Annotated in this window: 54 protein-coding genes (1 of these 54 running past the window's edge); 22 read left to right on the forward strand and 32 right to left on the reverse strand. The window is 69.0% G+C overall.

The features are described 5' to 3' along the window. Window positions 1-182: 182 nt before the first annotated feature. From E3O60_RS09705 to E3O60_RS09730, 6 genes are all read right to left on the reverse strand, one after another. The gene (locus E3O60_RS09705; RefSeq protein WP_134497917.1) at window positions 183-1,085 is read right to left on the reverse strand and encodes a sucrase ferredoxin; all 903 of its coding nucleotides are present in this window, start codon (window positions 1,083-1,085) and stop codon (window positions 183-185) included. Next, on the reverse strand, window positions 1,082-2,284 hold the full coding sequence (locus tag E3O60_RS09710; RefSeq protein ID WP_241993235.1) for a cupin domain-containing protein: 1,203 nt from the start codon (window positions 2,282-2,284) through the stop codon (window positions 1,082-1,084). The genes E3O60_RS09705 and E3O60_RS09710 overlap by 4 nt, the downstream gene beginning before the upstream one ends. A gap of 41 nt (window positions 2,285-2,325) precedes the next feature. Beyond that, window positions 2,326-2,580 (reverse strand): BatC protein, encoded by a 255-nt coding sequence (locus E3O60_RS09715; protein ID WP_088455932.1) that lies wholly within the window; start codon window positions 2,578-2,580, stop codon window positions 2,326-2,328. A 157-nt stretch (window positions 2,581-2,737) separates the two neighbouring features. Next, on the reverse strand, window positions 2,738-4,537 hold the full coding sequence (locus tag E3O60_RS09720) for an HNH endonuclease signature motif containing protein (RefSeq protein ID WP_134497921.1): 1,800 nt from the start codon (window positions 4,535-4,537) through the stop codon (window positions 2,738-2,740). Between the two features lie 259 nt (window positions 4,538-4,796). Further along, entirely contained in the window at window positions 4,797-6,185 is a 1,389-nt protein-coding gene (locus E3O60_RS09725; RefSeq protein WP_088455930.1) for an FAD-binding oxidoreductase, read from the reverse strand. Between the two features lie 225 nt (window positions 6,186-6,410). Next, on the reverse strand, window positions 6,411-7,148 hold the full coding sequence (locus tag E3O60_RS09730; RefSeq protein WP_241983640.1) for a DUF72 domain-containing protein: 738 nt from the start codon (window positions 7,146-7,148) through the stop codon (window positions 6,411-6,413). A gap of 151 nt (window positions 7,149-7,299) precedes the next feature. Between E3O60_RS09730 and E3O60_RS09735 the strand changes: the two genes are divergently transcribed. Then, complete coding sequence (locus tag E3O60_RS09735; protein WP_134497923.1) at window positions 7,300-8,136, forward strand: hypothetical protein; 837 nt, start codon at window positions 7,300-7,302, stop codon at window positions 8,134-8,136. A gap of 22 nt (window positions 8,137-8,158) precedes the next feature. On the opposite strand, the gene E3O60_RS09740 is transcribed toward E3O60_RS09735, so the two are convergent. Further along, window positions 8,159-8,998, reverse strand: coding sequence for an SDR family NAD(P)-dependent oxidoreductase (locus tag E3O60_RS09740; RefSeq protein ID WP_088455928.1), 840 nt, complete (start codon window positions 8,996-8,998; stop codon window positions 8,159-8,161). A 167-nt stretch (window positions 8,999-9,165) separates the two neighbouring features. Between E3O60_RS09740 and E3O60_RS09745 the strand changes: the two genes are divergently transcribed. Further along, complete coding sequence (locus E3O60_RS09745) at window positions 9,166-9,831, forward strand: GntR family transcriptional regulator (RefSeq protein ID WP_103460985.1); 666 nt, start codon at window positions 9,166-9,168, stop codon at window positions 9,829-9,831. Window positions 9,832-9,846: 15 nt separating this feature from the next. Then, entirely contained in the window at window positions 9,847-11,049 is a 1,203-nt protein-coding gene (locus E3O60_RS09750; protein ID WP_088455926.1) for an MFS transporter, read from the forward strand. Window positions 11,050-11,076: 27 nt separating this feature from the next. On the opposite strand, the gene E3O60_RS09755 is transcribed toward E3O60_RS09750, so the two are convergent. The 4 genes from E3O60_RS09755 to E3O60_RS09770 form a co-directional block, all read right to left on the reverse strand. Further along, window positions 11,077-11,481 (reverse strand): phage holin family protein, encoded by a 405-nt coding sequence (locus E3O60_RS09755; RefSeq protein ID WP_088455925.1) that lies wholly within the window; start codon window positions 11,479-11,481, stop codon window positions 11,077-11,079. A 136-nt stretch (window positions 11,482-11,617) separates the two neighbouring features. Next, window positions 11,618-13,456: a carbohydrate-binding domain-containing protein gene (locus E3O60_RS09760; protein ID WP_134497925.1), complete on the reverse strand. Its 1,839-nt coding sequence runs from the start codon at window positions 13,454-13,456 to the stop codon at window positions 11,618-11,620. A gap of 51 nt (window positions 13,457-13,507) precedes the next feature. Then, a complete protein-coding gene (locus tag E3O60_RS09765) occupies window positions 13,508-14,317 on the reverse strand; it encodes a VTC domain-containing protein (protein WP_241980247.1) in 810 nt (269 codons plus the stop codon). Continuing rightward, window positions 14,314-14,910 carry a DUF4956 domain-containing protein gene (locus tag E3O60_RS09770; RefSeq protein ID WP_088457951.1) on the reverse strand — a complete coding sequence of 199 codons (597 nt, stop codon included), beginning with the start codon at window positions 14,908-14,910 and terminating at the stop codon, window positions 14,314-14,316. Before E3O60_RS09770 ends, E3O60_RS09765 begins: the two co-directional genes overlap by 4 nt. 218 nt (window positions 14,911-15,128) lie before the next feature. Here E3O60_RS09770 and E3O60_RS09775 point away from each other — a divergent pair, with 218 nt between their 5' ends. Continuing rightward, window positions 15,129-15,410, forward strand: coding sequence for a hypothetical protein (locus E3O60_RS09775; protein WP_088455923.1), 282 nt, complete (start codon window positions 15,129-15,131; stop codon window positions 15,408-15,410). Between the two features lie 75 nt (window positions 15,411-15,485). Next, window positions 15,486-15,818 (forward strand): hypothetical protein, encoded by a 333-nt coding sequence (locus E3O60_RS09780; protein ID WP_088455922.1) that lies wholly within the window; start codon window positions 15,486-15,488, stop codon window positions 15,816-15,818. A gap of 18 nt (window positions 15,819-15,836) precedes the next feature. Here the strand turns inward: E3O60_RS09780 and ppsA are convergent, their stop codons facing one another. Beyond that, entirely contained in the window at window positions 15,837-18,263 is a 2,427-nt protein-coding gene (gene ppsA / locus E3O60_RS09785) for a phosphoenolpyruvate synthase (protein ID WP_134497927.1), read from the reverse strand. 97 nt (window positions 18,264-18,360) lie between these two features. Then, window positions 18,361-19,569 (reverse strand): hypothetical protein, encoded by a 1,209-nt coding sequence (locus tag E3O60_RS09790; RefSeq protein ID WP_134409145.1) that lies wholly within the window; start codon window positions 19,567-19,569, stop codon window positions 18,361-18,363. Window positions 19,570-19,655: 86 nt separating this feature from the next. Here E3O60_RS09790 and E3O60_RS09795 point away from each other — a divergent pair, with 86 nt between their 5' ends. Next, window positions 19,656-20,198, forward strand: a complete 543-nt coding sequence (locus E3O60_RS09795) for a GNAT family N-acetyltransferase (protein WP_088455919.1) — start codon at window positions 19,656-19,658, stop codon at window positions 20,196-20,198. Between the two features lie 23 nt (window positions 20,199-20,221). Continuing rightward, the gene (locus E3O60_RS09800) at window positions 20,222-21,688 is read left to right on the forward strand and encodes a phosphotransferase (RefSeq protein ID WP_134497929.1); all 1,467 of its coding nucleotides are present in this window, start codon (window positions 20,222-20,224) and stop codon (window positions 21,686-21,688) included. Between the two features lie 19 nt (window positions 21,689-21,707). Here E3O60_RS09800 and E3O60_RS09805 read toward each other — a convergent pair whose 3' ends face one another. Beyond that, complete coding sequence (locus tag E3O60_RS09805; protein WP_134497931.1) at window positions 21,708-23,417, reverse strand: AMP-binding protein; 1,710 nt, start codon at window positions 23,415-23,417, stop codon at window positions 21,708-21,710. A 110-nt stretch (window positions 23,418-23,527) separates the two neighbouring features. Here E3O60_RS09805 and E3O60_RS09810 point away from each other — a divergent pair, with 110 nt between their 5' ends. Together E3O60_RS09810 and E3O60_RS09815 are read left to right on the forward strand one after the other, a co-directional pair. Further along, window positions 23,528-24,574: an ATP-dependent DNA ligase gene (locus E3O60_RS09810; RefSeq protein WP_088457950.1), complete on the forward strand. Its 1,047-nt coding sequence runs from the start codon at window positions 23,528-23,530 to the stop codon at window positions 24,572-24,574. A gap of 55 nt (window positions 24,575-24,629) precedes the next feature. Then, a complete protein-coding gene (locus tag E3O60_RS09815) occupies window positions 24,630-25,211 on the forward strand; it encodes a dihydrofolate reductase family protein (protein ID WP_088455916.1) in 582 nt (193 codons plus the stop codon). A gap of 38 nt (window positions 25,212-25,249) precedes the next feature. On the opposite strand, the gene E3O60_RS09820 is transcribed toward E3O60_RS09815, so the two are convergent. After that, entirely contained in the window at window positions 25,250-25,465 is a 216-nt protein-coding gene (locus E3O60_RS09820; RefSeq protein ID WP_088455915.1) for a PLDc N-terminal domain-containing protein, read from the reverse strand. A 174-nt stretch (window positions 25,466-25,639) separates the two neighbouring features. On the opposite strand from E3O60_RS09820, the gene E3O60_RS09825 reads away from it, so the two are divergent. After that, a complete protein-coding gene (locus tag E3O60_RS09825; protein WP_165787912.1) occupies window positions 25,640-26,053 on the forward strand; it encodes an ASCH domain-containing protein in 414 nt (137 codons plus the stop codon). 39 nt (window positions 26,054-26,092) lie between these two features. On the opposite strand, the gene E3O60_RS09830 is transcribed toward E3O60_RS09825, so the two are convergent. Further along, window positions 26,093-26,371: a hypothetical protein gene (locus E3O60_RS09830; protein WP_088455913.1), complete on the reverse strand. Its 279-nt coding sequence runs from the start codon at window positions 26,369-26,371 to the stop codon at window positions 26,093-26,095. A 27-nt stretch (window positions 26,372-26,398) separates the two neighbouring features. Then, on the reverse strand, window positions 26,399-27,889 hold the full coding sequence (locus E3O60_RS09835) for a PspC domain-containing protein (RefSeq protein WP_166788887.1): 1,491 nt from the start codon (window positions 27,887-27,889) through the stop codon (window positions 26,399-26,401). A 113-nt stretch (window positions 27,890-28,002) separates the two neighbouring features. Between E3O60_RS09835 and E3O60_RS09840 the strand changes: the two genes are divergently transcribed. Continuing rightward, the gene (locus tag E3O60_RS09840; RefSeq protein WP_241993236.1) at window positions 28,003-29,349 is read left to right on the forward strand and encodes an ATP-binding protein; all 1,347 of its coding nucleotides are present in this window, start codon (window positions 28,003-28,005) and stop codon (window positions 29,347-29,349) included. Further along, window positions 29,346-29,999 carry a response regulator transcription factor gene (locus tag E3O60_RS09845; protein WP_088455911.1) on the forward strand — a complete coding sequence of 218 codons (654 nt, stop codon included), beginning with the start codon at window positions 29,346-29,348 and terminating at the stop codon, window positions 29,997-29,999. Before E3O60_RS09840 ends, E3O60_RS09845 begins: the two co-directional genes overlap by 4 nt. Before the next feature lie 4 nt (window positions 30,000-30,003). On the opposite strand, the gene E3O60_RS09850 is transcribed toward E3O60_RS09845, so the two are convergent. Beyond that, complete coding sequence (locus E3O60_RS09850) at window positions 30,004-30,738, reverse strand: glutamine amidotransferase (protein ID WP_088455910.1); 735 nt, start codon at window positions 30,736-30,738, stop codon at window positions 30,004-30,006. A gap of 80 nt (window positions 30,739-30,818) precedes the next feature. Between E3O60_RS09850 and E3O60_RS09855 the strand changes: the two genes are divergently transcribed. Then, window positions 30,819-31,643 carry a thymidylate synthase gene (locus E3O60_RS09855; protein WP_088455909.1) on the forward strand — a complete coding sequence of 275 codons (825 nt, stop codon included), beginning with the start codon at window positions 30,819-30,821 and terminating at the stop codon, window positions 31,641-31,643. Further along, window positions 31,633-32,157 carry a dihydrofolate reductase gene (locus E3O60_RS09860; RefSeq protein WP_241993237.1) on the forward strand — a complete coding sequence of 175 codons (525 nt, stop codon included), beginning with the start codon at window positions 31,633-31,635 and terminating at the stop codon, window positions 32,155-32,157. Before E3O60_RS09855 ends, E3O60_RS09860 begins: the two co-directional genes overlap by 11 nt. 159 nt (window positions 32,158-32,316) lie before the next feature. Here E3O60_RS09860 and E3O60_RS09865 read toward each other — a convergent pair whose 3' ends face one another. The 5 genes from E3O60_RS09865 to E3O60_RS09885 form a co-directional block, all read right to left on the reverse strand. Beyond that, a complete protein-coding gene (locus tag E3O60_RS09865; RefSeq protein WP_134497935.1) occupies window positions 32,317-33,324 on the reverse strand; it encodes a CPBP family intramembrane glutamic endopeptidase in 1,008 nt (335 codons plus the stop codon). 67 nt (window positions 33,325-33,391) lie between these two features. Next, the gene (gene ligD / locus E3O60_RS09870) at window positions 33,392-34,414 is read right to left on the reverse strand and encodes a non-homologous end-joining DNA ligase (RefSeq protein WP_088455906.1); all 1,023 of its coding nucleotides are present in this window, start codon (window positions 34,412-34,414) and stop codon (window positions 33,392-33,394) included. A gap of 202 nt (window positions 34,415-34,616) precedes the next feature. Further along, window positions 34,617-35,267 (reverse strand): hypothetical protein, encoded by a 651-nt coding sequence (locus E3O60_RS09875; RefSeq protein ID WP_134497937.1) that lies wholly within the window; start codon window positions 35,265-35,267, stop codon window positions 34,617-34,619. Between the two features lie 155 nt (window positions 35,268-35,422). Further along, window positions 35,423-35,845 carry a VOC family protein gene (locus tag E3O60_RS09880; RefSeq protein WP_134497939.1) on the reverse strand — a complete coding sequence of 141 codons (423 nt, stop codon included), beginning with the start codon at window positions 35,843-35,845 and terminating at the stop codon, window positions 35,423-35,425. A 128-nt stretch (window positions 35,846-35,973) separates the two neighbouring features. Further along, window positions 35,974-37,704: a bifunctional diguanylate cyclase/phosphodiesterase gene (locus tag E3O60_RS09885; RefSeq protein WP_134497941.1), complete on the reverse strand. Its 1,731-nt coding sequence runs from the start codon at window positions 37,702-37,704 to the stop codon at window positions 35,974-35,976. A 221-nt stretch (window positions 37,705-37,925) separates the two neighbouring features. Between E3O60_RS09885 and E3O60_RS09890 the strand changes: the two genes are divergently transcribed. Both E3O60_RS09890 and E3O60_RS09895 read left to right on the forward strand, forming a co-directional pair. Next, window positions 37,926-38,222 (forward strand): hypothetical protein, encoded by a 297-nt coding sequence (locus tag E3O60_RS09890; RefSeq protein WP_134497943.1) that lies wholly within the window; start codon window positions 37,926-37,928, stop codon window positions 38,220-38,222. Between the two features lie 47 nt (window positions 38,223-38,269). Continuing rightward, window positions 38,270-39,298: a glutathione S-transferase family protein gene (locus tag E3O60_RS09895; RefSeq protein WP_088455901.1), complete on the forward strand. Its 1,029-nt coding sequence runs from the start codon at window positions 38,270-38,272 to the stop codon at window positions 39,296-39,298. Between the two features lie 71 nt (window positions 39,299-39,369). Here the strand turns inward: E3O60_RS09895 and E3O60_RS09900 are convergent, their stop codons facing one another. After that, a complete protein-coding gene (locus tag E3O60_RS09900; protein WP_134497945.1) occupies window positions 39,370-40,131 on the reverse strand; it encodes an SDR family oxidoreductase in 762 nt (253 codons plus the stop codon). 152 nt (window positions 40,132-40,283) lie between these two features. Between E3O60_RS09900 and E3O60_RS09905 the strand changes: the two genes are divergently transcribed. Further along, window positions 40,284-41,198 (forward strand): 3-methyladenine DNA glycosylase, encoded by a 915-nt coding sequence (locus E3O60_RS09905; RefSeq protein ID WP_134497947.1) that lies wholly within the window; start codon window positions 40,284-40,286, stop codon window positions 41,196-41,198. On the opposite strand, the gene E3O60_RS09910 is transcribed toward E3O60_RS09905, so the two are convergent. After that, complete coding sequence (locus E3O60_RS09910; RefSeq protein WP_241993238.1) at window positions 41,195-41,914, reverse strand: NAD(P)H-hydrate epimerase; 720 nt, start codon at window positions 41,912-41,914, stop codon at window positions 41,195-41,197. The genes E3O60_RS09905 and E3O60_RS09910 overlap by 4 nt on opposite strands. 333 nt (window positions 41,915-42,247) lie before the next feature. On the opposite strand from E3O60_RS09910, the gene E3O60_RS09915 reads away from it, so the two are divergent. Genes E3O60_RS09915 through E3O60_RS09930 form a run of 4 tightly spaced genes read left to right on the forward strand, consistent with a single transcriptional unit; the run spans window position 42,248 to window position 44,662 of the window. After that, on the forward strand, window positions 42,248-43,210 hold the full coding sequence (locus E3O60_RS09915; protein WP_198415702.1) for a 1-phosphofructokinase family hexose kinase: 963 nt from the start codon (window positions 42,248-42,250) through the stop codon (window positions 43,208-43,210). Window positions 43,211-43,242: 32 nt separating this feature from the next. After that, on the forward strand, window positions 43,243-43,560 hold the full coding sequence (locus E3O60_RS09920; RefSeq protein WP_088455897.1) for a hypothetical protein: 318 nt from the start codon (window positions 43,243-43,245) through the stop codon (window positions 43,558-43,560). Window positions 43,561-43,600: 40 nt separating this feature from the next. After that, the gene (locus E3O60_RS09925; protein WP_088455896.1) at window positions 43,601-44,059 is read left to right on the forward strand and encodes a hypothetical protein; all 459 of its coding nucleotides are present in this window, start codon (window positions 43,601-43,603) and stop codon (window positions 44,057-44,059) included. A 3-nt stretch (window positions 44,060-44,062) separates the two neighbouring features. Next, the gene (locus E3O60_RS09930; protein ID WP_134497949.1) at window positions 44,063-44,662 is read left to right on the forward strand and encodes a TetR/AcrR family transcriptional regulator; all 600 of its coding nucleotides are present in this window, start codon (window positions 44,063-44,065) and stop codon (window positions 44,660-44,662) included. A gap of 151 nt (window positions 44,663-44,813) precedes the next feature. On the opposite strand, the gene E3O60_RS09935 is transcribed toward E3O60_RS09930, so the two are convergent. Then, entirely contained in the window at window positions 44,814-47,054 is a 2,241-nt protein-coding gene (locus E3O60_RS09935; RefSeq protein WP_088455894.1) for a UvrD-helicase domain-containing protein, read from the reverse strand. Window positions 47,055-47,254: 200 nt separating this feature from the next. Between E3O60_RS09935 and E3O60_RS09940 the strand changes: the two genes are divergently transcribed. After that, window positions 47,255-49,429 carry a glutamine synthetase III gene (locus E3O60_RS09940; protein ID WP_134497951.1) on the forward strand — a complete coding sequence of 725 codons (2,175 nt, stop codon included), beginning with the start codon at window positions 47,255-47,257 and terminating at the stop codon, window positions 49,427-49,429. 76 nt (window positions 49,430-49,505) lie between these two features. Here the strand turns inward: E3O60_RS09940 and E3O60_RS09945 are convergent, their stop codons facing one another. The 6 genes from E3O60_RS09945 to E3O60_RS09970 form a co-directional block, all read right to left on the reverse strand. After that, window positions 49,506-52,070: an ATP-dependent Clp protease ATP-binding subunit gene (locus E3O60_RS09945; RefSeq protein ID WP_134497953.1), complete on the reverse strand. Its 2,565-nt coding sequence runs from the start codon at window positions 52,068-52,070 to the stop codon at window positions 49,506-49,508. 191 nt (window positions 52,071-52,261) lie between these two features. Next, entirely contained in the window at window positions 52,262-52,870 is a 609-nt protein-coding gene (locus E3O60_RS09950; protein WP_088455891.1) for a hypothetical protein, read from the reverse strand. A gap of 56 nt (window positions 52,871-52,926) precedes the next feature. Next, on the reverse strand, window positions 52,927-53,244 hold the full coding sequence (locus E3O60_RS09955; protein WP_088455890.1) for a carboxymuconolactone decarboxylase family protein: 318 nt from the start codon (window positions 53,242-53,244) through the stop codon (window positions 52,927-52,929). 199 nt (window positions 53,245-53,443) lie between these two features. Further along, complete coding sequence (locus E3O60_RS09960; protein ID WP_134497955.1) at window positions 53,444-54,241, reverse strand: ATP-binding cassette domain-containing protein; 798 nt, start codon at window positions 54,239-54,241, stop codon at window positions 53,444-53,446. Next, a complete protein-coding gene (locus E3O60_RS09965) occupies window positions 54,238-55,296 on the reverse strand; it encodes an ABC transporter permease (RefSeq protein WP_240632432.1) in 1,059 nt (352 codons plus the stop codon). The genes E3O60_RS09960 and E3O60_RS09965 overlap by 4 nt, the downstream gene beginning before the upstream one ends. Next, window positions 55,293-56,064, reverse strand: partial view of a sugar ABC transporter substrate-binding protein gene (locus E3O60_RS09970; RefSeq protein ID WP_241980244.1) — the 3' portion only. The gene runs 221 nt beyond the window's last position; the window shows 772 of its 993 coding nt (coding positions 222-993); its start codon lies beyond the right edge, outside the window; its stop codon occupies window positions 55,293-55,295. The genes E3O60_RS09965 and E3O60_RS09970 overlap by 4 nt, the downstream gene beginning before the upstream one ends.

Genomic DNA, 56,064 nt, shown 5'->3' on the forward strand with positions numbered 1-56,064 from the left:
GTAGGATCGAGGCTTTCCCGCTGACTGGGTGTTTATCCCACCGTGCGGGCCATGAGAGCAGGACCACGAGGTACCAGCTAGTGCCACGGTGCCGGTGATTCGCCCTCTACTGGGAACACTACCCTCCGAGTGGGGCCCGAAACCGGGACCTTGGTCCCGTATTCACCTCCAGTTGGGGGGTGTCAGCCCGGGGTTATCGAGCGCAGTTCGAACTCCCGCACCGGCCGGGCAGTGCTGGCCGCACAGGTGCTGAGCAGCGGCGCCGACAGGCTCTCGGTGAGCTTCACCGCGAGCCGTTCATCGCCGTGGATGAAGCTCACGGTGTGCACTCCCCCCGATTCCGTCCAGGAGCTGTAGTCGAAGGCGTCGATGCGGTCGTCACCCCGGTTCGCCCGCGCGAACGCGGCAGCCGCTTGCACCACATTGGGCAGCGAGCTGCGGCCCCGGAACCAGCGCGGTTCGATACGACCGTCGAGGTAGGCGTCGACGAGGTCCGCGGCTTCGGCGGCGGTCACCCGGCCGTAGTGCAACCCGTGCGGGAACAGGATCAGGGTGGCCGCGAACCTGTCTCCGCCCAGGTGCGAGCATTCCCAGGTGGCGGCCGGGTAGGCCTGGGCGAGGGCGGTGACCACCGGCCGCCCCTTCACGGCGCAGCACTGGTCGTGCCGGGCATGGGTGCACACGCAGATGAGCGGCTCGGTCGACGGCGCGCCGGTCGCACCGTCCAACGGCACCTGCAACAGATCGGCGGGATCGGTCACCACCCCCCAGTGCACCCGTTCGTGTCCGACCCTGGCGTCAACGGCCGCCCACCGCCATTCGGTCTGGGCGCGGCGCTGGTGCGCGGTGCGGCCGGTTCGACGAATGGCGAGCGGGCGGATGCCCGCGGATTCGATGCGGGTCACCAGAGCCCGGGCGAGTGCGGGGTCCAGCGGCGACTGCAGGAACGCGTGCGCGCCCCAGGCCCCGTCGATCTCGACGAGGAACCAGCGTTCGCCATAGCCGGCCGTACCCGGGAGCGGATCGCCGCGCTCCAGCGACCGATCGCTGCACGGCAGCCAGCCCGGGGCGGAGGGGAGGCTCATCGCACCACCAGGACACCCTCGCGCACCAGGCGCCGGGCCACCACGAGGGAGGACGCCGCATCCAGTCCGGCCAGGCCGCCGGCCTGCAGGGGGTGTCCGGTGAGGATCTGGGCCAGGGCGTCGGCGGCCTCCGCCGGGAGCGTCACGGTCTTGTCCGGCAGCACGAGAGAGACGTCACCGGGGTTCGGGCCCGCCCGGAACCGGGCGCCGAGTCCCCGCCGCAGGCTCACGGTGGTGGCCTCGTGCAGTGCGGTGGCGGCCGCCGTGGTCGCCAAGGGGGCGATCGGCTCGGCCCGGGTGGACGCCCGCAGGCGCCCGGCCAGTCGCCGGGACACCGCCTCGGCCGGGGCCGCATCCGCGCCCGTGAACCGGCTGAAGTCGTCGACGGTGTCGGCCAGCAGGGCGCCGACGGTCGCCGCATCCGTGAGGTCGACACCCAGGGGAAGGGCGGCGCGCAGGCTCTCGGCGGCCGCAGCGTGCGCGACGGCCTCGCGCAGCACATCGTGGCGGGTGAGGGCGGCGACGCCGATGGTGAGGTGGATCGAGGTGCCGCCCAGCGCCGTCGCCGAGTGGATCCACCCTCGGGGCAGGTAGAGCACGTCGTTCGGCCTGAAGACCTCGTCGATGGCCGGCTCGTCCTCGGCCCGTCGCTCCACCGCACGGCGATGGTCGGTCCACGGCTGGTCGCGGAGTGGGCGCGGGTGCACCGGAGGATGGATGCGCCAGCGCTTCTCCCCCGCAATCTGGAGCACAAACACATCGTGCACGTCGTAGTGCGGGTCAAAGCCGCGCTCCGCGGCCGGGGTGACGTAGGCGTTCACCTGGACGGGGTGCCCGAGGTCTCTCGTGAGCTGCCGGGTGAATTCGGCCAGCGGCGGCCAGGTGCGATGCAGCCCCTGGAGCACCAGGGTGGCTCCGTCGGTGAACTCGTCGAGCACCTTGTCGGCGCTCACCTGGTCGGCGATCTCAGCGCCCAGGCCGCCCGGTGCGGTGTACCGGCCGGGGTCGAGCACGGTGCCCTGCCGCGCCATGCGCACAAACGGGGTGCGCAGACCACGGTGGGTGACCAGCTCGTCGACGGCGTCTGCGGTGAAGAGGTCATCGAACCTGCCCCGCAGGGCGGCCGCGCGGGTGAAGAGCGGCTGACGGTCCCAGTAGTCCGTGGCGAAGGCCTCCGGCGTGACCTCGAGCAAGCGCATGAGCGCGGGACGATCGCTCGCCCCGCGCCCTTCGCTCGTCATCAGGCGGTTCCGTCGGCGCCGCCGTCGTGACCTTCGGGGTTGGCGCCGCCGTCTGCAACGCCCTCGCTCGAGGCGGAGCCGTCAGCGCCACCGTCGTGGCCTGCCGGGTTGGCGCCGCCGTCCGCGGTGCCCTCTCCGGCGTCCGCGGTTCCGTCGGCACCGCCGTCGTGGCCCGCCGGATTGGCGCCGCCATCGGCCGTACCTTCGTTCGCATCCGCGCCGGATGTGGTGATGTCGTCGTCATTGATGCCCACTGCATACCTCCGTAGCCGTAACCGGGCGCCGGCTGACGCCCAAGGCGATAGTACGTCGCGGGCCGCCCCGATGGCAGGGCCAGCAACAAATCACCGTCGGTTGAGCCCGTCGAGCCTGGTGACCCAGAATCCGGACTCGGGCGCCACCATGCCGCGGCTACTCGTCTTGCCGGCGGTATTTGGGGTCGTGGGCGCGGTGTTGGGGTGGTTTTCGCCAGGTTCCGGTGGGGTCGATCCAGTGGGGTGCTTTGACTTCGGGCATGCCCAGGACCATGCGGATGTGCCACCCCGAGGTGTCGATGTTGTGGTGGTGATACCAACACAGCAGCACCCCGTTGCTCACGTTGGTGGGGCCGCCGTTTTGCCACGGCTGCACGTGGTGGACTTCGGTCCATTGCGGTGGGCAGGTGCAGCCGGGGATGATGCAGCCGCCGTCTCGGGCGGTGATCGCCCTGCGTTGCAGCGGCGTGAAGCAGCGGACTTTGTCGCCGAGGGCGAGGACGGTGCCGGTGCCGCCGAAGAAGATCGGCCGGAAGCCGCCGTTGTCGACCATCTGATTGATCGTCTTCATCGAGATCGGCCCCTCGACGCCGTCGATCCAACCGACCCCGACCCCGTTGATCAGGTCGGTTGCGTTCACGTGCACCATCACCGTCGGCGGCATCCCGCCCATGGTCGGGGTGCGAGGGTCTTGGGCGACCTGGACCAGGATGCCGCGGAGAATGTCGGCTCGTTTCTGGCCGCCGTCGCGTTCGTCGAGGATCTCGCCGGGAACCAGTTCGCCGGCCTCGATACGCTGCTGCTCCTCCGCGGACGGGAACGCGGGAGCGCTGCGCGCGGACTGGAACGTGTTGAACAGGTTCTGCATGATGCCCTTGAGCTCCGGCGTCACCCCGCCGCGCAGCGGGTGCAACCCTTGGCTGAGTTTGCCGAACGAGAACGTGGATTTGGCCTCGAAAACCGCATCGCTCGGCGCGGCGCCGTCGGGGTTCAACACCGCCTGCCACGTCGCCGCCATCTCCCGGATCCGGTCCGCCGGGAACGTGAACCCCGCCGACGCACCCAGACGCCGGACCGGTCCGGTGCAGACTTGTCCGGCGCCGGCGCCGGCGCCGGTGTCGGCGTCATCGGCATCGGTGGCGGTGGCGATGTCGCCGGGGCCGGGGGTGCGGCCGAACACGGACCCGGTCGCGGACTCCACCAGCTCGGCCTCACCACCGTCCACCAGCGACTGGTCCGCGTCGAAGCGGCCGTGCACCTTGTAGTCGGCCAAACCCTTCACGATGTTCTCCGCCGCATCAATACCGATCTCCCCGGCCGCCAAGGCTGCGGCCACGAACGGGAACCCGGGCTCGAGGACCATGCCGCCCAACATCCGCGGGGCGACCTTCTCACCCAGGGCCACGCGTCGTTTCATCTCCGGCACCGACGTGCCGGTCAGCCCGATCAGCAGATCATTCTGGTGCGACGCCCCCAACCGCCAGGCCAACGACTCCGCGCCCAGCCCACTGCGGGACCGGTAACCCACCACGGTCGCGGTGGCCACCCGGGCGGCATCCACCGGCCGGCCGGTCCGCTCGACCATCTGCGTCAACGCGACCACCTCCGGGTCGCTCAGGGCGTTCACGTCAATGGAGTCCATCACCGCCATCACCGTCCGCGCCGCATCATCCAGGGCCTGGAGCTTCTGACCGAACGCACCGGTATGCGCGCGCTGCACCCCCAGCAACTCGGCAGGATCCCGCCACTCGGGCCGCGGCTTCGACCGACCTCGAGTGCGGCCGGCAGCTCCACCTGCAGCGGCGGCCTTCATGTCGGAAGTACCGCTCAGACTGTCGGCATCCGGGCCGGTGAAGGGATCCGGACCGGACAGGCCGGTGTTCCAGTCGTGCAGGTTCGGACCGGTGGGAGTCATTCCCGTCGGTGCGGTGGAGCCACTATCCAGCTCGTCGTCCATACCCCCATTCTCTCACGAATCGCACCTATATGCGAGGAAATGTCAGCAAGTTCCGGAACGGATATCGAAAACATTTCCGCACTGCAGAGGATGGCTCGCGGGGTCTCGACAGGGTAGACCGACGGGACGGGCACGTTGTCGAGGACGGGTTGCGGGTTCGAATTCGGCATGGTCACCACGAAATCGACAGGCACGACAAGCGGGGATAGAACACTCCCGCGCCCGACCAGCACTCGGACCTCGCGCGCGGGCCGACGCCCTAGAGCTTCTTGCCGGGGTTGAGGATCGAGTGCGGGTCGAAGGCCGCCTTCACCCGCAACTGCAGGTCGCGCAGCACCGGGCCGAGCTCGTCATCGAGGTGTGCCCGCTTGAGCACACCGATTCCGTGCTCCCCCGACGCCGACCCGTCGAGTGAGATCGCCAGGTCGATCACCCTGGCGAACGCCGCGTGCGCCTTGTCGATCTCACCGGGCACCTCGGGGTCGTAGCCGATCACCGGGTGCAGGTTGCCGTCGCCCACGTGGCCGCCGGTGCTGATGGGCACGTCGAGTTCCCGGGAGATCTCGGCCAGACCCTGCAGCAGGGCGCCGAGCTGGGAGCGTGGCACCGTGATGTCCTCGTTCAGGCAGCCGCCACGCACAGCCTGCACGGCCGGGTGCAGCAGACGCCGCGCGCTCATCAGCCGCTCGAGCGACTCGGCATCGTGTGCGATGGTGACCACGCCGGCTCCGGCGGTTCGCAGCACCTCGGCGTAGACCTCGACGTCGTCGTGGGCCTGGCCGATCTGGTCCGACTGCACAAGCAGCAGCGCGCCGGCCCCGGCCGGCAGAGTGGAGGCCGGATCGAACGCGTTGATCGCGGCGATGCAGGCACCGTCGAGGAATTCGACAACGCTCGGCCGGCGGTCCCCGGCAACGATCGTATTGGCGGCCGCCAGCGCATCCGCGGTGTTGGCGAAGGTCGCCGCCACGCCGGAGGGGCTCCCGGGTTTGGGCAACAAGCCCACGGTGATCTCGGTGATGATGCCCAGGGTTCCTTCTGAGCCCACCAGCAACGCGGTGAGGTTGTAACCGGCGACGCCCTTGATGGTGCGCTGCCCGGTGCGCACGATCGACCCGTCGGCGAGCACCACCGTGAGTTGGCGCACGAAGTTGCCGGTGACGCCGTACTTGACACAGAGCATCCCGCCGGCGTTGGTGGCCACATTGCCGCCGATGGTCGAGGCTCGCCACGAGCCGGGATCCGGCGGGTAGAACAGGTCAACGGCCTCGGCCGCGCGGGCCAGCGCGATGGTGCGCACGCCGGCCTGCACCGTGGCGGTCTGGTTTGCGGCATCGACGGCCAGGATCTTCTTGAGCCGGGTGGTGCTCAGCACGATGGCGCCGTCGATGGCGTTCGCCCCGCCGGCCAGCCCGGTGCGAGCTCCCTGCGGCACAATCGGGATGCGGTGGGCGGCTGCGATGGTGACGACCGCGGCGACCTCTTCGGTGCTGGCCGGAAAGACCACGGCCAGCGGCTCACCGCTGAAGGTTCCTTCGGACTGGTCCCGACGGTTGCTCTCGGTGCTGGGACCCGTCACGATCTGCGCGGCGGAGAGCACGGCGGAGAGCTCGGTGACAACTGTGGACGCGACGTGGGTCTCGGTCATGAATACCTCTGCTGGAATCGCACCGTCGACCGGTGCCTCATCGACGCGCTCACTCGTCAGACCGCGCCCGGGGCCACAATTCTATGCAGGTGATTTCACCGTGACCCGCGCTTTGGCAAGGCCGGCCCGGTAATTCTGGGCGTCCATACCGCTTTGCATATCTCACCCTCGCCGCGGGCGCTAGGGGCCTTGTGCGGGCATTGTGACCAGGGGAACCGTGTTCCGTCACACCCCGAGTTCCGCGCGCAGCGCCCAGGCATTCCGCACCGCGTTGCCGTCGCCATCGTTGTTGAAGTAGGCGAACACCTCCCGGCCCTGGGCCGACCACTCGCGAATGCGGCCTGCCCACCACCGCAAGTCGGCATCGGAATACGACCCCGCGTAGAGGGAGTCATGCGCAGGGCCGTGCAGCCGGAGATAGACGAAGGGCGCGGTCGCGCGCAGCACACAGGGCAGCCCCGCCCCGCTCATCACGCAATAGGCGGCTCCGTGCCGCTCCAGCAGGGCGAAGACCTCGTCGTCGAGCCAGCTCTCGTGCCGGAACTCCACCGCCACCGGGATCCAGCACGGAAGGGAGCCGAGGAAGTAGTCCAGGCGTGCGTCGTCGCGGGTCTGGCCTGGGCCCAGTTGCACCAGGAGAACGCCGCGCCGGTCGCCCAGCTCGTGCCAGCCCGCGCCGATCCGCTCTGCCCAGACCTCCGGCGCATAGAGCTTTTTCGCGTGGGTCAGGCCCCGGGGAGCCTTCACCGACATCTGAAAGCCCGGGGGCAACCGTCGGTGCCAGCCCGCGAACACCGTCGCGCGGGGCCACCGGTAGAAGCTCGCATTGAGTTCGACAGTGTCGAAGGCCGCCACGTAGTACGCCAACCGCTTCGCTGCGGGCAGGCCGATGGGATAGAGCACGTTCTCCCAGTGGTCGTAGCTCCAGCCCGAGGTACCGATGTGAATCATCGGTCCGGTCATAACACCGGGTCTGTAGTATTTCAAGTCACGGTCCGGCGACATGACCGGCACGTCTACGCAGCGGGGGGTGGCACGGATTTCTGGGGATGTTCGACACACGTCTCGCCCACGCCTGCCACCGGCGCGCTGGGCGACGGGCCACCGCGCCCGGATGATCGTGGCCGCGATCACCCTCGTACTGGTTGTGGCTGTCGTCCTGGTCGTACGGGCGGTTTCCCTGGCGACGGCCCAGAGCGAATACGATGCCGCCGCTGCCGCCTTCCAGAGCGATCAGGCCGCGGCCGTGCGAACCGTCACCGATGGCGAGACCGCGCTCGACGATGCCATCGCCACCCTGGCCGCGAGCGAGGGCAAGGTCTTCACCGAGCAACCCAGACTCGAGCTGGCTGACGCCATCGATACCGCAACCACGCGCCTGAGCGCGGCCGCCCAGAAGCTCACGACGGCGGAGAGCACCGCTGCGTCGTCGGCCGCCTCGACCACCCTCTTCGAGATGGGCGTCGGGGTGCGCGATGACGCCCGCACCCTCTCCGCGTTCGACTTCGGTGCCGCAAACGGCGTCGACGGCGTCGCCGAGGACCTCGCCGTGCCGGTGGCGGCCGTCAACGCCGCCATGGCCGAGTGGCAGGCCGAGCAAGAGCGGATCCTGCGCGAGAGGTACACCAACAATGTGCACGCCACGGGCTGGACGCCGGAGCTCGACCAGTGCATCGGCTCCGTGGACGTGACCGCGCACTACCAGGACGTTCCCACCATCGCCGAGCACTGGTCGTGCGGCGGCAAGGACTTTCCGGACGACGCCGGCACCGTGATCACCCTCACCGGGGTGCACGCCGGAACCTACCGGGTGGACGGCATCGTGGTCATGCTCAACGCCGACCGGGACAGCACCGCTGACATCCCGCGGGGCTACGACCTGCTCTACCAGACCTGCCAGAACGGGCAATCCTCGACCATGTCGTTCACGGCCCTGACCAAGATCGTCTAGGCCGAACAGGTATCGGTCGGGCTCAGCTGCCCTGTGGAAGCAGGTCGGTGGCGACCATGTCGATGCTGCGTTCCCAGAGCGCCGTCGCGAGGCCGGCATCCGTCGCCTGATGGTTCGTGGAGTGCACCTTGCGCTTCTCGTAGTACTCGCCCGACTGCCAGTCGACGCCGGCGGCCGTGCTCGCCAGCCAGACCAGGGTGTCCGCGCCCTTCTCCGGCGTGATGAGCATGCGCTTGAGTGCGGTCTGGTAGACCAGCCGCATGATGCTTGTGGAGTCGGTGGAGAAGCTCGTGGCGACCACACCCGGGTGGAACGCCGCCGTGACCAGGCCGCGCGAATTGTAGCGCCGGTGCAGTTCGCGGGTGAAGAGGATGTTGGCGAGCTTCGCATCGCCGTAAGCGTTGTTGGGCGAGTACTTGCGGTCGTTCTCGAGGTCGTCGAGGTCGATTCGACCGAACCGGTTGGCGGTGCTCGACGTGTTGATCACCGACGCCCGGCTGGAGAGCAGGCGATCCATCAACAGGGTGGTCAGCAGGAACGGCGCCAGGTGGTTCACCTGGAAGGTCTTCTCGTGGCCGTCGACGGTGATCTCGCGGTTGCCCATGATGCCGCCGGCGTTGTTGGCGAGCACGTCGATGCGCGGATAGCGCTGCAGGAGTTCGGCGGCCAGGGTGCGCACCTCGGCGAGCCGGCCGAAGTCGGCGATGAAGTGGTCTGCACCGAGCTCGGCGGCGATGGCCTCGGTCTTCTGCGGCGAGCGCCCGACAATCACGATGCGCTCACCGGTCGCTGCCAAGGCTCGGGCGGCTGCCGCACCGATGCCGTCGCTGGCGCCGGTGATCACAATGGTTCGGTCGGTCATCTGGTGCTCTTCCGCTCATTTCGGGGCGAGGCATCGTCGACTCACAGTGCCTGAACTCTACTGCGGGCGGCCGGGACGCCGTCAAACGGGCCGCAGCCGAACCGCCGCCGAACCCTGTTGAGGTTATTGATGCATTTATCAGCCCGGTTTTTCGGTACGATGAAGGAATGCAGTTATCGGCACGCTCCCACCCGGCCGGCTCCTCGGCCGTGGACCGCGCGTACACCCACGTGGCCGAGGCGATCATCTCCGGCGAGCTCGCGGCGAGCGCCCTGATCACCGAGGGTGATGTCGCTGCCTCCCTCGGACTCAGCCGCACCCCGGTCCGGGAGGCCTTTCTCGCACTGGAGTCGGCTGGCCTGCTGCGGCTCTTCCCCAAGAAGGGCGCCATCGTCACCGCGGCCGACGACACCGAGACCGCCGAGCTCCTGCAGGTGCGCATCCTGCTCGAGACCAAGGCCGTGCAGGTCCTCGGCGAGCGCCCCAGCCAGATCGACGCCGTCGAGGCCGAGTTGACTGCCCTGATCCAGACACAAACGGATGCCGCCGCCGCCGGCGACCTCCTGGCCTACGCCCGCGCCGATCACCGCTTCCACGCGCGGATCGTCGACGAGACCCACAACAGTGTCATCGACGGGATCTACGCCCGCCTCGGCCCCCGGCTCGAACGCCTGGTGCACAGGGTGGCCGCCCGTGACCCCGACAGCATCGACAGGCTCATCGCGGAACACCGCCTCCTGGCCGAGCACCTACGGGCAGGCGACACCGTCGCCTACGACCAGGCGCTGCGGGCCCACCTGGAATCCGGGCACCGCCTGCCCCGGATGCTCTAGCAACCAGAAAGAACCATGACCAGCCGCCGCACTCCCCGCTCTACTCCCCCGTGGCACCTCGCCGCACCCGCCCTGTTCGTCATGGCCTGGGGCGGAAACCACTTCACCCCGCTCCTGCACATGTACGAGACCCTCGGCAACTACTCCACGGTGACCGCCGATCTGTTCCTCGGCTTCTACGTCGTCGGCCTGGTTCCCGGTCTCCTGCTGGCCGGGGCTCTCTCCGACCGCCACGGACGCAAGCCCCTCATGGTCGCCGGGGTCCTCGCCGGCATCACCGCGAGCATCCTGCTGGGGCTCGGGTTCTCCAGCGAGGTCGTCATCTGCCTGGGCCGGTTCCTCGCCGGCCTGAGCGTGGGCGTGGCGATGTCGGTCGGCACCGCGTGGATCAAGGAACTCTCGAGCGCCCCGTTCGACCTCGTGGCCCGACCGACCGCCGGCGCCCGGCGTCCCGCGCTCACCCTGACCGTCGGCTTCGGCCTGGGCGCCGGGGTGTCCGGCCTCCTGGCACAGTGGGGCCCGATGCCGACGTTGCTCCCCTACGTCGTGCACATCGTGCTGAGCCTGCTGATCCTGCCCCGCCTGCTGCGCACCCCGGAGACCGTGCCGCACAGCCGGGCACACGGGTCGCTGTGGCTCGACCTGCAGGTGCCGTTGGCCGGCCACCGCCGCTTCCTGCGGGTGGTGCTGCCGACGGCGCCGTGGGTGTTCGGCGCCGCCGGCATCGCCTACGCCATGATGCCCAAGCTCGTGGAGTCGCAGCTCGGCGAGCTCAACCTGGCCTTCGCCACCCTCCTGACCGTGGTCACCCTGGGCACCGGAGCCCTGGTGCAGCCTCAGGTCTCCAGGCTCAACTCGATCACCAACGGCCGGGCTCTCCTGGTAGGCATGGGCCTCATGCTCACGGGCATCCTCAGTGCCGTGGGAACAGCAGTCACCCTCTCCCCGCTACTGGCGCTGATCACGGGCATCGTGCTGGGCGCGGCCTACGGCATCACGGTCGTCGCCGGCCTCGTCGAGATCCAGCGGATCTCCACCGCCACCGACCTGGCCGGCATCACCGGCGTCTACTACAGCCTCACCTACCTGGGCTTCCTGCTCCCGGTGGCCTTCGCCAGCCTGACCGAGTTCGCGAACTACCCGACCATGCTCTCGCTGCTAGCCGCCGCGTGCGCCGGCTGCCTGGCGCTGACCGCGGTGGGACTGCGCCGCGCGTAAGCGGTGAGCGCCGGCTTCAGGATGCTGTCAGGGCGTCGGGCGCGCGGTCGTGCCTCGCTTGTCCTTCGCCTCACGCAGGAACACCAGCGGAAGCAGGAGAGTCGCCACGGCCGTGATCAGCCAGACCACCAGCGCGGCCAGGATCCAGGTCTGCCAGCCCTCGATGGTGAGGCCGCCCGGGAACAGCGAGGCGATCCACAGCGCGACGAACGTCGACAGCAGGCCGATGCCGCCCAGGAACGCCGGCGCTCCCCGCGCGACGACCTTGGCCAAGAATGGCGAGAGCACGCTCTGGGTCACCGCGAAGACGACCACCGCGGTCACGAATCCGCTCGGGGTGACGGTGAGGTCGGGCAGCACCAGCGACGCCACCCACAGGCCCAGGGCCGCCGAAAGCAGAAAGACCAGCGCGCGCAGCAGGATGCGAATCATGCCGCGATGGTAGCGCCGCCACGGGTCCGCGTCATCCCCGGCCGCCCTGTGGCTGCTCTACCTGCTGTGGGAGGCTCCGCACCGCGAAACGGCCGGCCCGTCGGGGCCGGCCGTCGCACTGCGGTGAGAGTCTCGGTCAGCGAGGTCCGCCGGCAGCGCCGCCGCCCATGGTGCCCGTCGCGGCCTCGCCGGCCGTGACGGTGGTCGTGTTCGTCGCCGACGCGTAATCACCGTCGGCATAAACGCCCGGGGCGATTTCGCCGGACGCCGTGCCTCCCACGTGGACGCTGTAGGTCTCGCCCGCGACCAGTTCGTCGGAGGAGAACACCACGGACTGGAAGTCCTTGGCCGACTCGTAGGCCATCACCACGTCGCCGGCGCTGTCCACGAGCTGCACGACGGTGCCGGCAGCCGGCGTCGAGTCGAGGGCGATGGCCACGAAGGTCTGCTCTGACCCGGCTTCCGGCGACACCGCCATTCCTGCACTGCCCGCGGCCAGCAGGGTGCCGCCGGTGACGGTGAAGCTACCGTTCACGTCGAGTGCCCCGTTGCCGTTGTCGGTCGGCCCGTTCACGACGAGGATGCCGTCGCTCATGGTCGCGGACCCGTTGGAGTCGAACCCGTCTCCGCCGGCGTCGATCGTGGTGGTGCCGCCGGTGATGGTGATGGTCTCCCCGCCGTCGGCGTCCATACCGCCACCGCCGCCGCCCTGTGCCTCGGTGCCGGTCCCAGCACCGGTCTCGGTGCCGCTGGACGCGTTGATGCCGTCGTCGCTGGCGGTGATCGAGACCGTGCCGCCGCCGATGCTGATGGCGGTGCTCTCCAGGCCCTCATCCGAGGTCGTGATGGTGGTGTCACCGCCGATGACGTCCAGCGCCGTGTCTGCGTGCACACCGTCGTCACCGGCCGCGAGTCTCACCGTTCCGGAGGCGATCCGCACGGTGCCGTCCGAGTGCAGCGCGTCGTCCGCCGCGTCGACGGTGAGGGTGCCGCCGTCGACGACAGTGACCACCCCAGACTTGACGCCCTTCGCCGACGCGTCCTCCGACACCGCGGTGGTGTGGCCGCCGCCGGATTCGACCGTGACGGTGGCCCCGGCGAACACCACATCGGTGAACGCCTGCAGGCCGTCGCCGCCGGCGATCACCTCGACGGCGCCGCCGATGAGAGCGAGGTAGCCGCGGCTGTCGTCCTCGTCATTGTCGGACTTGAGGCCATCGCCGCCGGCGGTCACCCTGACGGTGCCACCGTCAACCACCAGATAGTCCTTGCCCCGGATGCCGTCGTCCACCGCCGTCACAGTGACGGTGCCCGAGCTGATGATCAGGCCATCCGTGCTCGTGATGCCGTCGCTGCCGTTGCCGGTCACCTCGAGCGACCCACTGCCCGTGATCGTGAGATCGGCCGCGCTGTAGAGCGCCGCGTTCGCGTCGGTGTCCTCGGCGTAGGAGTCGGTGTCGGCCAGGGTATTGGCAGACCCGTCGGAGAGAACGATGATCGCTTCGTCGGCCTCGGTCACCACGAGTGCTGCCCCGGTGGAGTTGCTGACCTCGACGCCGTTGAGGATCAGGCGCACGGTGCCCTCGCCCGAGGAGGCGACGACGATCTGACCGTCCTCCAGGGTGCCGCTCAGTTCGTAGGTGCCGGCCGCGGTGATGGTGACCGTGCTGCCGGCGACGGTCACGGCACCGCCTTCTGCCGACACGCTGTCGCCGGCCAGGGTGATCTGCACCACGTCGGCGGCGTCCCACTCGTCGTCGTCGGCGTCGGCGTGGGTCGCCTGGTTGGCGGCCAGCACTTCGGCGGCCGTGGTGGACTCGTCGATCGCGACCGCGGCGGTGCCGGCGGACGTGGTTCCCGTCGAGTCCGTGGTCGCGGTGACGGCCGTACAGCCGGTCAGCAGTGCCGCGGTGACGAGGAACGGCAGCACCCGGTGGGCGGTCCGGGGAGAGGGGGTCTGGGGAGATTTCTTCATGGGGTACTCACAATCGGTGGGGTCGAACAGGATCAAGGAGTGCGGGGCCGGCTAGCGGAAGTACCGGCGAAGCACCGGCGCCCATTTGTTGTCGGGCAGGTCACTGCGGAGGGCGGCCAAGCCGGTGCCGTACTTCGAGATGGTGGCCGGGCGATGGCCGTGGGCCCAGAGAATCCGGTCAACGGCGGATGCCCGGGAGCCGGACTTGGTCTCTACTATCGACAGCCCCGGCCGGTCAAGCCGGAGCTGCGGGGTGCTCCCCCGGCGAACCGTCGACCACGACAGTCCGGTGTCGATGGTGGCGCGACTGCTGGATTCCGGGAGGAACAGGGTCGTCCGCCGATACCTGGTCGTGAGGGTCGGCACGAGGTCCTGCCCCTCGGCGCCGGTGATGTCGGCCTCGTCGAGCACGGTGTCGGTGTACCGGCGCCCCTCGGTGGTGAGCGTTGCCCTGTCGCCGATCGGATACGGCAGGCGGTCCTTGACCGTCACGCCCCGGCCGCCGCGGGTCTTCACCTCGAGGTAGCTCTGGGCCGAGTCGACGTAGGTGCGGGTGCGGATCTTGAAGCGGCGCCGGCGCGGATGCGCCGCCATCAGGAAGCTGGTGAGCTCGGGGGTGTCGAAGTACACCGACTCGTAGGCGCTGGAGCGCACCCCGTCGATGTCGAGCACCCGCACACCGGGGTCCAGGTCGACCAGGACCGCGTCCAGCTCCGAGCGGGGCACCACGTACTTGCGGTCGATGCGGGTGAGCAGACCGGCCCGGTCGGTGAGCTCGGCCAGGCCGATGGTGCCCAGGCCCGCGAGCGGCACGTCCAGCACCACGCCGGTCGGCACGGCACTCATCGGCACGGCACTCATCGGCTCGTCTCCTGCAGAACCGGAGCCGGCGTGGCAGTCGGGGCACGCCCCGCACCCACCTGGTACCGCACGTCGACGAGGGTGGTGTCGTTCACGAGGTCGAGACTGCGTACGTGCACCCCGTGCACCCGGGCACCGAGCAGCCCCTCGAGGTGAGCGATGAGAGCGGACTCCTCGGCGAACGCGGCATCCAGCACCACGCTCTGCTGCCGGTAGCTGCGGAACAGGCGCGGGTTGTCGCCGACGTAGACCACGGCGAGGATCAGGGTCATCAGCACCACGGTGAGCACCGTCGGTTCGGCGCTGAGGCCGGCGAGCAGGCCCAGGGCCAGCGCCGCGAAGTAGTAGGCCACCTCGTGCTGCTCGATCTCGCTCGAGCGCAGGCGGATGATCGACAGCACGCCGAACAGGCCGAGGCCGAGGCCGACGCCGACGGTGCTGGACGCGAGCACCTGGGCCACGGCCAGCACGCCGACATTGACCACGAGGTACGCGACAACGAGGTCCCGGCGCCGGTGACGCGGAAAATACAGCCCGAACGTGAGCAGGCTGATGAAGAGCAGATCGATCAGGATGATCGTGGCCTGCAGCATGGTGTCCTCCAAATGAACAATCGGTAACGCAACGTTGTCCATCTAGCCGGACACCCCTATGAGTCGGCTATGCGGCGGTTATGAGCCGCAGTTGAGTCGGCCTGCCGGGTCGGTGATCACCCGAAGCGTCATTCGCACCGGAGGCAACCCGATCTCGCATTGTCAGACCCCGAGGAGTAAACTTCGAACATATGTTCTAACTGTTGAGGTGATGTGCCATGAGTCTGATTAACGAAACCGTCGCGGTCTGGGTATCGCCGGAGGGTTCTCCGGTTCGCCTGGTCTGGCGTGCCCGCCGGTTCAGGGTGACCGACACCCCCACGCCGTTGACGGCGTCGGTGTCGCTGCCCGACGAGCTGCTGTACTTCCTCACCCATCCGCCCAAACCGGTCGCCGCCTGGCGCTGCCAGGGCACCGCCGAGGACGGCACCTCGCTCGTCTTCGACATCCAGCACGACGACGGCGGCGGCCGCTGGCAGCTGCTGCGTGCCTATGACTGAGGGTCCGGTCCGGTTTGACGGTCCATTCCGCAGGCCGGATTGCGGCGCTAGGCTCCCACCGACAAGGGAGGCGCCGTGAGCGACAACAACAGCGAAAACCCGGACCCAGGACCCAAGCCGAGCCTGACCGACAGCCGGTGGGAGGCGCGGATCACCTTCCTGCGCAGCCGGGCGGCGGTGGCTCGTGCCGAGGTGTCCGCGATCGAGGCCATGCATCGCGATCCCGACGTTCTCGAGGACCTACTGGCCAACGCCTCCCCGGACGAGGTGGCGATGGCCGAGGCCGTCGAACACCGGATCAGCGAGCGTGTGATCGCGGCCCGGCAGGTCGCCGACGCCGCAGAGGCCGACTACGAACGTGCCGTGCTCGACGGTGCGGATCTGCGTGGCAACGAGGACCTGGACTAGGTTCGCCGCCTGGCCTCGTCAGCCTGGCTTCGTCACCCTGGCGGGTTGGGGCCATTCGCCGGCCGCCCCCGCCGTCTCGGCCTCCTTGATGCGGTGCACGGTCTTGAGGAATGAATCCGGGTTGAGCGAGATCGAGTCGATACCCTCGCCCACCAGGAACTCGGCGAAATCGGGGTAGTTGCTCGGTCCCTGCCCGCAGATACCGATCTTGATGCCGGCCGCGTGAGCCTTGTCTATGGCCTCGCTGATCATCCGCAGCACCGCCTCATTGCGTTCATCGAAGAGCGCCGCCAGGTCGCCGGAGTCCCGGTCGACACCGAGCACCAGCTGGGTGAGGTCGTTGGAGCCGATCGAGAAGCCGTCGAACCTGGTGGCGAACTGCTCGGCCAGAATGACGTTCGCCGGGATCTCGCACATCATGTACACCTGCAGCCCGTTCTCGCCGCGCACCAGGTCGTTCTCCGCCATCACCGCGAGCACCCTGTCGGCTTCGGTGGTGGTGCGGCAGAACGGCACCATCACGATCACATTGCTGAAGCCGATCCGCTCGCGCACGCGCTTGAGCGCCCGGCACTCCAGCGCGAAACCCTCGGCGTACTTGGCGTCGTAGTACCTTGATGCGCCGCGGAAGCCCAGCATGGGGTTCTCCTCCGCCTGCTCGAAGACGTCGCCGCCGATGAGGTGCGCGTACTCGTTCGACTTGAAGTCGCTCAGCCGCACGATCACCGGGTGCGGGTAGTACGGCGCTCCCAGCTTCGCGATACCCAGAGCCAGGGTGTTCACGAAGTACTCGCCGAGGTCGGCGTAACCGCGGGTGAGCTCGGTGATCTGGCGGAGCACGGCCGGGTCGGTGACCCGCTCCGGATGCACCAGCGCCATCGGGTGGATCTTGATGAGGTTGTTGATGATGAATTCCATCCGCGCCAGCCCCACACCGGCGGTGGGCAGTCTCCACCATTCGAAGGCCGCCGCCGGGCTGGCGATGTTCACCATCACCTGGGTGCGGGTGATCGGCACGGCGCCCAGGTCGATCTGTTCGGTCTCAGAGGCCAGGATGCCGGCGTAGACAAATCCTTCGTCGCCCTCGGCGCAGGAGATGGTGATGGGCGAATCCTCGGTGAGTACCTCGGTGGCATTGCGGGTGCCGACCACCGCGGGCACGCCGAGTTCGCGGCTGACGATGGCGGCGTGGCTGGTGGGGCCGCCGTGATCGGTGACGATGCCGGCCGCCCTGGTCATGATCGGCACCCAGTCCGGGTCGGTCATCTCGGTGACAAGGATGGCGCCGTCGCGGAAGTTCTCGATGTCGGCGGGGTCCCGGATGACGCAGGCCGTACCCGACGCGATGCTGTCGCCGATGGCCACGCCGGAGACCAGGAGCGGTCCGGTCTCGGTGAGGCGGCTGACCGAGAACCGGGTCAGGCTCTTCTGCGAGTGCACGGTCTCCGGCCGAGCCTGCACCAGGAACAGCTCACCCGTGAGGCCGTCCTTGGCCCATTCCATGTCCATCGCCCGGCCGTAGTGGTCTTCGACGATGGTCGCCCACCTCCCGAGCTGCACGATCTCGGTGTTGCTGAGCACAAACGCCCGGCGTTCCCGCTCCGGGGTGTCGATGACCCGGGTGCGTGCGCTGCCGCCCTCCGCGTAGGTCATCTTGCGGTCCTTCCGGCCCAGGGTCTTCTCGATGATGGGCTCGTAGTCTTCTTCGTCCAGCAGTGTCTTGAAGACCAGGTACTTGTCGGGGTCGACGGCGCCCTGCACCACCGTTTCGCCCAGGCCCCACGCCGCGCTGATCACGGCGGCGCCGGGAAAACCGGTGTCGGTGTCGATGGAGAACATCACGCCGGAGCCGGCGAGGTCGCTGCGCACCATCCGCTGCACCCCGATCGACAGGGCCACGTCGAGATGGTCGAACTTCTTCACCTCGCGGTAGCTGATGGCCCGGTCGGTGAACAGCGACGCGTAGCAGCGGCGGCAGGCGTCGAGCAGGTCGCGTTCGCCGCTCACGTTCAGGAAGGTCTCCTGCTGGCCCGCGAAGCTGGCGTCGGGCAGGTCCTCGGCGGTGGCGCTGCTGCGCACGGCGACGGGCAGGTTGGGCACCTCGGCGTCCTTGGACAGGGTGCGGTAGTACACCCGGATGTCCTCAGCGATGGCCGCTGGGAACTCGCCGGCCAGGAAGGCCTCGCGCAGGTTCTGGCCGGTTTCGCGGAGTGACCCAGCGCCGGAGTGGTAGCGGTCCAGCTGCTCACGGATCACCGGTTCCAGGCCGTTGGCCTCGATGAACGCGCGGTAGGCATCCGCGGTGGTGGCGAAGCCGTTGGGTACTCGCACGCCGCGCGCCGAGAGCGAGCGCACCATCTCTCCCAGGGAGGCGTTCTTGCCGCCGACCTGCGGGATGTCCGTCAGGCCGATGGAATTGAACCAGACCACTTCGCGACCACGCATGATTCCTCCTGGCATTGGTGCAGCGCCGCACTCCCCAGCCGCAACTTACTGCTCTGCGGCGGATGCGGCTAGAGTGCCGCGGCCTGCGGGGCCGGGCTCAGCGGCACGTACCGGCGACGGCGATCTGCTCGTCGGTGGGGCGGCCGTAGGCCTCGATGCCCGACCCAGGTTCGTCGAAGCCCTGGCTGATCGACCAGGCCGTGGCCCAGGCCTCCTGATCCTGGCTGAAGGCGGAGCCCGAGAAGAGCGGCCAGCAGTTCTCCCGGTAGACCTGGGTGTGCCCCACCTCGTGGGCGACGACCGCGTGGGCGTCCGAGCCCTCGTACCAGACATTCTCGATCGTGTAGTTGAGGCTGATGATCGACCAGCCGCCATCGGAATCGTAGGTCTCTGCGGTGCCGGAGAGCCAGTCCGCGCCGAGACCGGATACCTCGGGTGCCCAGATGAACTCCAGGGCGATGCCGTTGCTGAGCGAGCGGGCGTACGCTTCGATCTCCCGCCGCACCGCCCAGGCCGGATCGTGGGCCTCGGCCTGGTGGATGGCCTCCGAGGAACGCACCTGCGCCTCGGCATCCGTCATCGAGGTCAGGAACACGGCGTCCCTGGCGCTCGACATGGCGGGATCCCGCGCGTATTCGATCAGCCGGATGAGCGGAACCTGCACCGAACGATTCGAGAGTCGGTTGTCGACGATCGTCTGCTCGGCCCGGGTCGCCGCCGCGGTGAAATATGCCGCCTCCGCCGCATCGAGGTCGTCCCGGCCGGTCGTCGCCGCCTGAGCCGACGCGCGAAGCCGGTCTTCGGCACTCTGTGATTGACCGGTCAGGCCCTCGATGCGCTCGGCCTCGGCCATGGCCTGCCAGGGCAGGCTGTGGTCGTTGTCGCTGACGGGCTCGTCGTTTGCCGGGGGTCTGATCGCTTCGGCGGTGTCGGATGCCTCGATGACGGGTTCGAGCTCGGCCAGGATCTCGCGAAGCGCGTCGGCTTCGGGGAGTGCGTCGGCGGCGAAGGCGGGAGTGGCGGCCACAGCGCGGATTCGCTCGGCGAGCCAGACCAGGTTGCGTGACCTGGCGTCGGAGGCGTTCCTGGCGTCGGTCTCCTCGCCGACTTGGGCGGTGAGCGCAGAGGTTGCCGTCTCGTAGCGGTCCTGAGCGGCTGCGCCCCAACCCCAGAATCCGCCACCGCCCACGGCCACGGCGAGCAGCACGGCTAGCGTCGTCAGGATGGTGCGGCGCGTTCTGGGATGGGGCGTGGGGGCGGACGACGGTTCGACGGCGGGCGCCGCGAGCGTCGGGTCCTGCGTCACGGCTCCCCCTCACGTCGGGATCAGCGTAGCGCCCCCGCCCCCGTGCCCAGCGATACACCGGAGCAAACATCGATTATCGTCAGAGAATGACCGCAACGCTGCCTCAGGTGTCCCTGCGTCCTTTCCTCGACACCGATTCCGCGCAGGTGCTCGCGCTCAACAGCGCCGCCGTGCCCGCCGTCAACGACCTCGACGCCGACGCCCTGGCGGCGCTGATCATTGCGAGCCACAGCGCGATCGTCGTCGTGGCGGATGCCGAGCCGGACACTGTGCTCGGCTTCGCGATTCTGTTCGCGGCCGGCGCCGACTATGCCAGTGAGAATTACCGATTTTTCTCCGGCCGCGCCCGCACCTTCCTCTACGTGGACCGCATCGTCGTGACGGCCGGCCATCGCGGCAGGGGCCTCGGCGCCAGGCTCTACGCGGCGGTCTTCGACACCGCGCGTGCCCTGCCCGCCGATGTGGTGTTCTGCGAGGTCAACCTACGGCCGGCCAATCCCGAGTCGCTGGCCTTTCACGGCCGGCTGGGCTTCACCGAGATCGGGCAGCAGGCCACCAAAAACGACACCGTGGTCGTGTCGCTGCTGAGCGCAGCCGTTCCGAAGGTTCGTTCGGCGTCTGGGCGGTAGCGGGTCCGGCTACGCTGAACCACATGAAGCACGCCAGCGCCGGCACCGGCATCGACCTCACCCCGGCCATCGACGGCTGGGTGGGCGCGCAGCGCTGGTTTGCCGGCAAGGCGCACAGCCCGGTGCTGCGCAGCATCGGCCAGTGGGCGCTGCCGGCCGACGAGGCGGGGGTGCGCATCGCCTGCCACCTGGTGCTCGACACGGCCAGCAGGTTCTCCACGCTCTACCAACTGCCGCTGACCGAGCGCACGGCGCCGTTGCCTGAGTCGTCGGCTCTCATCGCCCAGACGGTGGGTCGTGACGGGCTCCCCCGCTACGTGTACGACGCCCCGCACGATCCCGTCTACGCCGCGGCGCTGCTCGGGTTCATCACCTCGGCCGCGTCGCCATCGTCCGACGACCCGGACGGTGTCACCGCGCGGGGTGAGCTGCTGCGGGCGGGAGTGGGGCCCGCTGACTCGACCCCGTACAGCGTCACGGCCAGCCGGGTCATCAGCGGCGAACAGTCGAACACCTCGATCATCCTCGACGTCGCCGACGAGACCGGCCGGCCCGGTCGCCCGGTGATCTGCAAGGTGTTCAGGGTGGTCGCAGCCGGGTCGAACCCGGATGTCTCGGTGCAGTCGGCCCTGGCCGGCGCCGGATCCAGGTTTGTTCCCGAGCCGATCGGAGCCGTGTCGGGCGAGTGGACGAACCCGCTCTCTGCCGCCCGGCACAGCGGTCACCTCGTGTTCGCTCAGGAGTTCCTGCCCGGGGTCGACGACGCCTGGCGGGTCGCCCTGGCTGCTGCCGCGGCCGGTGACGACTTCAGCATCCCCGCCCACGCCCTCGGAGTCGCGACCGCCGCGGTACACCGGGACCTCGACAGGGTGTTCCCCACCGTGGCGTCCACCCCGGATGTGATCAACCAGTTGTGCCTGACCATGCGGGAACGGTACCGTCTGGCCGCCCGCGAGGTACCGGAGCTGGCCGCGCACCGCGAGGCCATCGAGGCCGTATTCGCCAGGGCGAAGGCGGCGCCGTGGCCGCGGCTGCAGCGCATCCACGGCGACTACCACCTCGGCCAGGTGCTTGATGTGCCCGGGCGCGGTTGGGTGTTGATCGACTTCGAGGGCGAACCTCTGCGCCCGCTCGCCGAACGCTCGCTGCCGGACATCCCGCTGCGCGATGTGGCCGGCATGCTCCGCTCGTTCGACTACGTGGGCGCGACCATCGCCATGCGGGACCCCGCTGCAGCGCCCGCCGCGATCGAGTGGGCGATGACCGCCCGGGCGGCCTTCCTGCTGGGCTACCACGCCGGGGACGGCGACTACCAGGCCGGGACCGCCCATGCCGGGCAGGAGGCCCTGTTGGCCGCGTTCGAACTCGACAAGGCCGTCTACGAGAGCATCTACGAGATCCGCAACCGGCCCACCTGGTTGCCGATTCCGCTGCGTGCGGTGCGGCGCCTCGCCCAGGAGGCCAACGCCGCCGCCCACAGCCCGGGCTGACCTCCCGCGAGTTTCCCCGCTAGGACCGCTTTTTCAGCTCGGGGAACTGGTCGTCGCGCCACTCATCGGCCAGGCGCACGTTCGCTGCCGCGGCCTCGGTCTCCCGCGCCCGCAGCTCCACCCGGCGGATCTTGCCCGAGTTGGTCTTGGGCAGCTCGAAGAACTCCACCCGGCGCACCCGCATGTACGGCGGCAGGCCGTTGCGGGCGTGCCGCAGCACCGCCAGGGCCGTCTCGGCATCCGGCGCCCAGCCCGCCGCAAGGGCCACATAGGCCTTGGCGATGTTCAGCCGGGTGTCGTCGGGGGCGGGCACGACGGCGGCCTCCATCACGGCAGGGTGCTCGATCAGCACGCTCTCCACCTCGAACGGCGAGACCTTGTAGTCGGAGGACTTGAAAATGTCGTCGGTGCGACCGATGAAGGTGAGGTAGCCGTTCTCGTCGCGGATGGCGACGTCGCCGGTGTGGAAGTACCCGTCGCGCAGCACCTCGGCGCTCCGCCGGGTGTCGCCGTGGTAGCCGGACATCAGGTTCGCCGCGGGCGTGCTGAGGTCCAGGCAGATCTCGCCCTCCTCGGTGAGTGCCCCGGTGACCGGGTCGACGAGCACCACGGCAACACCGGGCAGCGGCAGCCCCATCGAACCGGCCTTGAGGACCGAGCCGGGCACGTTGCCCACGATCGCGGTGGTCTCGGTCTGGCCGTAGCCATCGCGGATGGTCAGACCCCAGGCGCGCTGAATCTGGTTGATGACCTCGGGGTTGAGCGGTTCACCCGCCGAGAGGATCTCGCGCAGACTCGCCGGCTTGGCGCCGACATCCGCCTGGATCAGCATGCGCCACACCGTCGGCGGCGCGCAGAAGGTGCTGACGGCGGCGCGGTGCAGCTGGTGGGCCAGCGCGGCGGGGTTGAATCGCGAGTAGTTGTAGATGAACACCGTGGCCTCGGCGATCCACGGCGAGAAGAAGCAGCTCCAGGCGTGTTTGCCCCAGCCCGGTGAGCTGATGGCCAGGTGTACGTCATCGGGGCGGAGGCCCAGCCAGTACATCGTGGTGAGGTGCCCGACCGGGTACGAGGTCTGGCTGTGCACCACCATCTTGGGCTTGCTCGTGGTGCCGGAGGTGAAGTAGATCAGCGACGGGTCGGTGGAGGACACCGCGACGTCGACCTTGTCGGTTTCGGCGCGGTGCGACTCGGCGTAGTCGGTCCAGCCCGCTGCCGGCTCACCGACGCAGATACGTGAGTACTCCCCGGGCACGTCGGCGAACTTGGCGGTGTCCTGGGTGTTGGCGATCACGTGCTGCACGCCGGCGCGCAGCACCCTGTCGGCCAGGTCGTGGCTGCCGAGCACCGTGGAGGTGGGCAGGATGACCGCGCCGACCTTCAGGATGGCGAGCATGGTCTCCCACAGCTCCACCTGGTTGCCGAGCATGAGCATGACGTGGTCGCCCCGGGTGACGCCGTGCTGCACGAGCCAGGTGGCGACCTGGTCGGAGCGGGTGACCATCGCGTCGAAGCTGACCTTCAGTTCGCGGCCGTCTTCCTCGACGATCCACAGGGCGGTCTTGTGGTTGCCGGTGGCGATCACGTCGAACCAGTCGGTGGCCCAGTTGAAGCTGTCGCCCACGTCCGGCCAGACGAAGGCGGCGGCGGCGCCCTGGTGGTCGGCCCGCAGCTCGAGGAGCTGGTCGCGGGCGCGGCGGAAGTTGGTCGTACTCGGGCGCTCAGTCATGGTTCCATCTTCCTCACCCTGGATGCCTCCACGGGCATGGACACCCATCTGGCTGGGAATATGTGCACGAAGGGGTGTTCGGCCAGGCCGAAGCGGGCCAGACTGCGGGCATGGCAGTCGCAACAGCCGTCTCCCCCATGCTCGCCAGGGCCGTCGACACGGTTCCCGAACCGGACAGTGTGCCCGGCGGGTTGAGCTACGAGCCCAAGTGGGACGGCTTCCGCAGCATCGTCACCTTCGACGGCACCAGCAGCACGATCGCCAGCCGCGGATCCAAGATGCTCACCCGGTACTTCCCCGAACTCACCTACGCGTTCGAAGACCTGCTGCCGGAGCCCTGCGTCCTCGACGGCGAGATCGTGCTGCGCACCGGGGACCCGGGCAGCGAACACCTCTCCTGGGAGCAGCTGTCGCAGCGCATCCACCCGGCGGCCAGCCGGGTGCGCCGGCTCGCCGACGAGACCCCGGCCACCTTCGTCGCCTTCGACCTGCTCTCTCGCAATGGTCACAGCCTGCTCGACACCCCGTTCGTCGACCGCCGGGCGGCCCTCGAAGACCTGATCGGCGACCTCGGCGACCCCATCCACCTCACCCGAACCACGCGGGATGTCGCCCTGGCCCGAAGGTGGCTGATCGAGTTCGAGGGCGCGGGCCTTGACGGCATCGTCGCCAAGCCGCTCGCGGCCGTGTACGCGCCGGGCAAGCGGTCGATGTTCAAGGTGAAACACCACCGCTCGGCCGATGTCGTGCTGTTGGGCTACCGCACGCACGTGAGCGGCAGCGGTGTGGGATCGCTGCTGCTCGGCCTCTACGGCGACGACGGTGAACTGCACAGCGTCGGCGGCGCATCCGCGTTCAGCGATGCCTGGCGGCTGCGGCTGATCGACGAGTTGGAACCGCTGGTGCTCCGAGACGAGGAGGGCGCCGTGGTCACCGGGGAGACCGAGCGCAACCGGTTCTCGGCGAACAAGGACACCTCCTTCGTGCGGTTGCAGCCCAGCCGGGTGCTCGAGGTGCGGTACGACCACATGGAGGGCGAGAGGTTTCGGCACACCGTGCAGTTCGAGCGGTGGCGCCCGGACCGGGACGCCCGGTCCTGCACCTTCGACCAGCTGGAACGGCCGATCGACTACGACCTCGGCGACGTGCTGGACTGACCGGCAGGATGACCGGGTGTGACGTCTGGCGCACCCCCGACCAAAGGAGAGCCCCGTGAGCACGGTGGTCATGTACAGCTCGGTGTCGGTGGACGGCTTCATCGCGGACGAGAACGACCAACCCGGACCGCTGTTCGACTGGCTGTCCGGCGGTGACGTCCCAGTGGACGAGAGCGGCGCGGTGACGGTGTCGCAGACGTCCTACGACTACATCCGGCCCTACTGGGACCAGATCGGGGTGACGATCGTCGGCCGTCACGTCTTCGACATCACGGACGGCTGGGACGGGATACCTCCGGGCGGGGTCGACCACGTGGTCGTGGTGACGCACCGGCCGAAGCCAGAGGGCTGGGATGCCGAGGCGCCGTTTCACTTCGTCGACGGGGTGGAGGCGGCAGTGGCCATGGCGCGGGAGCTCGCGGGTGACCGCATCGTCGAGGTCGCCGCCGGCGATGTCGGTGGCCAGGTGCTCGCCGCGGGCCTGGTCGACGAGGTGCGCATGGACGTCGTCCCCGTCGTGTTCGGGTCCGGCAAGCGCTACTTCGGGTCGGTGCACGCACAGCATCTGTTGGAGGATCCGGACGTGGTGATTCAGGGCACCCGGGTGCTCCACCTGCGCTTTCGGATGCGCCGCTGACCGATCACCGACACCGCGGGGTCACGATCGTTCGGTGGCTAGTCCTTGCGGCCGGCGATGAAGTAGGCGATCGGGCCGGCGTAGTTGATCGAGATCACGGCGGCCCAGACACCCTTGGGTCCGTTGACCTTCTTTGCCGGCCGGTGCGCCAGGTCGCTCCAGGCGAGTCCGGCCAGAACCAGCTGCACGAGACCGCCGGCGATGACGCCGGATTTCTGGCCCCCGGTCATCTCGCTCCACTTCCGTGATGCCATGGTTTTCTCCCATCGTTGCCGCGCAGGCACCGGAACTGGCGCAGCGCGTTAGTCGCATCATGCCACCGGCGCACCGCTCGCGCGACGCGCCGGGACATTGAGCTGTCAGTGCCGCTTATGCTGGTGTTCCCCTCTCGCGCGCGTAGACGCGGGCGCCCGCGTAAGAAAGCCACCATGATCGCCGATATCGACACCCTTCCCCCGCTCGTGTTCGGTGAACCGAGCGAGTTCCGCGAACTGATGGTGGCCCTGGTCATGACCGGGGCGAAGACCGGCTCCTCCAACCTGCGGGTCGCCTACGAGATGACCGATGAGGCGCTGCCCACCGTGGGCTCGCTCTACGCCCTGGTCGACTCCGCCAACACGCGCGTCGCCGTGCTCGAGATCCTCGAGGTGGTGGAGACCACGGTTCGTGAGGTCACCCTCGAGCAGGCGCAGCACGAAGCGCCGACGCTCGAGCACTGGCGCACCGTGCACCGCGACTACTGGGAGACCCTGGTTCCCGCCGTCCGCAAGCACCTCGGCGAGCCCGACTGGCAGCTGACGGATGATGAACCCGTGATCAGCAAGGTGTTCAGGGTCGTTTAGCTCGTCGGGGCTGGAAATGCGCGCGGTCCTGGGGCATCATCAGCCGGCGCGACGGGAAGCGGCGATGATGCCGGCCACTACGAGCAGGAGCCCAATGCCCACGACAGCCGTGAGAAGCCAGGTGACCAGGTCGAACCCACCCGGCACCAGCTCACGGGCCGCCATGAACGCCGCGAGCGCGAGCATCAGGGAGCCCCAGAGGATGGTCGCGAAGAGCGGTCGTTGTCTGGGCAGCCGGTCAGGCGTCGGGGAGGAAGTCTCTGCCGTCGGTGAGGTCTTCAGCGGCGTGGTTTCGGTGGGGCTGTTCGGGTCGGTCATGGTGTTCTCCTACGAGCTCAGTGCCGGCTAGCGCAGTGCCGGTTGGTTGATGGTGACCTGGCCGAAGAGCGTCCAGACCCGGACTGTCGTGACGCCGGTGCCGCGGCCCTCGGCCACGACGCGGGAGTCGTGGAACAGCACGCCGCCCCTGTCGAGGTCGTCCATTCCCGTGTAATCCACGCCGCCGGCGAGGCTGCTGGCCTCGACGGCCACGGTGCGGTTGTCGGGCAGCAGCAGCTCAACGTCGCCGAACGCGATCCAGACGTCGACGGTGTGGTCGGCGCCGGCCGGCGCGGTGTCGACATCCGTCAGATCGATCACGGGTGCGCCGGCGAACATCGCGAAGCCGTTGGGGCTGCTGGTGCTGTACTGCCAGGTGGGATCGCCGACGGGGACCACATCGGTTCCCACCGGGATGACGGCGGTCCAGGCCATGGCGCCGGCCAGGACGATGCTGAAGAAGTTCAGCCAGCCGCCCTCCTTGCCCCGTACTCCGGCGACGACGATGCCCAGGGCGATCACGGCGAGCGCGGCGGAGGCACCCACCAGGAAGGCGCTGTTCGACCAGGCCCCGTCGGCAACGAAGGATGCCGCGACGGCTCCCGCGCTGAGGGCGAGACCGGCGACGACGGAGATGAAGCCGGCGCCGAGGTGCTTGCGGCGCTGGATCGCCCGGTAGCTGTGCGGGTCGAAGGTGGACGCCGGGGCAGACTGGCCGGGGTCCGTCCCGTAAGGGGCGGCGGACCCGTAGGGCGCAGATCCGTGCGGCGCTGATCCGGCCGCGCTGGTTTTGCCCGTCAGGTCGTCCCAGAGTGACGGGCCGGCGGCGGGCGGCTCCGGCACCGGCGGAATCGGCGGGATGAAGGTCGCGGTGGGGGTCGGCTGGGACGCACCAGCTGACTCGGACTGAGCGGTCGGCTGAGCCGCGCTCGGCTGCGCCGCTGTGCTGGGCTGGTACCCCCCGGCGGTCTTGCCCCCAGCCGGCTGGTTACGCGGCGACGGCACTCGCTTGGCGATGTAGATCACCAGCACGATGATGCCCGCGGTGAGCCCGATGGCCCAGCTGGTGCGCAGCAGCACCTCCAGCCAGCCGGGCATCCCCCAGACCTCCGGCGGTCCCTGCCACCAGATTCCCTGCATCCACGGGACGAAGGTGAGAAACAACAGCACACCGACGGCGATCATGGCAGGTTCGAAGATCTGCCGGGCGGCTTGCTCCACCAGGCTGCGACCGGACTCATCGGGCATCAACGCCCAGCCCACCGCGTACAGGAAGAAGATCGGGCCACCGAGGATGGCGACCACGACGGCGATGCCGCGCACGATCAACGGGTCGAGACCGGTACGTGCCGCGACGGCCCCGCAGACGCCGGCCAGCCAACGATCCTGTCCACGCACGAAGCCGAGGCCACGCACCCAGTCGAAGAACGCGGCGCCGCCAGGGGCCTGGGGCGGCCGGGTGGCGCTTGGAGCGCCGTACGGGGTCGGCGGCGGGTTGTAGGACGGTGTCTCGGTCATGACTCCATCTTGCTGCCGTGCGGCGCGGCCGACCATGGGGGAAGACCCTGATTGCACCCTGACGAAGCGGTTCGGGGTGCGAGCGAGCAGCCCATGGGTGCTTGGATGGTGCTGTGACCGACCTGCGTCCCACCGACACCCGTTTCACCGGGCACCTCGTGCGGCCACGCCTGCGCATCGTGGCCGGCGTGTGCGCGGGGTTCGCCCGGCACTCCGGCCTGCCCGTCACCTTTGTACGCACCGTGACCTTCGTACTGGCCCTCTGCGGCGGCGCCGGGGTGCTGCTCTACGGCTGGCTGTGGGCCACGACCCCCGACGAATCGGCGGATGGCGCGGCCGGCAGTGCCCCGCACCGGGACCCCCTGCCCAAGGCCGCGCTCACCGGCTCCACCGTGACCCTGCCCGATGCCCGCACCCCGCCGGGCGCCCCGTCCGCCGGTGCGACGTCGGGTCCGGCCGTAGCAACGGCAGGGCCGGAGGCGGATGCCGGCACCCCGGAGCCCCGTCGCGCGCCGGTCACCGAGATCCTGCTGGGGCTCGCGCTGGTCGGTACGGCCGGCGCGTTGATCGCCAACCGGCTCGGCGCCGACCTGCCGCTGGACGCCATCATCCCCGCGATCGTGGCACTGGCGGGCGCCGGGCTGGCCTGGCGCCAGTTCGCCGAGCTGCGCAGCGGCGCCGGTCCCCGCAGCTCCGGCATGCTGGTGCGAGCCCTCGGGGCGCTGGTCCTGGTGGCGCTGGGCATCCTGCTGTTCTTCGTCACCAGCGAGAACCCCAACGTCTGGACCGTCGTCGTGGCGGCCATGTCGGTGCTCGTCGGGGTCGCCGTGGTCGTGGCCCCCTGGGCGGTGCGGCTCACCCGCGACCTCTCCGACGAGCGGGCGGCACGCGAGAGGGAGGCCGGCCGGGCCGAGATGGCCGCGCACCTGCACGATTCGGTGCTGCAGACCCTTGCTCTCATCCAGCAGAAGGCGGGCCCGCACTCGGATGCCGCCAGGCTCGCCCGCGCCCAGGAACGCGATCTGCGGGACTGGCTGTTCACCGGGGCCGCGAACGGTCCGGTCGACCTGGCCGCGGAGCTGCGCGGTATCGCGACCACCGTCGAACGCGACTATGCGGTACACGTGGACGTCGTCGCGGTCGGCTCCGTCGACCGGGAGGTGCCCGAGGCCCTGCTCGCGGCCGCACGCGAAGCAATCCTCAACGCCGCAAGGCACGCCGGCGGCAGTGTGTCGGTGTACGTGGAGTCGTCGCCGACCGCCATCGAGGTCAGCGTCACCGACCGCGGGCCGGGCTTCACGATCGGTGACATCCCAGCCGACCGCATGGGTGTGCGCGAGTCGATCCTGGCCCGCATGCAGCGGGCCGGCGGCGCCGCCTCGGTAAGCCCAGGCCCGAGTGGTACCGGCACCGAGATCCGGCTCTCCCTCCCCCTCGACATCCAGGAAGACACCCCATGAATGACCTCACCGTCGTGATCGTTGACGACCACTCGATCTTCCGGTCCGGGCTGCGCTCGGAGCTGGACCCGGCGCTGCGGGTGCTCGGCGAGGCGGCGACGGTCGACGAGGCCATCGCGGTGGTCGTCGCCACCCAGCCGCGGGTGGTGCTGCTCGACGTGCACCTGCCCGGTGGCACCGGCGGTGGCGGCGCCGAAGTGATCCGGGCCGCCGCGCCGCTGGCTCCGTCGACGCTGTTCCTGGCCCTGAGCGTGTCGGATGCGGCCGACGACGTCGTCACGGTCATCCGTGCCGGTGCCCGCGGATACATCACCAAGAGCGCGTCAGGGACCGAGGTATCGGAAGCCGCCCGCCGGGTGGCCGGCGGGGACGCCGTCTTCTCGCCGCGCCTGGCCGGTTTTGTGCTGGATGCCTTCGGCGCGGTCGCCGGCGAGACCGCGGCGACCACCGACGAGCTCGACAGGCTTTCGGCCAGAGAGCAAGAGGTGATGCGGCTGATCGCCCGCGGTTACGCCTACAAGGAGGTCGCCAGTGCGCTCTTCATCTCCCCCAAGACCGTGGAGACCCACGTGTCAGCGGTGCTCCGCAAGCTGCAGCTCTCAAGCCGGCACGAGCTCACGGCGTGGGCCACGGCGCGCAAACTGCTCTAATGGGTTAGGCCGTGCCGAACCGCTCCACGAAGGCCTTCATGATGGTGGCCGGCTCGGTCACCGTCGAGGCATCGATGGCGGCGATGACCTCGTCATAGGCATCCGGCTCGAAGTAGCCGTTGTCGTGGTAGACCCGCAGCCTGGTGAGGATGCCGGCCTGGGTGAGTTCCGGGTGGAACTGGGTGGCATAGACGTTCCGGCCGATCCTGAACGCCTGAACCGGGCAGTCCTCCCCCGTGGCCAGCAGCTCCGCACCGGTCGGCAGCACCGTGCAGGCCTCCTTGTGGCCGACGAAGGCTTCGAAGGTCGGGGTGATCCGGCCGAAGAGCTGGTCGGCGCTGCCCTCGGGCGTGAGGCTCACCACGATGGGGCCGGCCACCTCCGACCAGGTGTCGTCGACGACGCCGTCGAGGTAGCTGGTGAGCAGGCCGATGCCGTAGCAGGCGCCGAGGAATGGGAAGTCCTGGGCGACCACGTCGTCGAGCAGGCCGGCGAGTTCACCTTCGACGCGGTGCTGCACCGCCGACTTGGTCTCGTCGGCGTCGCTCGCGTTGAACGGGCTGCCGCCCACGATCACGCCGGAGTAGTCGGCGAGGGTGATCGGCGGCATCGGGGCGGCCTCGAGGCGTACCCTGTGCAGCTGCTCGGGCAGCAGGCCGCCGGCGGCCAGGAAGCCGGCGTACTCGTCGTCGGCGGCTTCATCCTCGGAACGGGTCGCCAGCAGCAGAAAGGGCTTCACCGCCCCATGCTACCGAGTCTGGCGGCCAGGGCACCGGATGTGACTCCCGTCTTCTGGCATCGCCCTGTAGGTTTGAGTCGATGAACACTCGAGCCGAGACCAGCCCGATCGCCACCCCGTACGAAGACCTGTTGCGTTTGGTTCTGGAAACCGGCGCCACCAAGGCCGACCGCACCGGCACCGGCACGCTGAGCGTGTTCGGCGCCCAGCTGCGCTTCGACCTCAGCCAGGGCTTCCCGCTGATCACCACCAAGCGGGTGCACTTCCCGTCGCTGGCCTACGAGCTGCTCTGGTTCCTGCGCGGTGAGAGCAATGTGGGCTGGCTCAAGGAGCACGGCGTGCGCATCTGGAACGAGTGGGCCGACGAGCAGGGTGAACTCGGCCCGGTCTACGGCGTGCAGTGGCGCTCCTGGCCCACCCCGGCCGGCGGCCACATCGATCAGATCGCCCAGGTCATCGAGACCCTCAAGACCGACCCGGACTCCCGTCGGATCATCGTCTCGGCCTGGAACGTCGCCGACATCCCCGAGATGGCCCTGGCACCGTGCCACGCCCTGTTCCAGTTTTATGTGGCCGACGGCAAGCTCTCCTGCCAGCTCTACCAGCGCAGCGCCGACCTGTTCCTCGGCGTGCCGTTCAACATCGCCAGCTACGCGCTGCTCACCCACCTCGTCGCCGCGCAGACCGGCCTCGAGGTCGGCGACTTCATCTGGACCGGCGGCGACTGCCACATCTACTCCAACCACCTCGAACAGGTCACCGAGCAGCTGCGCCGCGCCCCGTTCCCGGCGCCCCGGCTGAAGATCACCACCGAGCGCGACAGCATCTTCGACTACGAGTTCGAGGACCTCGAGGTCGTCGATTATGTGCACCACCCCGCGATCAAGGCTCCAGTTGCCGTCTGAGGACGCCCGGATCGGGTTGATCTGGGCGCAGGCGGTCAACGGGGTCATCGGCGACGCCGGCAGCATCCCCTGGCGACTGCCCGAGGACCTCATCCGGTTCAAGGAGCTCACCCTCGGCGGCGCCGTGATCATGGGCCGCCGCACCTGGGACTCGCTGCCGGAACGGTTCCGCCCGCTGGCCGGGCGCGACAACATCGTCGTCACCCGCCAGGAGGACTGGGTCGCCGAGGGCGCCACCGTGCTGCACTCCCTGACGGCCGCGCTGGACTGGGCCGCCCAGGAGTCCGCTGGCGCCCGCCAGCGCGTCTGGATCATCGGTGGCGGCGAGATCTATCGCCAGGCCATGCCGCTGGCCGATCATCTCGAGGTCACCGAGGTCGACGCCGAACCCGTCGGAGACACCCTGGCTCCGGTGATCGACGCCGCGTTCACGCAGACCGCCGTCACCGAATGGCAGACCTCCCGCACAGACCTCCGCTACCGCTTCGTGAGCTACCACCGCGAACCCGCCTAGCCACCAACACACGCCCGGTGAGTTGCCAGTTGGCGCCCCCTGGATGGGCTCGTAGGGGCCGGAACTGGCAACTCGCAACGGTGTGCCACAGTGAGTTGGCAGATGACGCCCTCTCGATGCGCTCGAAGAGGCCGCAACTGGCAACTCGGGAACGTGCGCCTAGCGGTCGGCCGGCGCCAGCTGACGCGCCCGACGCTGCAGGGCCGGCTGAATCCGGAACTGTCCGGTGAGCGCGAGCACCGCGATGACAACGGCCATCACGATCCAGGCCACCCAGCCCAGAGGGCCGAGCGCCACAGGGTCGGCGGAGGTGCCGTCAACGGCCACCAGGAACAGGAAGCCCGCGGCGGCATTGAATGCGCCGTGCGCGAAGACCGCCGGCCACACCGAGCCGGTGCGGAGCCGCAGCCAGCCGATCAGGACGCCATAGAACATGCAGCCACCGATCATGAGGGCGACGCCGAGCAGGTTGGGCTGGGCGAAGTTGTAGCCGAGCAGGATCACCGGGCTGTGCCAGAACCCCCAGACCGCCCCGCTGATCAGCAAGGTCGGCCAGGTGCCCAACGGGCGCAGGGACGGCAGCAGCCAGCCGCGCCAGCCGATCTCTTCGCCCAGCGCGAAGAGACCGTTGAAGATCGCGGCCACCGGGAGCGTCAGCAATTGCAGGAGCACGATGACCCCAACCGGAACCGAGGACGGTGCGGCCGCCCCGGTGGGATCGGCGTCCTGCAGCACCTGCGCGAAGCCGGAGAAGGTCACAAGGTCAAGCTGCACGAGCCCGAGCGCCGCGGCGAGGAACACGCCCGTGATCACCAGCAGGGCACTGCCGAGAAGGCCGAACACGGTCATCCAGAGGGTGCGTTTGAGCGGGCGCAACGGCCACAGGCCGAGGTACTCCGGGATGGATCGGGGGCGGGGGCGCTGCACCACGAGCACCACAAAGAGCGCGGCGATGCCGGGGGTGAACATCATGACCGGCAGCAGGAGTGCGGCGAGCGGGTTGGCCAGTCCGCTGCCGTCCAGCCAGAGTGGGAGGGCCACCAGCCAGGCGAGGCCGCACGCCAGAATCACGAACACCGCCACCGCGGTCCACGGCACCCGATCCGGAAACGGCACCGCCGCCGCGGTGGTCGAGGGTTGTGGATCGCTGAGGGTTGGTGTGCTCATGGCTGCAACGCTAGTCAGCAACCGACCGGCCGACATCCGTCGCGCGGCGGAGATGCCGGGAGCCGCGCTACGGGTCGTGCCGGGCCCGGCTGGGTTGCACCCGCGGGGGTTCGCCGGGCATCTTGGGATAGTCCGGCGGGAAGGGCAGCTCGCCCAGCCCGGCGGCCAGGTCGCGTTCCCACCACTCAAGCAATACGTCGATACGGCCCGGCTTCTCGTGCATCTGCGCCCAGGGATCGCCGGTGCTCTGCAGGCGCTTCGGCACGGTCAGGATGGTGTGCGCTTTGGGGTCGGTGCGCCCCAGTTCGTCCCAGGTGATCGGGCACGACACCGGCGCATGGGCGAGCGCCCGCGGGCTGTAGGCACCGGCCATGGTGCGGTCCCGGTTCGCCTGGTTGAAGTCCACGAAGATGCGGGCCCCGCGCTCTTCCTTCCACCAGTTCGTGGTGACAGTCGTCGGCATCCGCCGTTCGACCTCGCGTGCGGCCGCGATCACCGCATGCCGCACCACCTGGAACTCGCGGTTCGGCTCGATGGGCGCGAAGACGTGCAGGCCGCGATTGCCGGAGGTCTTGACGAACGCGGTGAGGCCCGCCTCGGCGAGCACGGCACGCAGCTCGATGGCCACCGGGATGGCGTCGTCGAAGTCGGTGCCTGGCTGCGGGTCGAGGTCGATGCGCAGCTGGTCGGGGTTGTCGGTGTCCTCTGCCCGCGATGGCCACGGGTGAAAGACCACGGTATTCATCTGCACCGCCCAGACGGCACCGGCCGGTTCGTCGATCACGAGCTGCGGATGGGTGCGCCCGCTCGGATAGACCACCGGCACCGCCCGCACGAACTCGGGGGCGCCCTTGGGCGGGTTCTTCGAGAAGAACTGTTCACCGTCGATCCCGGCCGGAAACCGTTGCAGCGACACCGGGCGGTCGCCGTTGGCCGCGACGAAGGGCTCCCCCACCGCCACGAGGTACTCGGCCAGGTCGAGCTTGGTGATGCCGACCTCCGGCCAGAGCACCCGGCTCGGGCTGGAGATGCGCATGACTCTTTCGCCGTGTGGCCCTTGGACAACAAGCTCCGTCGCTTCACTCGCCATGCGCCCAACCTAACCCGGATCTCCCCCGCAAACCGTGAGTTAAGCCCCAGAAATTCGCGATTTCTGGGGCTTGTCTCCCAGCGCGCGGATGTCTTCGCGCGGCGCAGAATCCGACCTGATGCCCGGCGTCGACCTCGGCGGCGTCGCAACGTTGCTCGGCGAACCCTCGGAGCCGACCACGACACTGTTCATCTCAGCGAGGTCAGACGCCGTAGTCCTCGGCCGGCGAGGAGATGCTGGTGATCGTGCGCTCGGGATTGTCGGTCGACACCCACACCGAGATCGACGAGTTGTCTCGTGGATTCGCGTCGCTTCTGGGGATAGCGACCCCGCCGACGAACACGGTGAAGCTGTCCTCGTCGGTCACGGTGTGCGGATACTGATCGGCGAGCGCAAGCGCCGAGTCGCCGATCTGGATACCGTCTATCGTCGTCAGTGACACGCCGTTCAGTTCCGGCGCCTCGAGAACGACGTAGTAGTTCGAGTCCAGCGGCGCCGTGGCGGGCCAGTCCTCGTCCACTATCCGCAGCCCAGGCCAGTCGTAGCGGGTCTGGGGGCCGGGCTCGACGGTGGGATATTCCCTGTCCACGACCGGGTCGTCGCCGAAGGCCGCGGTCAGGGCGGCGACGACGTCCTCGATCGGGTCGAAGTAGCTGAAGGACACCACGCTTTCGTCGCTCGAGGTCACCTGCATGGCCTCGGGCGTCACAACGATTCCGGTGACGGTGGCGGCGGCCGCGGGTGCTTCCGTCGGCACCGGCGTTGCGGTCGGGCTGGCGACGGATGTCTGTGACGGCTCTGGCGAGGCCGCGGTGCCTGCCGATCCCTCCCCGGCGCAGCCCGTGAGTGCCACCGCCAAAGCCCCGATCAGAACGAATAAACGTGCACGAACCATGGATCTCCCCCGAGATGTCGTCATGTGCTTAGGCTATCGACGGCAGCCCTCGAACGCCCAGAACCGACCACCCCAGTTCGGGGTGGTCGAACCGGTCGAGCCTCTTGCGCGACCTATTGCGCGGCCCCCGCGATGTTGACCATCCAGGCCACTCCGAACTTGTCGACGCACATGCCGAAACTGTCGCCCCACGGCGCGACCTCCAGCGGCATCGTCACCGATCCGCCGTCGACAAGCCGGTCCCAGTAGACACGCAAGACTGCGGCGTCGTCACTGTCGCCGCTGAGCGAGACCGAGTAGTTGTTGCCGGGCGTGTACTCCATGGCGTTCGGGGTGTCCGCCGCCATCAACGACAGGCCGTTCGGGGTGGTGAGCGCCGCGTGCATGGTCTTGTCCTTCTCGCTCGGGTCCTCGCTGGCCTGGTATTCCGCGAACGTGCTGCGCGTCAATTCGCCGCCGAAGATCGAGTGGTAGAACTCCATCGCCTCCTTGGCGTTGTCACGAAATCCGAGATAGGGGTTGAGCTTCGTGCTCATGATGTCTCCTCGCTGCCCGGACCTCGCTGCCCGTGCCATCGGTGGTGGAAGGTGCGTCTGCGTACGCTGCCGATTATCAACCGGACGGCGCAGATGCGCGAGGTGTACGCCGCATCAGCCCGTTCGGGTCAGCACGACTGCGCCGCCGGCAGCAGCTCGGCGGGCACCGGCCGCGAGATCAGGTAGCCCTGCGCGGTGTCGCAGCCCATGGCCCGAAGCAGGTGCAACTGGCCGGGACGTTCCACCCCCTCAGCGGTCACTCGCAGGCCCAGCGCGTGGGCCGTGTCGATGACCCCACCCACCAGAAGCGCATCCTGGGGCGAGTCCTCGATCGTGTCGATGAAGGTCTTGTCGATCTTCACGGTGGTCAGCGGGAGGTCACGCAACATCGCCAGCGACGAGTACCCGGTTCCGTAGTCGTCGAGCGCGATGCTCAGGCCCGCGTCCCGCAACGCCTGCAGCTGGCCGATCGCCCGCGGCAGGTCGGTGATCGCGGACCCCTCGGTGATCTCAACCTGCAGCAGCTCCGCGGGCACCCCATGGGTGGCGAGTGCCGCGAGCACCTGCGGAACCAGGGTGCGGGCGGCCAGCTGCAGGGGCGACACATTGATCGCGATGCTGCGTGGCTCACCCGCATCCAGCCACTGGCGCGCCTGGGCGCACGCCTGGTCGATCACCCACTCACCGATGCGGTGGATGTCGCCGGACAGCTCCGTGATCGGGATGAACTCGGCCGGCGACACCTCACCCAGCACCCTGTCGTTCCACCGCAGCAGAGCCTCGACGGCGGAGCAGTCTCCCGTGACCAGGTCAAGTTGCGGTTGATAGTTCAGTGCGAAGGTGCGGGATTCGAACGCCGCCGTGAGCCGACGGCGGATGAGCGCGTTCCGGGTGATCGGCGCGGCGCCCTGTCCGTCGAGCCTTGCCACTTGGCGTTTGCCGGACTGTTTGGCCTTGATCATTGCTCCGTCGGCGTGTCTGAGCAGCGCGTCGAGCTGGTTCAGCTCCAGTTCGTCGACCACGTCGACGGCCATCGAGACACCTACCGACGCGGATACGTGCAGCAGGTGGCCGTCGCTCGGGAACGGTGCGGTGGCACTGATCAGCACTCGGTCCGCGACGTCGAGGGCCTGGGCCTCCGTCACGTTAACCAGAAGCGCCGCGAATTCGTCCCCGCCCAGCCGGGCCAGAACATCCGTGGGACGCACCAGCCTGCGCAGCCGGTCGGCGAATTCGACGAGGACCTCGTCGCCGGCCCGATGTCCGAAGGTGTCGTTCACGGCCTTGAACCCGTCAAGGTCGATGAACAACACGGCCACGCCGGCCAGGTCATCCGCGGTGAACGTCGAGCCCCGCTCCTCAAGCTGGCGCCGGTTGGCCAGTCCGGTGAGGGAATCGTGCAGTGCGGCGTAGCGGAAGTCGGACGACAGCCGCTCGAACAGCTGGGAGACCGCGACAACACCGGGCCCGGCATCGGTGAGTACCAGCACGTCCCGATATCGGGACTCCTCCGGCAGGGCGAGGATGCGCTGGGCGGCGTGGCCGAGTTCGAGGTGTCCCGGCAGCGAGAAGGAATTCTCCGACACCATATGCGCCGCGGTTGACCTCACGTGCAACCCCCGTCCGTAGCCGAGTCGCCCGGTGAGCGTGTACTCCACGTGCTCGCGCGACAACAGCGCGTATCGTTCACCCTCGTGCACGACCAGGGAGCGGAGCTGGCGCTCGGCCCGGAAAGTCCGGTCGATGTCGGCCAGCGGGGTGTCTCCCGGTACCAGTCGGGCGGGTGTGGCCAGTTCGCCGACGCTGACGGGCCGGTCAGCACGCAGGTCCCGGGCTACAGGCGGAAATTCTAAGCTCATACAAAATCAATACCGGAGCGACTGGGTGTCACGAAACCCGCTCGCCGCCGTTTGCCGCACGTTAAGGTTCCGCGCACCCCCAAAACGGCCACATCGAGGTGCAGGTCACCGGGCCGCTGAGCGATGACCAGGGAGTGACACCGACATCCGCAGCTACCGAAGGTCGGTTAAGCTGACGCTGAGCAGGCAGCGCCTGTGCGTGTCGATATCGAAGGACCCCCATGGACCACGTCGCCAGCATCGTCGCCGATATTCACCTGACCAAGCCCGAGGCGCTGGCCGTGATCGCCGCGACGCTGGATGCCCCGGTGCAGGGGGCGCGGACGGCCTCCGCTTTCGTGGGGCTACCGCAGGGCGGCTGGGTGGAAGTGGACATCCCGAAATTCGGTGAGGCCCCGCCCCTCACCCTCGATGTGCACGATCCCCGCGGCCAGGCTGAGGCCCGCGCCTCCGCCCAGTCGCTGCTGGACCTGCTCGCGCACGTCGCCGGCTGGCCGGTGCATCACCTGCACGGATGAGGGCAACTCTATGCGTACGCACGGGTTCTTTCCCGTAGCGTGGAGCCATGAGCAACGAGACCCTCACTCCCAGCACGCTGCGTCCCAGTTACGTGGAACCCGGCAAGGACTTCGATCGCGACACCAATTACATCGAAGACCGCATCACCCTCGACGGCCGCGACGGCTGGCCGGTGGAACCCGGCCGCTACCGCCTGGTGGCCGCCCGCGCCTGCCCGTGGGCGAACCGCACCGCCATCGTGCGCCGGTTGCTCGGCTTGGAGCGGGTCATCTCTCTTGGCATGCCCGGCCCCACCCACGACAAAAACAGCTGGACCTTCGACCTCGACCCGAACGGAGTAGACCCGGTGCTGGGCATCGAGCGCATCCAGCAGGCCTACTTCGCGCGCTTTCCCGACTACCCCCGCGGCATCACGGTGCCGGCGATCGTGGATGTACCCTCCGGCAAGGTCGTGACCAACAACTATCCCCAGATCACCCTGGACTTCGAGACCGAGTGGGCGGACTACCACCGGCCCGGCGCGCCCGACCTTTACCCGGTGGCCCTCCGCGCCGAGATCGACGAGGTCGCCAACCTGATCTTCCACGACGTCAACAACGGCGTCTACAAGTGTGGCTTCGCCGGCAGCCAGAAGTCCTACGAGCGGGCCTACGGCGCCCTCTTCTCGAGGCTCGACTGGCTCGAAGAACGCCTGACGAACCAGCGCTACCTCGTGGGCGATACCATCACCGAGGCCGACATCCGCCTGTTCACCACGCTCGCCCGGTTCGACGCGGTCTATCACGGTCACTTCAAGTGCAACCGCAACAAGCTCAGCGAGATGCCGGTGCTCTGGGCCTACGCCCGCGACCTGTTCCAGACCCCGGGCTTCGGCGACACTATCGACTTCGAGCAGATCAAGAAGCACTACTACGTGACGCACAGCGACATCAACCCCACCGGCATCGTGCCCGCTGGGCCGGATGCGTCGGGGTGGCTGACCGCGCACGGCCGCGAGGCCCTGGGCGGCCGCCCGTTCGGCGACGGCACCCCGCCGGAGGCGCCGCTCGAAAGCGAGCGGGTACCGGCGCTCTAGGCTGCACTGTGGTGCGGAAATCCCCCCTTGCCTGGCAACAGGAAGGGGGGATTTCCGCAATTCAGTCGCGCCTAGCGGGCGAGCCAGCCACCGTCGACCGGCAGGGTGATTCCGTTGACGTAGTCGGATGCGTTGCTGGAGAGGAAGACGGCGGCACCGGCGAGGTCGGAGGCCTCGCCCCAGCGTCCGGCGGGGATGCGATCGAGAATCGCCTTGGACCTGTCGGCGTCCGCCCGCAGATCCTTCGTGTTGGCGGTGGCGATGTAGCCGGGTGCAATGGCGTTCACGTTGACGCCGGACGCGGCCCATTCGTTCGCCAGTGCCTTGGCCAGGCCCACGATGGCCGACTTGGATGCCGTGTAGCCGGGCACGTTCACGCCGCCCTGGAAGCTCAGCAGGGAGGCGGTGAAGATGATCTTGCCGTGGCCGCGAGCCACCATGTTGGCGCCGACGGCGCGACTCAGCACGAACTGCGACGACAGGTTCACGGCGATCACTTCGTCCCAGAACTCGTCAGAGTGCACGGCGGCCGGGGCCCGGCGGATGGTGCCGGCGTTGTTGACGAGGATGTCGGCGTTCAGGGCGGCCAGCTCGGTGCCGAGGGCGGTGATCACTGCACGGTCGGCGTAGTCGGCGTCGTAGGGGGTGAAGGTGCGGCCCAGTGCCTCAACCCGCTGGGAGACCTCGCTGCCGGTCATCGGCATGTTGACGCTCACTCCGACGATGTCGGCTCCGGCGGCCGCGAGTCCCTCGGCCATGGCGAGCCCGATGCCGCTGCTGGCGCCCGTGACGATGGCCACCTTGCCGGTGAGGTCGAAGGGGTTCGCGGTCATGTTGTGCTCCTTTGTGAGTGTGCCGGGTCGCGTTCGATGTTCTGCTGGGCGGAACATCGTTCCGCCTAGTGACTACTCTACGGGGTGATCACGCCGCCGGGCGACCCGACCTGCGGATTGGACGGGCCCCGCACGGCCGCGAGTACCCTCGTATGGTGCACATCTCTCCCGCGACCGCGCTCACAGCGCTCACCGCCGGCGACTGGCGCGAACTGGAACGTCGGCACCAGGATCGGGCCGACGCCGCCACGCTGGGACGCCGGCAACGCGCCGGCACCGTACACACGCATCCGGTGGACGACTTTCTGTTCACCTACTACCCGTTCCGTCCAGGGTTGTTGCGGCGGTGGCACCCCGGTGCCAACGTGGTCCTGCAGGGCGCGGCGACCGAGGAGCGCGCCGGGTGGAAATGGTACCGCTCCGAGCGGGACGACCTGGTCGTCGACCACGCCGCCTTCATCGAGAAGAACGCGCGGAGCATCCGCTTCATCGTGACACTGCTGGGCCGCACCGCCCAGCGAGCCGGCGATTTCGGCTGCTTCGGCCTGCACGAATGGGCCATGGTGTACAAACAGGGCGAGCACCGCCATGAATCGCCGCTGCGGCTCAGCCAGGGCGACACCGACACCGTGGTGGAATCCCACCGGATCGCCTGTACGCATTTCGACGCGTTCCGCTTCTTCACCCCCGCCGCCGTGGACCTCAACTCGGAGCAGGCCCGCCCCGTACTGCCGAGCCGGGAGAACCAGCCGCGTCTGGAGCAGCCCGGTTGCCTGCACGCGGGCATGGACGTCTACAAGTGGGCCATCAAGCTCGGTCCCCTGATTCCCGGGGACCTGCTGCTGGACTGCTTCGACCTCGCCCGCGACATCCGGGAACTCGACATGCAGGCATCCCCCTACGACCTCTCCGAGTGGGGCTACTCCCCTGTCGCCATCGAGACCCCGACCGGCAAGGCCGAGTACGTGCGGCGGCAACGCGGGTTCACCGAACGGAGCAACGGCCTGCGCGCCCGGGTGATCGCCGCGGTCGGCGCGCTGCCGGAGCCTGTGCTCCCGGCGCGTTAGCCCAGGTCACGTCGGCGGATGCGCTCCAGCTCGTCACCGATACCGATGTCGGCCACGACGACCCGGCCGACATAGTCGGCGGCCGGGCGGGTGACGAGCCCGGTCTTGCAACCGCCGAAGGTCACCGTCAGGTCGGCCGGCAGCACCGTGGGGTCGGGCACGCTGCCATCGTCCACGCCGATGCCGCTGGGCAGGTCCACGGCCACGACCAGGGGCGGATGCTCACCGGCGAGGGCCGGCAGAAGAGCCGCCACAGTGCCGCGCGCCACTCCGCGCAAGGCGGGATTGCCGGTGGCCCCGGTGCCCAGGATGCCGTCGAGGATCAGGTCGGCCGAACGAGCGAGGCCTGTGACGACGTCGGGAGGTTCGTCCATCGGGCGCAGGTCAGCTCCGTGCGCGAGGGCCGCCTCGAGCGCTTCCCGGTGTGGGCGGTCGCTGGTAGGCAGGATGCAGAGGGTGGCGCCCCAGCCGGCCAGCATCTCCGCGGCGTACAAGGCGTCTGCCCCGTTGTTGCCCGACCCGGCCAGAACCAGCACGCGCGCATCCTCAACCGCTCCGCCATCCGATCCGCCGCGCCGCGCCGTGAGAAGGGCCGCTGCCTCGGTTGCGAGCGCAAGGGCCGCCCGGGCCATGAGGGGTACTCCCTGCTCGAGGAACGGGGCTTCGGCCTCGCGCACCTGGGCTGCGGTGTAGGTCGGCACGGGTGAGGGATGCACGCCGCCACCCTACGCCGCCGGGGCGGCCCGACCCCGCGACGCTCAGCATCCGGTCAGAGAAGTGGATACCCCATGGGGTATTGTTGGGTCCTCCAGGCCGCCCGGCCTGGCCAACCAGAAGGAGTCCCCCGTGTGCCGAGCCGTGACCTGTAGAACCTGCGGAAAGACCACCTGGGCCGGCTGTGGTCAACACGTCGACCAGGTCATGCGGGGCGTCCCCCGAATCGATCGCTGCGCCGGACACCAGAAGGAGCCCTCCGGGGGAGGCTTCTTCACCAGGCTGTTCTCCCGCCGCTGACCGGCGAAAAGCGCTCACAGTCCTACGCTGGGGTCATGGATGTTCCCAGGCCGACAACGCTGCGACCGATACTCACTCTCACGGTCAACCCTGCCCTCGACGTCAGCACCTCGACGGAAAACGTGGTCGGTGAGCACAAGATGCGCTGCGGACTCTCCAGGCTCGACCCGGGTGGCGGCGGCATCAACGTCTCCCGCGTCATCCAGCGTCTCGGTGGCCAAACCCTGGCCATTTATGCAGCCGGCGGGCCGACCGGCGACGCCTACCGCAAGCTCATCGAAGCCGAAGGCCTCCCCACCGTGGTGGTGCCCATCGCGGGCAGCACCCGGGAGAGCTTCACGGTTGACGAGACGACCACCGGCAAACAGTTCCGCTTCGTGTTGCAGGGTCCGGAAATCACCGAACCCGAGTGGCGTGCCTGCCTCGCCCGGGTGGCGGAGTCGATCCCGCACGGCGGCTACGTGGTGGCCAGCGGCAGCCTGCCGCCGGGCGCGCCCGACGACTTCTACGCCAGGGTCGCCCGCCTGGCCCGCGAGCACGACGCGCGCTGCATAGTGGATGCGTCCGGGCCGGCCCTGGCCGCAGCCCTCGCGGAAGGGGTCTTCCTGGTCAAACCCAGCGGACGTGAACTGGGCGAGCTGGTGGGCTCGACGCTCGACACCGAAGAGAGCCAGATCGCCGCGGCAAGCACCCTCGTCTCCCGGGGATCCGCCGAGTTCGTGGCCCTCACGCTCGGCGGCAAGGGTGCCGTGCTCGCCTCGGCGGCCGGCGTGATGCGCTTGGCCGTTCCGCAGGTCACGGTGCAGAGCACTGTCGGCGCCGGCGACAGTTTCCTCGGCGCGTTCGTGCTGCGCATCGCACAGGGCCACGACCCTGCCGCGGCCTTCAGAGCGGCGGTCGCGGCCGGCAGCGCCACCGCGATGACACCGGCCACCGAGCTCTGCCACCGGTCCGACGTGGAACGACTGGAAGCCGAACTCGCCCTGGTCCCGGCCTGAGCGCCTCGGGCGGCGAGATTAGTGTTGTTCCCATGAAGCTGACCAGAATCGACCCGCCCGGTCGGAGCTTTTCCCGCTGGCTGACCGACGAAGAGGTGGGCCAGGTGCTGGCCGCGAGCCGTGGCTGGCGACTCGGGAGCGACGGCAGCGTCGTTGCCGGCACTCTGCGCAAGACCGTCATCGCCCCTTCCCTGGTCGCCCTGGGCGCCGCGGCAACCGCCAATCGGTGGATCAGCCGCCCCGCCAGGGCGGGTAGCGATGGCAGCGGGCCGACCCACATGATGTGGGGCGTGTTCGAGGCCCGCACCGACGCCGAAGTGGCCGAACTGGTGGCCGCCGCCCCGCGGTAGGCCGAGTCATTGACCCAGTGATCAATGTAGGGTGGGAGCCATGACCCTCCTCGCCCCGCAGAAGACCCGCGCCACGATTGTCCGCACAGTGTTGCGCCTGGTGCTCGGCGCTTTCCTGCTGCTCGCCGGCATCAGCCACCTCACCGTCAACCGGGAGGCGTTCCTCGCCCAGGTACCTACCTGGCTGCCGCTGGAGGGCGACTTCGTGGTCGTGGCCTCGGGAGTCGTCGAGATCATCCTGGGCGCGGCGCTGCTGGCGCTGGGCCGGTTCCGTGTGCAGGTCGGCTGGATCGTGGCCGCGTTTTTCGTCGCGATCTTTCCCGGCAACATCTCCCAGCTCGTCACCCAGACCGACTCATTCGGGCTGAACACCGACCTCGACCGCACCATCCGGCTGCTCTTCCAGCCCGTGCTGGTGCTCTGGGCGCTCTGGTCAACGGGCGCCTGGAAGGCGTGGCGCGAGTATCGCACCGGCCGGCGCACCGACGGCGGCAACTGACCCATGGGCGGACCCAAACTGCCCGAACAGGAACGCTGCGACGCCATCCTGACCGCCGCCTACCAGATCGCCCTCACGGAAGGCCTCGATGCCGTCACCGCCCGACGCGTCGCCACCGCAGCGGGCATCTCCCCTGGCCTGGTGTTCTTCCACTTCCAGTCCAAGGACGGCCTGCTCCAGGCCCTGCTCGCGGTGCTGCTCGACGGCACCCTCGACGCGCTCACCGACCCGAGCCTGGCCGCCCTGGCACCGTGGGACCGCCTCGAACGGATGGTCAGGGTCGAGCTCGAACGCCTGGTCGAGCACCACGCGGGCGTGGAGTTGCTCTTCGCATTCTACTTCTCCCGCCACGCCGACCTGTTTCGCGACCGCATCGAGGCCTCATTCGGGCGCTACCTGGAGGCGTTCCTGCCGGTCTGCCGCGAGGCGGTCGGCGCGGCCGGGTCCCCTGCCGGCGGGGAGGGCGTCTCGGGCGTCGACCTCGCGGCCACAGTCGTGGCGCTCATTCAGGGCGCCTCCATCCAGGCGATCCGCAACTCGGCCTTGATCAATTCCGAAGCGCTGCTCGCGACCATCAGGGCCTTGCGGCCGCGCGCCGCCTGACAAGCCGTCCTGAGGAGGCCGGCGCCGAGGCAGGCAGAGCGACCCGAGACAGGTCTCCCCCGACGTGCCTCAAAAACCCCTTCTGCACGCGTGAAGGGGACTAGTGCCCGGAGTGGGCGACGTCGGTGCGGCGAGGCAGCGCAGCCGGACGCTAGGGCAGGTCGCTCAGCCCGGCGGGCAGCGGACCGTCGCTCACGAGGTACAGGCGCTGGGTCGCGCGGGTCATGGCCACGTAGAGTGCTCCGGCTCCGCGTTCGGACGCCGCCACGATGGCGGTGGGGTCGACGACGATCACGGCGTCGAATTCGAGACCCTTGGAGTCGTGCGGGGTGAGCAACGCCACATCCCGCAGCAGACCGAGCGCCCCGCGGCCGACGATGTCGCCGAACTCGGCGTCGAGAGCCTCTGCGAGGGCATCGATGTGCTCCTCCACCACGATCACCGCGACAGTGCCGCCCACGCCCAGGGTGCGCTCCCGCCGCAGGGCGTCCAGGGCGTCCGTCACGATAACGACCGGCCAGTCGCTGGCGCGCACCGTGCGTGACGCCGTGATCGGCAGGCCGTGCGCCACCGCCATCTTCTCGGCGGCCTCGGCGATCTGGCTGGGGGTGCGGTAGTTCACCGTCAGCTCCTCCAGGCGCCACCTGTCGGCTTCGAACGAGGCCTCGAGCACGGGTGCGAGGGCCTCCCGCCAGCTGTCCGCCGCGGCGGCCGCGGCGGCCTGGGCGATGTCGCCGACGATGGTGAACGAGCGGCGCGGGCCGCGGCGCATGAGCAGCCGCCACTGCATGGGCGAGAGCTCCTGCGCCTCATCCACGATCACGTGCCCGTAGGTCCAGCTGCGATCCAGCGCCGCCCGTTCGGCCGTGGTGGCGCGGTCGCCGAGTTCGGCGAAGTTGTCGGCGAGGGCCTTCGCATTCACGAGTCCCTTGACGTCCATGTTCTTGATCGCCAGCTCGGCGTTCTCAATGTCGCGCTTGCGCTGTTCCTTGGCCTCACGCTTCTGGGCCGCGTCGACGGCGCTGTACTCGCCGAGGTGCTCGGCCGCCTCATCGAGCAGCGGGATGTCGGCGATGGTGAACTCGGCGTCACGCGGTCGGTGGAGCAGCGCGCGCTGCGCGGCCCGCCAGCGCGGCGTGAGCTCTTCCAGCCACTGCGGCCGGGCGTAGAGGTCTTGCACAAGCTTCTGCGGGGTGAGTGGCAGCCATGCGGTGTTCAGCGCCACCCGTACATCGTCGGCCAGCCGGAGGTCTTCGCGCAGCATCGGAAGGTCGGTGTCGTCCATCGACCGGCCCTGGCGCTGGAGCTGCTCGAGCCACTCGCGGGCCAGCGCGTTCAGGGCGTGCTTGACGAAGACGACGCGGGCCTCGTTGTGCGGCTTCCCGCCGGAGCGGGCGCGGTGGATGGCTGCCTCGATCAGCTGGGGCTTGAGCACCAGGGTGTCGCCGTTCACGAGCAGCTTTTGGGCGGCGGCCGGCACCTTCTGCCTGCTCTTCACGGCCCGAGCGATCAGGTCGGCCATGAACGTCTGGCCCTTGAGCGCGGCGACGGCGGGCGCGTCCTCGTGGCCGGCCTCGACGCCGGGGAACAGCTGGCCCACCGAGGCGAGCACCACCCCGGTCTCTCCGAGTGACGGCAGCACCGCCTCGATGTACTGCAGGAACGACGTGGACGGTCCGACGATGAGCACACCGGCGTTCTGCAGCCTGTCGCGGTGCGTGTAGAGCAGGTAGGCGGCGCGGTGCAGCGCCACGGCGGTCTTGCCGGTGCCGGGGCCGCCCTGCACGACAAGCACACCGTTCAGCTCCGAGCGGATGATGCGGTCCTGTTCGGCCTGGATCGTCGAGACGATGTCGGACATGTGCCCGGTGCGCTGGGCGGTCAGCGCCGAGAGCAGCGCCCCCTCGCCCTGATGCAGGTTGGCGGTGTCGCCCTCCAGCAGCGCCGCATCCAGAATCTCGTCTTCGATGCGGATGATGCGCCGGCCGTTGGAGAGCAGGTGCCGGCGGGAGCGGGCACCGAGCGGCGTCGCGGCGGTGGCCTGATAAAAGGCGCTGGCCTGCGGTACCCGCCAGTCGAGCAGGATCGGCTGCAGGTTCTCGTCGCGGAGGCCCACCCGGCCGATGTACCTGTAGACGGGTGCGCCGTCCTCCTCCGGGGCAGTCTCCAGCCGGCCGAAGGCCAGGCGGTCGTCCACCTCGCGCAACTGCACGATGCGGTCCTCGTAGGTGCGGGCAAAGGTGTCGCGCTCGGACCGGGACTGGTGGTTACCACCGACGTCGAGAATCCGCACGGCCTTCAGCTGGGCCTCGGCCTCCCGCTGCAGCGCGTCGAGGCGCGCGTACAGCGTGGCGACATAGTCCTGTTCGCGCGCGAGCTCCGTATCAACCACTCAAACACCCCTCAAATCAAACGACCAGTTTAGCCGCTGACGATGCTGCTGGGTTTCGACCCCCAACCGGGAGCACCGGCAGAGCGAATCCGTCACGCGGCCGAAATGTCCCCGGCATACACGCTCCCTAGGTTTGGGCTACCGGATTCCGCACCCCGTCGCGGACAGAGCCCGAATAGACCCGAATAGAGGGGTAAACCATGAGTGGAAATGCCATGCGCCTGCAGGCGATCAGGGATGTCGAGGCCTATGTGCCCCCGGCCGTCAGCTTCACCGACGCCGAAACCCCTGGCCAGATCTTCGGTGAGAACGTGTTCAGCAGCGTCGTCATGCAGAAGCGCTTGCCCAAGCTCGTCTACAAGTCGGTCATGGCCACCATCGAGCACGGTGCGATGCTGGATCCCCTGGTCGCCGACGCCGTCGCCTCCGCCATGAAGGACTGGGCGATGGAAAAGGGCGCATCGCACTACGCGCACGTGTTCTACCCGCTCACCGGCCTCACCGCCGAAAAGCACGACAGCTTCCTCGAACCCGTCGGCGACGGCACCGCGCTGGCCGAGTTCGCCGGCAAGACCCTCGTGCAGGGCGAGCCCGACGCCTCCAGTTTCCCCAACGGCGGCCTGCGCAACACCTTCGAGGCCCGCGGCTACACCGGATGGGACGTCACCAGCCCCGCCTACGTTCTGGAGAACCCGAACGGCAACACCCTGTGCATCCCCACGGTTTTCGTCTCGATGACCGGCGAAGCCCTCGACCACAAGACGCCGCTGCTGCGCTCGCAACAGGCGATGGGCGAACACGCCGAGCGTATCCTGCGCCTGTTCGGCCACGTCAAGCCGGCCAAGGTCGTCGCGTTCTGCGGCCCTGAGCAGGAGTACTTCCTCGTGGACCGGCACTTCTTCCTGGCCCGCCCCGATCTGCTCAACTCCGGCCGCACCCTGTTCGGCGCCAAGCCGCCCAAGGGCCAGGAATTCGACGACCACTACTTCGGTGCCATCCCCGAGCGGGTGCTCGGTTTCATGATGGACACCGAGCGGGAGCTGTTCAAGCTCGGCATCCCCGCCAAGACCCGGCACAACGAAGTCGCGCCCGGCCAGTTCGAGATCGCGCCGATGTTCGAACGCGGCAACATCGCCGCAGACCACCAGCAGCTGCTGATGACCACGTTCAAGACCATCGCCAAGAAACACGGCATGGAGTGCCTCTTCCACGAGAAGCCCTTCCAGGGAGTCAACGGCTCAGGCAAGCACGTCAACTTCTCGCTGGGCAACAACCAACTCGGCAGCCTGCTCGTCCCCGGCGACAACCCGCACGACAACGCCCAGTTCCTGGTTTTCTGCGCCGCGGTCATCCGTGCCGTGCACAAGTACGCCGGTCTGCTGCGGGTCTCCGTCGCCTCGGCGACCAACGACCACCGTCTGGGCGCCAACGAGGCCCCGCCGGCGATCATCTCGATCTTCCTCGGCGACCAGCTGGCGGATGTCTTCGAGCAGATCGCCAAGGGTCCCGCGACCTCCTCAAAGGACAAGGGCACCATGATCATCGGCGTCGACACGCTGCCCCAGCTGCCGACCGATCCCGGCGACCGCAACCGCACCAGCCCGTTCGCCTTCACCGGCAACCGGTTCGAGTTCCGCGCGCCGGGCTCGATGCAGACCGTGAGCGGCCCGATGGTGACGATCAACACGATCATGGCGGAGTCGCTGGACTACATCGCCACCGACCTTGAGGCGGCCGTCGCGGCCGGCACCGACTTCGACACCGCCGTGCAAGCCCTGCTGACCCAGATCATCACCGAGCACGGCGCCATCGTGTTCAACGGCGACGGCTACGCGGACTCCTGGCCCATCGAGGCCGAAAAGCGGGGGTTGGCGAACCTACGGACGACGCTGGACGCCCTGCCGGAGCTGATCACCGAGTCCGCCCTGGAGCTGTTCGAGAAGTACCGGGTGTTCAACCACCGGGAGATGCACAGCCGCTATGAGATCGGTCTGGAGCAGTACGCGCTCACCATCGGTGTTGAGGCCCGCCTCACCCTCGAGATCGGCTCGACGCAGATCCTGCCGGCCGCGATGCGGCACCAGACCGAGGTGGCACTCAACATCGGCGCCGTCAAGGCCGCCGGCGGGGATGCCGACATAGCCGCCCTGTTGGAAGTGAGCGCTCCGATCGCCAAGCTGCGCACCGCCCTGGCCGTGCTCAAGGACGTCCTGGCTGCCGAGTCCGGCAGCGCGCTGGCCGAGGCAGAGCACGCCAGGGATGACCTGCTGCCGGCCATGAGCGCCGTGCGCGCGGCGGCCGACGTGCTGGAGGGCATCGTGGCCGATGACCTGTGGCCGCTGCCGACCTACCAGGAGATGCTCTTCATTCTGTAGCTTCCACGAACAGGCCGAACGCAGAAACGCCCCGGCCGGACCCGTCAAGGTCCGGTCGGGGCGTTCTCATCCGCGGCTACGCCGCCAGCGGCATCCGTGCCGGTTCGGACGCCACGTGCAGGGCACCATCGGCCACGGTGACGGCCACCACTCCCGCGACGCCGAGCTCTGAAGCCACCAGCAGGTCGGCGATTCTGTCGTCGAGCTGACGCTGGATGACCCTGCGGAGCGGCCGCGCGCCGTACTCGGGCTCGTAGCCGTTCTCGGCAATCCAGTCCACGGCCGCGTCGCTCACGGTGAGCGCGTGTCCCTGGGCGTGCAGCCTGGCCTCGGTCTGGTTCAGCAACAGCCGCACAATCTGGCGGAGCTGGGGCTGATCGAGCTTCCGGAACAGCACGACCTCGTCGATGCGGTTGAGGAACTCGGGCCGCATGGCCTCACGGAGCTTGGCCATCACCCGGTCCCGCAGGGCCTTCTCCGACCCGAAGCCGTTGTGCGCTCCGTCGAGGTCGGCGGTGAAGCCGAGCGCGCCGCTGCGGCTGGCGAGCACCTCGGAGCCGATGTTGGACGTCATGATGATCACGGTGTTGCGGAAGTCCACAGTGCGGCCCTGGCCGTCAGTGAGGCGGCCGTCGTCGAGCACCTGCAGGAGCAGGTTGAAGACGTCGGGGTGCGCCTTCTCGATCTCGTCCAGCAGCACCACCGAGTAGGGGTTCCGCCGCACGTGTTCGGTCAGCTGGCCGGCCTCGTCGTAGCCGACGTACCCCGGAGGAGCACCGACCAGGCGGCTCACGGTGTGACGTTCACCGAACTCGCTCATGTCGAAGCGCAGCATCGCCTTCTCGTCACCGAACAGTGACTCGGCCAACGATTTGGCGAGCTCGGTCTTGCCCACCCCGGTGGGGCCGAGGAACAGGAAGCTGCCGACAGGCCGGGAGGCATCGCCCATTCCGGTGCGGTTGCGCCGTACGGCCTTGGCGATCACGGTCACCGCGTCCTCCTGCCCGATGACCCGCTGGTGCAGGTCGTGCTCGAGCGTGGCGAGGCGTTCGCGGTCGCCCGCGGTGAGGCGGCTGGCCGGGATGCCGGTGGCGCGGGCGATGATCGCGGCGATCTCGGCCTCGTCGACCACGGCGGACGGTGCCGGCTGTGACGCATCCTGGGCGGCCTCGGCCGCGGTGATCTGCTCCGCCAGCTGCTCGGTCTCGTCCCGCAGGCGGGACGCCTCCTCGTAGGCCTCGGCGGCGACCGCGATGGTCTTGGCCGTTTCGAGGCCGGCCCGCTGTTCGCGCAGGCCTTCGATGTCGACCCTCGAGCCGAGCGCTAGACGCGCTCGGGCGCCGGCCTGGTCGATCAGGTCGATGGCCTTGTCGGGCAGGAACCGGTCTGGAACGTACCTGGCGCTCATTTCGACGGCCGCGCGGATCGCGGCATCCGTGTAACGCACCGAGTGGTGCTCGGCGTAGCGGCCCTGCAGGCCGGCGAGGATCTGCACCGCGTCGTCGATGCTGGGCTCATTCACCCGCACGGGCTGGAAGCGCCGTTCGAGGGCGGGGTCCTTCTCGACCTTGCGGTATTCGTTGAGGGTGGTGGCGCCCACGACGTGCAGCTCACCGCGCGCCAGGCGCGGCTTGAGGATGTTGCCGGCGTCCATTCCGCCCTCGCCGGCGCCGCCGGCACCGACCACGGTGTGCAGCTCGTCGATGAAGACGATGATCTGATCGCTGCGCTCGCTGATCTCGTCCATGGTCTTGGTCAGGCGTTCTTCGAAGTCGCCGCGGTAGCGGGTGCCGGCGAGCATGGCGGGCAGGTCGAGCGCGATGACGCGCTTGCTGCGCAGCTGTTCGGGCACCAGGCCGTCGACGATGGCCTGGGCCAGGCCCTCGACCACGGCGGTCTTGCCCACGCCGGCTTCGCCGATCAGCACCGGGTTGTTCTTGGTGCGGCGGGAGAGGATCTCAACGGTCTGTTCGATCTCGTCGCTGCGGCCGATCACCGGGTCGAGCTTGCCGGAGCGGGCACGCTCGGTGAGGTCGATGCCGTAGGTGTCGAGCATCGGGGTGTCTGAGGCGCTGTCGGCGGCCGAGCTGCCGGCCTGGGCCTCGTCGTCCTCGGCCTGCTGGGCGCCGGCCTGCAGTGACTCGGCCGTGACGCCGGACTCTGCGAGCACGCGGGCGGCGGGTGAGTCCTGGTTCACCACGAAGGCGAAGAACAGGTGCTCCGGGTCGATGTAGGTGGAGCCGAAGGCGCGGGCCACCTGGTGAGCATCCAGCAGGGCGCGCTGTGCCGAGGGCGTCAGACCGGGCGCGGACTGGGACTCACGGTCGCCGGACTCCGGCAGGCGTTGGTCGGCGGCGGCCGCGATGGCGGCGGGGTCACCACCGGCACGGCGGATGGCCGAGGCGGCGGGTTCCTGTTCGACCATCACCCGCAGCAGGTGCAGGGCGTCAACGTGGGCGTGACCGTGGGAGACGGCGAACTGGGCCGCCTGCACGAGGATCTCGTGGGTGCGGCGGCTGAGGAGCCGGGTGATCTCGATGGGGCGGCCGGACTGCGCGGCGCGCTGGCCCTGCAGGTAGCGGGCCAGGAACTCGTCGAACGAACCGTTGTCGGAACCGGTCGGGCCGAAGTATGTAGGCAAGGAAACCTCCTGGGAATCTGAACGAGGAGGAAACCCAAAACTTGAGTGACCTCGACTCAAGTCAACGTTTGGGCGCGCGTTTCATTCCCGCGGCATCCTGAGATTTCCCTGAATCCGCGCTCGCAATGCGTCCGGCGGACGCCGAAGTCACTGCCACCGGGCGCACGACACACGGGCCGGGTCACCGGGTTTCAGGAGGTGAGGTCGGCGCACTCGGGTGCAGCTCGGAAGGCCTGGCCGAGGGTGCTGGAGGTGTCCTGGGTTGCCGTGGTGATGGTCTGAGCGGCGGCACCCACGTCGGAGAGCACTGTACCGGTGTCACCGACGAGCGTCGCCAGCGCATCGACCAGGGTGGCCCCGCTGGTGCCCTCCACCGCACTGGCGCTCGCCCGCAAGGTCGTGAACGACTGATCGACGGTGTCGATCGACTCCTGCACGGCCAGGAGCTCCGGGTCGTCGCCGAGATTCTCCGGGGGTGACTTCACAGTGTCGACCAGGGCGCTCACCGAGGCCGACACGGTATCCATCTGGTTGGACACCGCGGTACCCACCGAATCGCCCCCGGTGACCGCCGCCGTCGCCAGCCCCTGAACGTCGGTCTGCACGGTCGATACGTCGCTGCAGACCGTGCCCGCCCAGGTGATCTGTGCATCTGTCGGAGGTGACGCCGTCTGACCGGGTGACGGGGTGGCCGTTGCGGCCGATGGCGACGAACTGCTCGGTGTCGGATCGGTGCCGTCGGCGGGCGCGCATCCGGCAAGGAGCACCAGCAGGGCCATGAAGACGATGGGCTTTCTCACTGGGGGTGCTCCTCACTGGATCTGCCGCACGACGCGGCTGCGGTGGACTCTGGGCGTTACTGGGTGTCGCCCTCGGAGTCGAGTTGGATCGCGAGGTCGAAGGCCTCGACGATCTTGCGAGCCGATGACAGCAACCGTGGCGTGCCCACGATCGGGGCAACGGCGATGAGAACGTCCTCGATGTCGTCGGCGGTCAGCCCGACCTCCGCTGCCGGTCCGACGTGCATGAGGTACGAACCGACCGGTGCATCCACGGCCACCAGGGCCGCGATCCGGGCGATCATCAGCGTGCGCGGATCGAGGTCGGTGCGGGCCAGCGAGACAGCGTTGATCTCGGCCGCCGCATCCAGCACCGGGGTTGTTCCTGTGGCCATGGGTATCGCTCCATTTCCAGGGTTGGGCCCTGTTGGTGTTCGCGTTTTCCGGATTCTTCGGTGTTCGACGGGCGCACCACGACGGCACGCCGGTCTCACGCCGCAGACGGTAGCAACCAATCCGCGTCCCGCCGATAGCGCCGTTCCGGAATCGTCCGAAACGGATGAGGCGTGCCCGACCCCGCGCTGGCCTGGCGGATCAGTCCCGCTCGAGCTCCCGGGCCAGGGACTCCAGTTCGGCCCCGCCGGCCATCAGCCGGGTCAGCTCGTCGATGGTGATGCCTCTCCGGTCGAACTCGCCCAGGCTGGCCCCGCGGTTGAGCACCAGGAACCTGTCCCCCACCGGGTACGCGTGGTGCGGGTTGTGGGTGACGAACACCACGCCGAGGCCGTGGTCCCTGGCTTGCGCCACGTAGCGCAGCACCACCCCGGCCTGCTTGACGCCCAACGCCGAGGTGGGCTCGTCGAGGATGACGACCCTGGCACCGAAGTAAATGGCCCTGGCGATGGCGACGGATTGCCGTTCGCCGCCGGACAGGGTGCCGATGGGCTGGTCCACGTCACGCAGGTCGATGCCCATCCGGCCCAGCTGCGCGAGCGTGATCGCGCGCATCTCGGCAACCTGGAGGCGGGAGAACGGGCCGATCCCGGCGCTGAGTTCGGCGCCGAGGAAGAAGTTGCGCCACACCGGCATCAGCGGCACAATCGCCAAGTCCTGGTAGACCGTGGCGATACCGGCGTCGAGAGCGAGGCGCGGTCCGGTGAAGCGCACCGCGTCCCCGTCGAGCTGGAGTTCGCCGGAGGAGTGCGGGTGCACACCGGCGAGGACCTTGAGCAGGGTCGACTTGCCCGCGCCGTTGTCGCCCAGCACGCAGAGCACCTCACCGGCGCCGACCGAGGTGGAGATGTCGCTGAGCGCGATGACCGACCCGTAGACCTTGCCGATGCCGCGCACCTCGAGGATGGGCGTTGGCCGGGTTGCTCCTGCGGCGCTCATGCGCGTACCCCGGCTTGGCGGCGCACCGAGAGGTTCACGAGCACGGCGAGCAGCAGCATCCCGCCCAGGAAGGCCTTGAGCCAGTTGTTGTCCCACTGGGCGAACACGATGCCCTGCAGGATCATGCCGTAGATCAGCGCGCCGAGGGCGGCGCCGATCGCGGACCCGTAACCGCCGGTGAGCAGGCAGCCGCCGACGACGGCGCAGATGATGTAGATGAACTCCTGGCCGATGCCCGTGGTGGCTTGCACCGTGGCCACGTCGAAGAGCGAGAGCATGCCTACCAGCCAGCCGGCCGCCGCCGTGCCCATGAACAGGCCGATGCGGGTGCGCTTGACCGGCACGCCGGTCTGCACGGCGCTCTGCAACTGCCCGCCGATGGCGAAGATCCAGTTGCCGTACCGGGTGCGCAGCAGCAGCCAACTGGCCACGGCGGTGATGCCGAGCCACCAGAAGACCGACACCTTGAGGTTGACGCCGAAGACCGGGATCGTCGAACCGAAGATCGCCTTGCCGGCGTCGAAGCCGGGCACCAGGGTCATGCCCTGGATGGCGACCTGGCCGGTGACGAGCTTGGTGCCGGCGAGGTTGAGCCCCTGCAGGATGAAGAAGGTGCCCAGCGTGACGATGAAGCTGGGGATGGCGGTCTTGACGACCAGGAACCCGTTGAAGGCGCCGACGGCGAGGGCGATCAGTAGGGCGAGCAGCATCGCGAACCACAGGTTCATGCCCCATTGGGTGGTGAACGCGCCGACGAGCAGCCCGGTGGTGCCGGTCATGGCTCCGGCCGAGAGGTCGAACTCGCCGCCGATCATGAGCATCGCCACGGCGACGGCCATGATGCCGAACAGCGACGCGGAGTAGAGCCAGGTGGCCACGCCCGCCGTCGACAGGAAGGATGTCGTCGCAACGGAGAAGTACCCGAAGATCGCCAGGGCGGCGACGAGGGCGCCGATCTCCGGCCGACGCAGCAGCCGCACCATCGGATGCGTGCGCGTCAGGCGCTCGTCCGGCGACGCATCCGGCGCGGCGCCCGGTGCGGTCAGCATCGTCATCGGGTGCCGTTGCCGGCGAACGTCGCCACCTGCTCGGCGTTCTCCTTCGTCACGAAGCCCGGCCCGGAGTAGACCGGCTGGCTGCCGCCGACGACGTTGCCGTTGGTGTAGAACAGCTCGAAGAAGTCCACCGGCAGGTAGCCCTGCAGGTAGGGCTGCTGGTCGACGGCGAAGAGGATGCTGCCGTCCATGATGAGGCTGGTGACGTCGGCAGAGACATCGAAGGTACCGATCTGGGCGTCGCTGCCGGCCTCGGCCACGGCCTGCGCGGCGGCCACACCCACCGCGGAGTTGAGGGTGAGCACACCGTCGATGCCGGGGTCGGCCAGCAGGGCGCTCGTGATGGTGCTCTGGGCCTCGGCGACGTTGGCGATGTCGACCTGCACGTTGGTCAGGCTGCCGGCGAGGGTGTCCGCGGCCCCACGGCAGCGGTCCTCGAGCCCGGCGTTTCCGGCCTCGTGGATGACGCAGATGACCTTTTTCGCCGACGCCTCGGCGAGCTGGCGGCCGGCGCCCTGACCGGCCAGGTACTCGCCCTGGCCGATGTGGGTCATGGCGCCGAGCGCGGCGGACTCCTCGGCTCCGGAGTTGATGGTGATCACGGGAATGTCGGCGGCCACGGCAGCCGTGACGGCACCGCGCAGGCCCTCGGGGTTGGCCATGGACACGATGATGCCGTCGACCTTGGCGGCGATCGCCGTCTCGATCAGCTGGCTCTGCTTCTGCACATCGGGGTCACCCTGGTAGGTGACGGTGGCGCCGTAGCGG

Source organism: Cryobacterium sp. TMB1-7, from assembly GCF_004402435.1.
GTDB classification, from domain to species: domain Bacteria; phylum Actinomycetota; class Actinomycetes; order Actinomycetales; family Microbacteriaceae; genus Cryobacterium; species Cryobacterium zongtaii.

Bases quoted from the DNA above. Each gene is read 5' to 3' on its own strand.
- E3O60_RS09705 (WP_134497917.1), bottom strand. From the start codon at position 1,085: ATGAGCCTCCCCTCCGCCCCGGGCTGGCTGCCGTGCAGCGATCGGTCG.
- E3O60_RS09710 (WP_241993235.1), bottom strand. From the start codon at position 2,284: ATGCGCTTGCTCGAGGTCACGCCGGAGGCCTTCGCCACGGACTACTGG.
- E3O60_RS09720 (WP_134497921.1), bottom strand. From the start codon at position 4,537: ATGGACGACGAGCTGGATAGTGGCTCCACCGCACCGACGGGAATGACT.
- E3O60_RS09725 (WP_088455930.1), bottom strand. From the start codon at position 6,185: ATGACCGAGACCCACGTCGCGTCCACAGTTGTCACCGAGCTCTCCGCC.
- E3O60_RS09730 (WP_241983640.1), bottom strand. From the start codon at position 7,148: ATGACCGGACCGATGATTCACATCGGTACCTCGGGCTGGAGCTACGAC.
- E3O60_RS09735 (WP_134497923.1), top strand. From the start codon at position 7,300: ATGATCGTGGCCGCGATCACCCTCGTACTGGTTGTGGCTGTCGTCCTG.
- E3O60_RS09740 (WP_088455928.1), bottom strand. From the start codon at position 8,998: ATGACCGACCGAACCATTGTGATCACCGGCGCCAGCGACGGCATCGGT.
- E3O60_RS09745 (WP_103460985.1), top strand. From the start codon at position 9,166: ATGCAGTTATCGGCACGCTCCCACCCGGCCGGCTCCTCGGCCGTGGAC.
- E3O60_RS09750 (WP_088455926.1), top strand. From the start codon at position 9,847: ATGACCAGCCGCCGCACTCCCCGCTCTACTCCCCCGTGGCACCTCGCC.
- E3O60_RS09755 (WP_088455925.1), bottom strand. From the start codon at position 11,481: ATGATTCGCATCCTGCTGCGCGCGCTGGTCTTTCTGCTTTCGGCGGCC.
- E3O60_RS09760 (WP_134497925.1), bottom strand. From the start codon at position 13,456: ATGAAGAAATCTCCCCAGACCCCCTCTCCCCGGACCGCCCACCGGGTG.
- E3O60_RS09765 (WP_241980247.1), bottom strand. From the start codon at position 14,317: ATGAGTGCCGTGCCGATGAGTGCCGTGCCGACCGGCGTGGTGCTGGAC.
- E3O60_RS09770 (WP_088457951.1), bottom strand. From the start codon at position 14,910: ATGCTGCAGGCCACGATCATCCTGATCGATCTGCTCTTCATCAGCCTG.
- E3O60_RS09775 (WP_088455923.1), top strand. From the start codon at position 15,129: ATGAGTCTGATTAACGAAACCGTCGCGGTCTGGGTATCGCCGGAGGGT.
- ppsA (WP_134497927.1), bottom strand. From the start codon at position 18,263: ATGCGTGGTCGCGAAGTGGTCTGGTTCAATTCCATCGGCCTGACGGAC.
- E3O60_RS09795 (WP_088455919.1), top strand. From the start codon at position 19,656: ATGACCGCAACGCTGCCTCAGGTGTCCCTGCGTCCTTTCCTCGACACC.
- E3O60_RS09800 (WP_134497929.1), top strand. From the start codon at position 20,222: ATGAAGCACGCCAGCGCCGGCACCGGCATCGACCTCACCCCGGCCATC.
- E3O60_RS09805 (WP_134497931.1), bottom strand. From the start codon at position 23,417: ATGACTGAGCGCCCGAGTACGACCAACTTCCGCCGCGCCCGCGACCAG.
- E3O60_RS09810 (WP_088457950.1), top strand. From the start codon at position 23,528: ATGGCAGTCGCAACAGCCGTCTCCCCCATGCTCGCCAGGGCCGTCGAC.
- E3O60_RS09820 (WP_088455915.1), bottom strand. From the start codon at position 25,465: ATGGCATCACGGAAGTGGAGCGAGATGACCGGGGGCCAGAAATCCGGC.
- E3O60_RS09825 (WP_165787912.1), top strand. From the start codon at position 25,640: ATGATCGCCGATATCGACACCCTTCCCCCGCTCGTGTTCGGTGAACCG.
- E3O60_RS09830 (WP_088455913.1), bottom strand. From the start codon at position 26,371: ATGACCGACCCGAACAGCCCCACCGAAACCACGCCGCTGAAGACCTCA.
- E3O60_RS09835 (WP_166788887.1), bottom strand. From the start codon at position 27,889: ATGACCGAGACACCGTCCTACAACCCGCCGCCGACCCCGTACGGCGCT.
- E3O60_RS09845 (WP_088455911.1), top strand. From the start codon at position 29,346: ATGAATGACCTCACCGTCGTGATCGTTGACGACCACTCGATCTTCCGG.
- E3O60_RS09855 (WP_088455909.1), top strand. From the start codon at position 30,819: ATGAACACTCGAGCCGAGACCAGCCCGATCGCCACCCCGTACGAAGAC.
- E3O60_RS09865 (WP_134497935.1), bottom strand. From the start codon at position 33,324: ATGAGCACACCAACCCTCAGCGATCCACAACCCTCGACCACCGCGGCG.
- ligD (WP_088455906.1), bottom strand. From the start codon at position 34,414: ATGGCGAGTGAAGCGACGGAGCTTGTTGTCCAAGGGCCACACGGCGAA.
- E3O60_RS09880 (WP_134497939.1), bottom strand. From the start codon at position 35,845: ATGAGCACGAAGCTCAACCCCTATCTCGGATTTCGTGACAACGCCAAG.
- E3O60_RS09885 (WP_134497941.1), bottom strand. From the start codon at position 37,704: ATGAGCTTAGAATTTCCGCCTGTAGCCCGGGACCTGCGTGCTGACCGG.
- E3O60_RS09890 (WP_134497943.1), top strand. From the start codon at position 37,926: ATGGACCACGTCGCCAGCATCGTCGCCGATATTCACCTGACCAAGCCC.
- E3O60_RS09895 (WP_088455901.1), top strand. From the start codon at position 38,270: ATGAGCAACGAGACCCTCACTCCCAGCACGCTGCGTCCCAGTTACGTG.
- E3O60_RS09900 (WP_134497945.1), bottom strand. From the start codon at position 40,131: ATGACCGCGAACCCCTTCGACCTCACCGGCAAGGTGGCCATCGTCACG.
- E3O60_RS09905 (WP_134497947.1), top strand. From the start codon at position 40,284: ATGGTGCACATCTCTCCCGCGACCGCGCTCACAGCGCTCACCGCCGGC.
- E3O60_RS09915 (WP_198415702.1), top strand. From the start codon at position 42,248: ATGGATGTTCCCAGGCCGACAACGCTGCGACCGATACTCACTCTCACG.
- E3O60_RS09920 (WP_088455897.1), top strand. From the start codon at position 43,243: ATGAAGCTGACCAGAATCGACCCGCCCGGTCGGAGCTTTTCCCGCTGG.
- E3O60_RS09925 (WP_088455896.1), top strand. From the start codon at position 43,601: ATGACCCTCCTCGCCCCGCAGAAGACCCGCGCCACGATTGTCCGCACA.
- E3O60_RS09930 (WP_134497949.1), top strand. From the start codon at position 44,063: ATGGGCGGACCCAAACTGCCCGAACAGGAACGCTGCGACGCCATCCTG.
- E3O60_RS09940 (WP_134497951.1), top strand. From the start codon at position 47,255: ATGAGTGGAAATGCCATGCGCCTGCAGGCGATCAGGGATGTCGAGGCC.
- E3O60_RS09955 (WP_088455890.1), bottom strand. From the start codon at position 53,244: ATGGCCACAGGAACAACCCCGGTGCTGGATGCGGCGGCCGAGATCAAC.
- E3O60_RS09960 (WP_134497955.1), bottom strand. From the start codon at position 54,241: ATGAGCGCCGCAGGAGCAACCCGGCCAACGCCCATCCTCGAGGTGCGC.
- E3O60_RS09965 (WP_240632432.1), bottom strand. From the start codon at position 55,296: ATGACGATGCTGACCGCACCGGGCGCCGCGCCGGATGCGTCGCCGGAC.